Genomic DNA, 57,671 nt, shown 5'->3' with positions numbered 1-57,671 from the left:
ACTACCTCTTCGTTCCCTTTGTAAAAAATACTTGCCGGTGATGAAATATACATGGACGGCCTCATCGAGTACACCGGCCATTTGCCGGGATCTCGCTCAATGGCTTCATCCACCAACTTTTCCAGTCTATCTGCGAGAAAAACGCAATCATATCTGTCGGTTAACTTTGCCCGCTCTACACCTCGAAGAAAGGTGCAATAACCGCCAAGCTCATGGACTTCAATTTGTCCGGACTGTCTGATCTTATCCATCATTTTGTCGCCAAGCGTTAAGGCTTTCTTATACAATCCGGAAGACCGATCGGCAGCCTGGAAGATAAAACCAACTAGACCTGCGGTTGCGTGGAAACCATTGTCTGCATTGTTTTGTTCACTGTACGTCCACCAAGGTGCATGGGGGAAATCGTTGTTGGAAGGAATCGTAAACGGCCACCCTGTTTCAGAAAAATACTCGCAATTATCAAGATACTCCAGTATCCCTTCCACATAGGAATGCTCCAGATCAGAAATCCCGATTTCATCCAGTATGGCAATGGCTTTTCCTGTTGCATATGGAGAGGAATTAGGGTTCCAATTATCAGCCTCCAGAGCAAGGCCAAAACCTTTGTCGCTATTTTGATAGGCTGATAGAGCTAGAAGGACCGCCTCTTTGCTCCCGCTTTCAAAATGATATTGCCATATTGCCAAATCAATAGGCCGCGCATTTCGATACATCCATTGCCTGATTTCCTGAAATTCGGTTGTCTTTAATTTCTTCATGCTTTACAACCTCCCTGTGCATTAGTGATTACAGGATCATACCAAGAATCCCGTTAGCCGTATTGCATAAAAACGACATCAAAAAAAGAATTCAGCTATTTAGCTCTCATTTATGTACGAAAAGCCCAAAAGCTCGAGCCAGTGTGTCCGATCAGGAGCTGTTCACCGCGATCCGCCATATTGCCGCGATGAACGGCGGCTTAACCGTTGTATCCGGCGATTCCGTTCACACCTCCCTGCCGCTCCCAGTCGCCGGACTGTTGTCCGAGCAGAGCTACGAGCAGGTGTATGCCGAAATGAAGCAGCTCTACGCAGCCTTGCGCGAGATTGGCGCACCGGAACACTTCAATCCTTTTCTCGCGCTATCCTTCCTGGCGCTGCCGGTAACCCTGAGCTGAAGCTGACCGACCGGTGATTGTTCGACTTCGCCTCCTATTCGCATATTGGGACCGTAAATTAGCATCTGGCTTGCAGGCGCAGACACTTAGCCAATTTATCCATGTTAAAAAGAACAGTCCCTAAGCCATTGCTGTGGCTCTTTAGACAGTTCTTTTTTGTCTTAGCATATAAGTGTATTTACTACATCTATAAGGATGCTCAAAACGGAATTTATAGAAATAATTGTATTCCTTACAGTTAAAAATCGGGAAAAACCGTCTTTTAGCAAAATATCGCAAATTTAACTGCACGAAATGCAATTACCTTCGTCTCAGCGCCCACATTTGATTTTTTAGTTGTACATAATACAGTTAGCGCTACGACGTTCAAGCCAAAAAAGCGTTTGCCTGATACCGGCAAACGCTTAACGCTTTTTACTGCCCCTCCCCCCGCGAAGCGGGGAGGGAATACACTCGAGGTGATGGAAGTGGCGGAGGGGAAGTTTGGAGCTGGAGGAGCGGCAGCGTCCGCCTTTAGGTTTGGATTTCTACTGCGGCCAGCAGTTTAAATCAGGAAATCCAAACCTAACAGCGGCCGGAAGCCCAAACATTCCCCGCAGCCACGCCCAATCACCTCAACCGCTTTTCCTCCTTCCTCTTCCCCACCACTTCGCCTACTTCTTCGACGAATATTTCCGCATATCAAACGACACAGCAGCAATAATAATCAGACCTTTGATAATCAACTGATAGTAAGGGCTGATGCCGATAAAGGTCAGACCATAGTTGATCAAGGTAAAGATGATAACGCCGACCAGAACGCCCGGCACCGTACCGATACCGCCTGTGGTGGATACGCCGCCGACTACGCAAGCCGCGATGGCGTCAAGCTCGTACATGTTACCGTAGTTGTTCGTTGCGCCGCCTGTTCTGGCAGCTTCAAGCACACCGGCCAGACCGTAAAGAGCGCCGGCAATGGCATAGATATAGATCAGGTTCTTGGAAACGTTGATCCCGGAAACCTTGGCTGCCTGCATGTTGCCGCCGATGGCGTACATGTTTTTGCCCAGCTTGGTTTTGTTGAACAGCACCCAGACAATGGCTGCGACCACCAAGGCTATGATAACGATGTAAGGTATCGAATATTGTCCGCTGCCTATGAAGCCGGAGCCGATCTTGGTGAAATCGGGACGCAGGCCACCGATTGGCTGCGATTGGTTCGGGTCCATATCGAAATACAGCGAGTTCAGACCATATACAATAAGCATAGTACCCAGTGTAGCGATGAATGGCGGAACATTAAGCTTGGAGACGATAATACCATTGGCGAGACCGCAGATCAGACCGGCAGCAATGGCAATAAGGATTGGAAGCCATACCTGCACTTGAGGCAGATCCGGGAAGAAGCGGCGTGAATAATCCGGTATTTGCAGCATGGAGGCGGAAATAACCGCCGTGAAGCCTACAACCCGGCCTGCGGACAAGTCCGTACCGGCTGTAATAAGGATGAAGGCAACCCCCAGTGCGATGATTACCCGTGTGGACGATTGAATCAGCACGTCACGCAAGGTGTTGACCGACATAAAGGTTGGATCGTATATGATAATTCCTAGAATGAGCAGTACCAACACGATATAGATAGCATTCTGAGTGACAAAAGATTGAGCTTTTTTAACGTTCATTAGTAGTGATCCCCCTTAGTGCTGTGCAGCGAGACGCATAACTTCGGTTTCCGTAGCCTGCTCGCCTTCTAGTATTCCTGTTAGCCGGCCTTCCGACATCACCATGACCCGGTCGGACATCCCGAGCAGCTCCGGCATTTCGGAAGAAATCATAATAATGCTCTTGCCCTGCTTCGCCAGATCGGCAATGATCGAATAAATCTCGAACTTGGCGCCAACGTCAATCCCGCGTGTCGGTTCATCCAGCAGAAGAACTTCCGGTTCTGTAAGCAGCCATCTTGCAAGCAGCACCTTTTGCTGGTTGCCGCCAGAAAGATTCATGATCTGGGTTTTGGTTGTAGGCGTCTTCGTGCGAAGCTTTTCGATCATTTTATCGACCTCCTCCTTTTTCTTCCTGCCGTCGAGCAGGAAGTAAGGGGTCTTGTAACGGTCAAGGTTGGCGATGGCACCATTCTCATGGACGGACAACACCGGGAAGATACCGGTTACACGCCGCTCTTCGGTTAACAGAGCCAGACCGTGCCTCTTGGCATCCTGAGGCGAATTAATGACTACCTTCTTGCCCGCAATGGAGATGGTTCCCGACTTAATGGCGCGAAGACCGAACAGCGCTTCGATAACCTCTGTCCGCTGTGCGCCGACCAGACCGCCGACGCCAAGAATTTCACCGCGTCTGAGCTCGAAGGACACATCCTTGAAGGATCTCAGTTCGGGCGAGGTCAAGCCTTCCACCTTCATGAAGACTTCACCAGGAACATTAGTACGTTCAGGGAAACGGCTCTCAAGGTCGCGGCCGACCATTCTGGAGATGATCAGATCGGTCGTAAGCTCCGCCGACGGCCAGGTGCCGATTTTTTTACCGTCACGCATGATCGTGACTTCGTCGGAAATTTCGAGAATTTCCTCCATCTTGTGGGATATATAAATAATGGCTACCCCTCTTTTTTGCAAGTCGCGGATAATCCGGAACAAATGCTCAACTTCCACACTCGTAAGGGAAGAGGTCGGCTCATCCATTACAATCACGCGGGAATGAAAAGAGACAGCTTTCGCGATTTCGATAGATTGGATTTTGGATACGGACAGCTTACCCACCAAGGTCTCGGGATTCAGGTCGATATCCAGATCCTTGAACAAATTTTCCGTGTCGGTATACATCTTCTTATGGTCAATAAATTGAATGGGTCCGATCCCCTTGGTCGGGAAACGCCCCAGCCAGATGTTCTCCATCACATTGCGGAACGGCACAGGATGCAGCTCCTGATGGATCATGGAAATGCCATGCTTCAAAGCATCGTTGGAGTTCGAAATACTGGCCTTCTCGCCATCCAAAAAGATCTCACCGGCATCCGGTGAATAAATCCCAAACAGACATTTCATGAGCGTGGACTTGCCTGCACCATTTTCGCCCATCAGTGCATGGACCGAGCCCGGTCTAACCTTGAGGCTTACGCCGTCCAGCGCCTTCACGCCGGGAAATTCTTTGGTGATGTTGTTCATTTCCAGCAAAAATTCTGATTTTGCCATGTTGTTACGCCCCCTACGCTTTTTTCTTTTTCCATGAGAGGCACAGCGGTTCCATCCTGTTCCCTACCCTTAAGGAATTCCAGGGAGCAGATCATCCGCTCCCCGGCATTATTTTTATGGAGATTTACTTAGCGTCAGCTACGTTGTCTTTGGTGATCTTTTTGTAGGAGATCCAGACATATTGGTTGTCGGTGATGTCGAACCCGATATTTTCTTTGGTTGGTGTTTCACCCTTAGCCAGCAGAGCGGCCAGCGTAATAGCTGCTTTACCTTGGTTGTTGGCATCATTGAGCACAGTTCCGAGCATTGTGCCATCCTGCAATGCCTGAACTGCCGGAGCCGTTGCGTCAACGCCTACTACCGGCATATATTTGCCGCCAGTGAAGTATCCCGCAGCTTTCAGAGCTTCGATCGCACCGAGAGCCATGTCATCGTTGTTGGCAAGCACAGCTTCGATCTTGTCGCCATGCGAGCCGAGGAAGGCTGCCATTTTCTCCTGGCCTTTTACACGGTCCCACATTGCTGTATCTTCAGCCAGCTTCTCAACCTTGATGCCTGCATCCTCAATGGCCTTAACAGAGAATTTGGTACGAAGCTCTGCATCCTGGTGTCCCGGTTCACCCTTAAGCATTACGTACTGGAGCACACCGTCTTTATTCTTGTCTGCTTCTGGATGGGATTTCCAGTAGTCGGCAATCAGTTGGCCGGACATTGTGCCGGACTCTTCCGCTTTAGCGCCTACATAGTAAACCTTATCCCATTTCTTCATATCTTCCGGAAGCGGTTCGCGGTTTAGGAAAACTACCGGAATATTGGCCGCTTTGGCTTTGTCGATAATTACGCCTGCTGCTGTGCGGTCAACCGGGTTGATCAGCATGCCGTTGTATTTCTTCGTGATGAACAGGTCAACCTTGTCATTTTGTGTAGGCTGCGAGTTTTGGCTGTCTACGATATCTACTGTGGCGATGCCTTTGGCGGCTGCATCAATCGCGTTGCGGACACCGGTCATGAAGGTATCGTCGAATTTGTAAATGGCTACCCCGACTTTCGGAGTTTCTGTTGAATTACTGGTGTTAGCCGAATTTGTGGCGGTGCCTGTATTTGCTGTATTTGCAGCTTTGTTATTGCCGCCGCAACCTGCCAGAGCAGCACCCAGCAATGCACTAGCGAGTAAAACGGAAGTGATTTTTTTCATAATAATTGACCTCCTGAGGGTATCTTTTTTTAAATTTTCCCGTAGCGATCCGGGTACATCCTTATTATGCCCGACGTGAAAACGGTTGCGAATATAAAATCCTACTCATTTTTATAAAAATTCTAATGATATAAGATTTCTATCTCACGAACGGAAACAGCAGCTTTTGATTCTCCGGCCACAACATATTCTCCAGATCTATCAGCTTCGTTCCGGTATCAACACGCTCAGGCACATCCAGGCCTTCGGTGACTTCTACCGCATATTTCACAGCCAAATAGCCGTTGCTGAAGGGGTTCTGGATAACTGTAGCCTGCACTGTGCCGTCCTGGAGCATTTCCATCATGGATGGAGAACTGTCAAACGCAACCATTTTTAAATTGCCCTTATTTAGAGATTGTATGACTTTGCCAGCCCCCTGCGATGCCGTTTCATTCAGCGTGGCGATCCCCCGCAGATTGGGGTGCTTCTCCAGCATATCCCGGGTCAGCTGCTCCGCAGTGGCAGTGCTCGATGAGGTGTAGGAAATCTGCACAACCTCAACATGAGGATAACGGGCGGCATAATTCAAAAAACCCCGCTCCCGTTCGTCCGCATCTCTGGCTCCATAATCAATTGTCCCGGTAGATCCTTCCTGCCCGCTTGAGGAATTGGTAAAATTGATGATCCCAACCTCTCCATAGCCATGCAAAAGCTGAATGAGCCTTTCCGCAGACTTTTGCCCGGCCTCATAGCCGTTCGATCCCACGTAGGCTCTTACTTTGGCGGACCCGACTTCGGCATCTAGGGAGATCACGGGAATTTTGTAATAAGCCGCCCGGTCCACAACCTGGGCAAGCCCCATATAGCTGCTGGCAGCGAGGATGATCACATCCGCCTTTTGCTTAATGGAATCCTCCACCATCGAAATCTGCTCATCTATGTCGCTCTCCGAGGCCGGCGCCTTGAACGTCAGCTTCACATTAAACTCCTTGGCGGCCGCCTCCGCTCCGAGCTTCACCGTATTCCAGTAATCGCCGCTGCTCATCTTCACAATCAGGTGGACGTTCCGTGTTTTGCTAGTGCTGATGTACGTTTTAGACGGGCCCAGGCAGGAGGTAAGCGTGACCCCCAATACTGCACACAGCAGCAAAGTCATACACAACCGTATTGTTCTCATTGGGATGATTCCTCCTCCTTCTGTCCATTAAGATCCTCCACAGCACTAATAGCCGGAAAAATAATTGTAACCGTCGTGCCCTCTTCAAGCTCACTCTCAAAGGAAAGACCATATTCACGCCCGTAATAGAGGCCAATCCGCTCATTCACATTTCGTACACCTACACCTGAGCCGTTGCCGACGGATTTGCCCCCTCCGCTAAGAATCGTGTTCAGCGTTTCCCGGGTCATACCAAGGCCGTTGTCGCTGATGCGAATGACAATAAGCCCCTCCTGCAGCTCCGCGTTGATGGAAATTAGCCCCTCATCCGGCAGCATTTCAATACCGTGGTAGAGCGCATTCTCGGCAATAGGCTGCAGGATAAGCTTGATCGTCTGGTACTGAAGCACCTCATCCTGGGCTTTAATCTCATAGCGGAATTTATTTTTGAAGCGGAAGCTCTGAATCACCAGATAATGCCGGACATGATCCAGCTCTTCCTGCATGGTTATAATATTGTTCCCTTTGCTGAGGCTGATCCGGAAAAACTTCGAGAGCGACTGGATCATGGTCACCACCTCATCCGTTTTGCCGCGTTCCGCCAGCCGGATCACAGAGTTCAGCGTATTGTACAGAAAATGCGGGTTAATCTGGGACTGCAGCACCTCAAGCTCACCCTTGCGTTTCGACTCCTGCTCATAAATAATCTGGTCCATCAACTGGCGAATCCGTTGCAGCATCAGATTGAACCGCCGCGACAGTTGCTCGACCTCATAGGCGCCGCTGACATGGATCGGGGTATTGAGATCCCCATCCCCAACCTGCTTGACGGTCCGCTCCAGCTTGCGGATTGGGCTTGCGATCAGCCAGGACAGATAGACGGATAATGCAATAACACACAGAATGACAGCGCCCAGAAACCAGGCCAAAAACTGGTTCAAGTCGCGTTTGGTCGTCACAATCTCATCGTAATAAGCGACGCCGACGATTTTCCAGCCGGTCTGAGCCAATGTACGTACCGTAATAAAACGTTTCTCTCCCGTCGATTCATCCAGGTAGCTGCGGTATGCGTATTCAAGCACCGGCTCCACGTTCTCATACTTCAGTCCGGCATAAATCAATTGCTGCTGTGGATGGTAGACGATATTACCCAGTGAATCCAAAATGTAAGCGTATCCTCTTTTGCCAAGCTTAACCTGCCTGCTAAGCTCATCAATGGTGCGGAAGTTGAAGTCAATCAGCAGGATGCCGTTTTTGGTCGCTCCGTTTTCTTTGTACTGAATCATTTTGCTGATGGACACAACCCAGGTGTAACGTCCCTTGAAAAGATTCTGGATATGCGGTGCGGAATAGGAAATTTCGGAGCTTCGTATAGCCGAGGTGAACCAGCTTTGACTTTGCAGCTGTGTATTAAGCCTCATTTTCTGGCCTGGCGTACCCATGACATACTTCCCTTGCGGTGTGAACAGGGCCACAGAGACCAGATCCTCACGGCTGCTCATCAGCGTATCCATTCTTTCATTGAGCAGCGGTGAGTCAATGGAAGGACTGGCTGTGATCTGCTTCTCCGCAGTTTTGAAAATACTCCCCATCCCTTTGACGTACAGCCCAAGGTTGTAATTCACCTGCTCGATGATCTGCTGCATATTCATGTTGGCGTTCTCTTCGGCCGTGCTTGCAAACTTGTTGTACAGCATAAAACTGACGATCACTGCAACGAGCACAGTGACCGCCGTAAAGGTTAAGGTAATGATAAGCTGGATACTCCGCAGCTTGGAAGACCATCTGATCTTGCCTCCGCCGCGCCGCTGCGGGCGCAGCGGAAAAAAATAAGCCTTCGGTTTGTTCATGGCTTATCCTCCCCGGGCGCTGTTTTTGTACTCTTTGGGTGATTGTCCGTATTTCTTGCGGAAGCAAAAGCTGAAATAATTCGGGTCGGCAAACCCGATGCGTTCAGCGATTTCGAAAGCCTTCAGCTCCGTGGAGCGCAGCAGCTCCTTGGCAGCCTCCAGACGGATCTGCAGCAGATAGCTGACAAAGGTCATTTTCATTTCTTTCTTAAAAATGCTGCTGAAATAACCTGTGCTGATATGCAGGTGCTGGCATACTTTGCCGATGGAAATGTCGGACTCCTCATAATGGCTGCGGATATATTCAATGGCCTGGTCAATGAGCTGCTTGTAGCTCGACTGCCGCCCGGAGGCAATGGAATCCATCAGCCGGGTACACACTTGAATAATCCATTCCTTGGCTTCACCCATATTGTTGAATTTATGGAGCTCGCTCAGCGAAGAAATCCCCGAGCCGATGAAATCGTTCGCCTCGCTGCCCGACTCCTTCGCCACCCGCAGAATTGAGGTGATGATCTCCAGCAGGAAAATCTGATAGTCCTGCGTGGATACCTGCTCGGCATCAAGGCCGCTGAACAGCTCGTTCACAACCTCCTTAAGCTCCTGAACAGTGCCCAGCTTGACCGTGCGGATCAGCGACTGCCGGGTTAATTCATCATAAGCCAGCATCCGGCCTACTCTCGATTCCACATCTTCAATCCAGATGACTCTATTGTTACCAAGAATAAGCCGGTAATCCAGCGCCTGCAGCGCATCTCCGAAGGAATCGGACAAGAGTGACGGCGAGCCGCATACCGTACCGGCTCCCGCCGTCACCGTCAGTTTAAGAAAGCGCTGTACATTTTGGCGGATCTCCTCCAGGATGGCAAAGGTCTTGGCCGTAATCTCCGTCTCATCCCTCCCGGCACTTACAGAGAGCAGGACCACATCATCCCGGTGAATGAATACTTTGCCAAAGCTGATCTTATGGCATATCTCCTCTGCGATATTCAGCACAGCGAACAACTGCAGATTGCGGTCCCCGGTGTCTCTAAGGGAGACGGGCCTGCCTTCGGCTGCGGCTTGTCCGCTTCCCTCGCGAATATAATCTATGCTGATCACTGAGGACTGAAAGAGATTACCGGAGAGGTTGATGCCGTATTCGGCGCTTTTCTCGGCAATTTCTGCTGCACGCAGCCTGCGGGAGACCAGCGAAGAGAGAAATTGCTCACGCAGCACCGGAAGGCTCTTGCGGTAGTGCTCGGTGAGCTCATACACGTTCTCCTTCTCGGCAATTTCTGCCTCAATCGTCCCTCTGACCTTGAGCAGAATATCAATCAGCTCTTGCGAGGAAAACGGTTTCAAAATATACTCGTCAATTTGCAGCTTAATCGCTTTCTGGGCGTATTCAAATTCGTCATAGCCGGTCAAAATAATAATCTTGGTATTGGGGTGGCGGCTGCGAATCCACTCGGCAAGCTGCAGCCCGTTCATAAAGGGCATCTGGATATCGGTAACAACCACGTCCGGGAGCAGCCGGTCGATGGCATCCGCAGCTTCCCGGCCATTCTCGGCCTGATCTACAACCTCAAAGCCGTAGCTTTCCCAATCGATCTGTGCGATGATCCCTTCCCTTACGTCTTCTTCATCTTCAGCAAGAATCAATTTATACACGTTCATCCCTCTTTGGATCAGGTTTAGGTCATAATGAACGATTTTATAAAAGTTGAACTTTAGAGTTTCATATTGGGGGCTGGTCGTAACTGCGGGGAATGTTTGGACTTCCGGCCGCTGCCCAATTCAGATGTTTTTTTATTATATCGCTTAGCGGATAACATCTGAATACAAAGGCGGACGCATTCGCTCCGTAAGTATCCAAACTTCCCCTCCGTCACTTCTGCCCTTATATTTTTTTAGTTCAACTGATATAACAAGCGTTCAGCACTAAAAGTGTGTTGTACATTATCATACGACAATAGCGCCGCTGTCAATCCACAATATAAGGTTGCAGGCGAGTAGAGGATTTGCCGTCTTAATCTAAGATAAGTTAAATATTATGCTTATTGTAAGATAATACCGAATTTTTCGCAAAAAAAAACCATCCCGCTTGAACCGGGATGGGGATGATCGGTAACGTATAGGATTATAGCAAGGTTTTGTTAAAGCGGTAGCCGGCGATTTTTTCGAATCCGATGTGGCGGTAGAATGCATGCGCCGGTGCGCGCTCCACACGGTTGCCGCTTCTCAGGAACAACTGGCAGCAGCCCTGCTGGCGGGCCCGTTCTTCGGCTGCAGCGACCAGTCTTTTGCCAAGGCCGTTTCCTCTATGCTCCTCTGATACGATCAGCGCGGTAATCTCCATAATACAATCCGCATGCTTGTAATAGGATTTCACCTGCCGGAGTCCAACCATTCCCACAACTTCGTTATCAAGCTCTGCAACCAGTGTGCAATGGAACGGATCATTCTCCATGTCTTCCATTCTTTCTTTCATCACGCTAAGCGTTGTCGGATAGCCGAATTCCCGCAGAAGGGCTGTCACTCTCTCCAGATCATTCATGCCGCATTTGCGAATTTGCAGTACCTGCTCCTGAGTACTACTGTTCATCCTCAATTCCCTCCACTTTTAGCATAGACGCCGCCTGCTTGGCTGCTGTCCGCGCGATTTCCACATCTTCCGCCGCACTTAACGCTACGGCCATCCGTCGTCCAGGACGGACCTCCGGTTTGCCGAACACTCTAACCTGAGTACGAGGAAGCGCGAGTGCTTCACCGATTCCGGTTACTCTAAAAGCTTGTCCGGCTGTTTCTGCCTTCAGGGTAGCTGATGCGCCCGGTGTCAGCAAGTGCACCGAGTCCAGCGGAAATCCAAGAATGGCTCTGACATGCAGAGCAAATTCCGATAAATCCTGTGTAATCATTGTAACCATTCCGGTGTCATGGGGCCTTGGCGAAACTTCACTGAAGAGTACCCCCTGATCCGTTAAAAACAGCTCCACACCAAAAATTCCATATCCGCCAAGCTGATCGGTTACCGCCTTGGCGATAGCCTGGGCCTCGGCAAGCTGGGACTCACTCATGTGATGCGGCTGCCAGGACTCCACATAGTCGCCGTCCTTCTGTATATGGCCGATGGGAGGACAAAATACAGTCCCGCTTACAGAACGCACAGTCAAGAGTGTAATCTCACTCTCAAAGGTAACGAACCCCTCTACAATAACACGGGTGCCTTTGGCGCGTGCGCCTTCAAGCGCGATATTCCAGCAGTTCTCTGCATCCTCCGGCCGCTTGCAGATGCTCTGTCCTTTGCCGGAAGAGCTCATAATCGGCTTAATCACGCAAGGAGTGCCAAGTTCTTCCACCGCCTGACGCAGCTCGTCCAGACCGTCAGCGAAACGGTAGGCTGCAGTCGGCAGGCCAAGCTCTTCAGCAGCAAGCCGGCGGATGCCTTCCCGGTCCATAGTCAGCCGGGCCGCACGTGCAGTAGGAACTACGAAAAAGCCTTCTTCCTCCAGCTCCAGCAGTGCATGGGTAGCAATCGCTTCAATCTCCGGCACAATCAGATCCGGCTTCTCGGCACGAATGAGCTTCTTCAGCGCTTCCGCGTCAAGCATATCAATAACATGGGAACGATGGGCCACTCCCATCGCCGGTGCAGCTTCATAACGATCCACAGCTACGGTCTCTACGCCAAGGCGCTGAGCTTCGATAATGACTTCCTTGCCCAATTCCCCGCTGCCCAAGAGCAACAGCTTACGGCTCTGGGCTGAAAAAGGAGCTCCCCACATTGTCGATTCCAACCTCTTTCGGCAATTTAACTGCTGCGTTCTAGTTTTCTGTAAACGATGCAGTTTCAATTGTAAATTTTCAGGCTTCTTTATTTTCTTCCATCATCCGTCAGAATGCAAGTCTTCATCGACATTTTCCTACAATCTTCACAGATCGCTGTCCATGATATTGCCAAAAGCAGCTTCCAGCCGCAGTAATTCTGTGCTTAGATGACTCCAATGCTCTGCCGAATCACCCCCTTTCAGCAGCTCTGTCATGGCTGCCTCCCGTTCAGCAAGACTCTCGCGCAGTGCATGCGCCGCACGGGACAAGGCCGCCCCCAAAGCATCTGTGTAGAAGTCCAGCAGGTAGCTTTCAAGCCCTGAAGACGCCCCGGCTACGGCATCCTTAAGCCAAGGCTCCGCAGCGGCTCTTACCTCGTTCCGTCCCGGACCTTCGAAGAAATGGCGCGGCGATTTGAACCGGTTCCACAGTGCCGGCCAATCCAGCGGCGCAAGCTCGGCTTCCAGCTTGGCTGGAGAATTCCAGCGTTCATTACCATTTTCTAAGTACCGAAGCTCCTCTGCCGGTATGAACAGCTCTTCGGCTGCCGATACCGCCGCTGTATGCACAAGTCTGATTCCTGCTGCTTCCAGCCGCAGTGTAGTCGCCCATAATTCCTGTTCCAGCTCACGCTGAACCGTGCGTTCAAGTTCTCTTCCACAGGCTGTGAAGATTTCTTTCAGGTTACCGCCATCCTCCCGAAGCAGGGATGGATGGAACGACTCCTGAAAGAAACGGCCAAAGGAAAAGGCAAGCCGCTGGCGGACATGATAGATCAGCTCCTCGCCTTCCCGGCGCAGATCGCGGCGCGGACGCTCTTCGGCTTCCAGTGCTGCCAGCCGCTGCTCAGCCTTCCGGCGCTGCTCCTGCAGCTTGCGCATGCCCGCTTCACGCTGGTCCGCAGCAAGCTTGGCCGTCTCCAGCCATTCCCCGGCACGGCGGCGCACCGAGACCAGGCTCTCTTTAGCTGACGCAAGCGACAATCGGGGCAGCTCTCCGCCCGCGAAATCCGCAAGCGCCTGCTCGAAGCCGGCGAACCGGGACGCCTCATACACATCCTGGCGGTTTGCGGTCTTTCCCTCCAGCGCAAGCAGGCTGGACAAGGCATACATCCTGGGCGCGTTCAAGCCTCCGGCACGCAGATTCTGCGCGACATGCTGCCGGACCTCCTCCAGCTCCGCTTCATCCGAAGCCAAATCGGAGGCGTTGATGATAAAGAACATTTTATCCAGCGCAAAGCTGTCTTTAATCCGCCCAAGCTGGGCGAGCAATCCCCGGTCCGCCTTGGAGAAGGCGTGGTTATAATAGGTCACAAAACATATCGCGTCCGCATTCTTCATGTAACCAAAGGTTACTCCGGTATGACGCGCATGCAGGGAATCCGCGCCGGGGGTATCGACCAGCACAATGCCGCTTGCCGTCAAAGGGCAGTCATAATACAGGTCAATCCCCTGAACGTAGCAGGCACGTGTCTCCTCGGCAACAAGCAGGCGGTATTCCTGCAGATCAACGGTACGCACCGTTCCCAAGAGAGGCTCCGCCTCCTTCCAGCCCGCTGCTGCCGCCCGCAGAAATCCGGCATGCGGCAGCGCTGAAGGATGAAGCCCGCTGACCTGGACATTCGCGGCCGCAGCCGTCCATGAGTGCCGCTGCGGCGCAGCCAGCTGCAGCACGCTGAAGGAATGGAGGATGTCCTCCCAGAAATCCTCCGCCGTCTTCATGGCGACCACCGCGCTGGCGTGACGGAAGTCCCCTTCCGGCGCCAATATGCGGTTAACCGCCGCCGTGGCGGGATGCGGAGACACGGGCAGCACCTCTTCGCCAAGCAGCGCATTGGCGAAGGAGGATTTGCCGGCGCTGAACGCTCCGAACAGCGCCAGGGTGAAGCGGCCGCCGGCGAGATCCGCCGCCCGTGCCGCCAGGCTGCGCGCAGCCGAGGCCATCGCCGGCTCGCCGCGCAGCAGCTCTGCCGCAGCGTCCAGCGCCGCTGCGGCCTTCCCGAGCCGGCGGCGCCCGCCCGCCGGCGAAGCCGCCCCCGCCGCAAAGCCAGCTGCGGCGGGGCTTCCAGCCGCTGCGCTGTGCGGCGGCTGGGTCTCGCGCGGCGCGGCGCTAAGCGCGCCCGCCCGCGGGGTAACCCTCACCTCCGGCACCGGCAGGGTGCCGGGGGTGAGGGTGCGGCGCGGCGGCAGCAGCGCCGCAAGCTCGGCCGCGCGGGCGTCCGCCGCGCGGGTAAGCGCGGCCAGCGCGTCAAGGGCGCGCGCCTGCCGCTGCAGGGCCGCCTCGCGGCGCGCAAGCTGCGCGCGCCGCTCGTCCAGCATAGGCGGCAGCTTCGCCAGCAGCTCATCGCCGAAGGCCAGGGCGGCGCGGCGGAAGCCTGCCTTAATCTCAGCCGCGAGAGCGCGGCAGAGATTAAGCAGCGCCTCGCCGGAGAACCCGGTTCCCGGCTTAACTGCAGCCGCCAGCATATCCTGGCTCACCGCCGGGAGCCCTTGCTTAAGTGCCGTGTCCGCCGCCTCGTCCCAGAGTCCGAGGCCTTCTCCCCATTCCCGCACGAGCTGGAGCAAATGCCACTCAAGCTGGGCGGTAACCTCACGGCTCTGCAGCGTATGCCAGGCTTCCAGACGTTTCTGCTGCTCCTTCTCCCGCTTCGCTGCGGTGAACAGCAGCCCCCGCCGGAAGCCGGGACTGACGCTTTCCGCATAGGCCCCCGCCGCCGATCTGACCTCTGCCGGCATCAGGCTACTGTTGCCCAGCAGCGCATCCAGGCCAGCGCGCAGATTCAGCCGCGACTGCTCCGCAAGCCCGCTGATCACCTCGCGCTCTTCCGCGCATTCAATAAGCCCGCGCTCCACGGTATCCTTATCCGCAGTGCCCGCCTCTTCCTGAAGCTGCTCCCGTTCTTCCCGCTGCTCCTGCCGGTAAGCCTCCAGCGCAGCGTCTGCAGTATGATGCAGAGAGCGTGACAAGCTAAACTGCAGCAGCTCTTCCCTTTGTTCCAGCAAGGAGGCAATCACGGTGAGCAAGTCATCCCACTGATTAAGCGGATGATCCCCCGCTTTTAGCGAAGTGAAGAGTATTCCGGCCGATTGAATGCCCCACTGCCCGAAAGCGCTTTCCAATTGCTCCCGGTACACCTCAATCGTTATTTCCCGTTCACGGTGCTTGTCAATTTGATTGACGATAAGATACAGAGGTTTTCCCCAATCGCTAAGAGCTTTGGCAAACGCCAGATTATTCTCGGACTGCACATGATTGTAATCCATCACATAGAACACGACATCGGCCAGATGAAGCGCTGAATGCGTAGCTGCCTGATGTCCGTTATCGGTGGAATCTACCCCCGGAGTGTCCATCAATACCCCGTGCGCCCCCAGCAGCGGCACATTCTCCCAGACATCAATGGCTGAGTAGTCGCCGCCCCTGCGGCAATAATCCTGTAGCTGATCGGGAGTAGTCTCCCATGCAGAAGGCTCTTTTCCCGGCTCGATTGCCATAGGATAGAGCAGAACACGCGGTGCTCCGTTACGGATAGATACGATATTGGCACTGGTAGGAACCGGCCCGGAGGGCAGCACAGAACTGCCGCATAGCTGATTGATCATGCTCGATTTTCCCGCCGAGAAATGCCCGCAAAAGGCCAGGGTCAGCTCACCCGCAGCAGCTTTCGCCTGCAGATCAGCAAAAATTCGTTCCGCAGCCGGATCTTCCCAACGTTCCATAAGCTCTCTTAACAGTGTAAAAGGCGACTCTTCCCGGATTTCCTTCACCATCTTGGCCCTTTCCGCTCCCACTTTAATTCCCACCTTCTATATCTTGAATCGTATGCTCACAATAGACATTCATACCGCTCCTTCGCGGCACTTCAGACCATGATACTTCGTAGAAGGGCCCCCAGTTTGGCTTCGTCAAAATTCGAGGCTTCATAACAATTCCCTCTGCTCGGACATCGTTATTTCACAATAGAATAATTACATTTTATCACCGAATTGCCACAATTCAAATGATAACTATTTACAAAATCCCCTATTATCCTTCACGAAAGATTGCAAAGTAACACCTAAAGGTGTTATTATCAGAGCGAAGTTACAAAGTTGCTATACAAATCAGGAGGGAATCTGCACACATGGATAAGACATTGCCCGAAATTCGTAAAACTGTAGTTCTGAATGCACCCATTGAAAAAGTATGGAAGGCTGTTGCCACTTCGGAGGGAATGGCAGCCTGGTGGATGGACAATACATTTGAGCCGGCTCTGGGCCATGAGTTTATTCTCCGGTCCGGCCAATTTGGCGATTCTCCTTGCAAAGTCACCAACATTGAGCCGCCTTACCGGCTTGGCTTCGATTGGGGGAAAGACTGGCATCTCGCGTTTGAGTTGAAAGAGCTGGAGAACAGGCAGACAGAATTTACACTTATTCATTCAGGCTGGGATGAAGCAAAGGTCACCGAGTTTGGACAACCTCATACGATCATTCGCGGCATTATGAATGGCGGCTGGGAGAGCATCGTCAAGGAAAAACTCGTTGCCTACGCAGAGGCCTGACCGTGTCAGTTCCTGCAGCGCAGCATGATGTATTTCATGCCATCGCCGATCCCACCCGCCGGAGCGTACTGAAGCTGCTTGCTGGCAAAGATATGCCTATTGTCGCGATCTCCGAGAACTTTCCCCTTTCGCGCACGGCCGTTAACAAACATCTGCATATTTTGACGGATGCGGGTCTGGTAAGCCGTCAGCGGGTGGGGAGGGAGACGCGGTACAGGCTAGAACCTGAGCCGCTGGCTGAGCTGAGAGACTGGCTTTCCTTCTTTGATATCTACTGGGATGACAAGCTGTCTCTGCTGAAAACCTTCGTTGAGAATGATCTCTCAGAGTAAGAAGAGGCCGCATGTATTTCCCCAGACAGATTCTTATCTTATAACAAAAAGAGCCGGCCCGAGGGCCGACTCCTTTTGTTATATATAAGGAAATAGAGGTTCCACACCATCCATCATCCTTACATTTCTACTTATTGGTGATAGTTATTGTTACCTTAGGTGACAACTTAGGCAGTTTCCAGTACTGGCAGCAGGATTTCGAATACCTTGCCGTGCTGCAGAATGGTCAAACCGCGGGATTTGTCCTTCATCACAACAACTTCCGGTTTCTGGGACATACGTTCCAGGTAATGCTCAGGCACATCGCCGGAATGGCTGATTGTAATGCCTTCCACTTCCTGCTCTTCATTTTCCTCAAGCGGGCTTTCTACCACCCGTTCAAAAATATCGGAAAAAGCTTCAAAATTATCGGTATATACAGAAATGCACTTCATCTCAATCCCATCCTCTTCTTCATCTCTAACTCTTAGCTTGTTTTTGCCGTATGATTGTTAGCTTTTCTCGTTACAGCCGGTTTCATACGTTTTTTGCCCTCCCGGCAAACATCCAGCAGCGGGCAAACCTGACACTTAGGATTCTGTGCTTTGCAATGATATCGTCCGAAAAAGATCAGCCGGTGATGGGTCAGTGTCCATTCGTCCCGCGGCACCGCCTTCATCAGCTTCTTCTCCACTTCCAGCACAGAGTCCTTCCAGCCCGCTAGCGCAAGCCTTTTAGCCACTCTTTCCACATGTGTATCCACGGCAATAGCCGGCACTCCAAACGCATTGGACACTACAACATTAGCGGTCTTGCGCCCGACACCCGGCAGAGTAACCAGCAGCTCATGGCTCTGCGGCACTTCTCCGCCGTACTGCTCAATCAGGATCGCGCAAAGGCTTTGAATATGCTTGGCTTTGTTGCGGTATAACCCGATTCGCCGGATATCCGCCTCCAGTTCCTCAATCGGTACGGAAACATAGTCGAGCGGGGACTTGTACTTTTGGAACAGGTCCTCGGTTACTTTGTTCACTGTTGCATCCGTACATTGGGCTGAGAGCAGCACTGCTATCGTTAATTCAAAAGCATTGCTGTGGTTCAGCTCGCAATGTGCATCAGGGAACAGGTCTCCAATGGTATCCAGAATGTGGCGGACCTCTGCAGCTTTCATAGCGTCCCCTCCACGAAGTGTTGCCGCCCGGGCAAGCCTGGCGGGCACAACCTCCCAAATTTCAAGTTGGAACGGCTTCACTGTCCTTAAGCGGGACGGCACCGTTGCTGCAGAAAGATAAGAAACATTTATGTGTACAAACATAAATTCATATCTTTCAAGTGGAAACGACTTCGCCGTCCTTAAAAGGACGGTATCCGTTTCAGCGAGAAATGTAAGGATAAAGTATAGGGTGAAACTTATACTTTCTTACATTTCAAAAAAAACGTCTTGATGCAGGCAAAACGCCTGTATCAAGACGGTGCTTCACACGGAAAATCACCAAGCCCTTATTGTTTCGCGATTTCAACAACAACGTCATTATTGAAATACATTATAATATTATCATTTTCTTTGAGAGATTGCACGGATAATGTCGTGTCTCCTTGATGAATATATACATTTGAAGGAAGAAGGAAGCGGTAAGTATCATTCAGAGTAACCCGTTTGGCAATAAGCTCTCCGCTTGCGCTCTCGTAACTTGAGAAGACCCGTTTCGACTGTGTGAAGACGCGAATGATGAGTGCGCCGTCAGCATCCTTGCGAACTTCCACGCGGTCTGCCGTAGTGAGTGTGCCGAGTGTTGTCGTTGTAACGCCATCCCGGATAATTTTCACCCCTCCGGTAACCTTCAAGCTCTGTGAAGCACCAGTATAATCCTTCACGGTCAACGTGCCTGCAGCGGCATCCACTGCTGACACCTGACCAGTAGTAAGCTTAACAGTCTGAATGGTCACCGGGGTGCTGCCATTAAATGAGACATTAATGAAATCCCCAACCTTCAGATCGCTGATCTTGATGTTCTGTGCGGATTCGTTGGTCAAGGCTGCTGATACGGTATAAATCTCTGATGTTCCTCCGGACCACTTAACTCCCAGCTTATTGGCAGCCGCATTGACTGAAGTAATCTCAAGCTGTACATCGGAATTTACACGAAGAATCGACACAATATCCTGATTCCCGGCCAGAACGGCAGTCACTGAGCTGTTCAGAGGAACATCCGTAACCGCAAGCGAAGTCCGCCCGAAGAAGTCAACAGACTGCGGATATGACAGATTCAAGGTCTGACCGTTAGCGAGCTTCAGGGTCATGATTCTGGTAGTAGTATTCACTCCTGTCAACACGCCTGTATATTTGGTGCTTGTCTCTACAGAAATTGCACGTTGTCCGGCAGCCACTACATCCACCTTGCGGCCTTCGGTCAGATTATATCCCATATTGGTCAGTGATGTGGTAGCTATCCCATCATAGGCTAGCTTTGTCTTTGCATCCAGTTGCACCAAATGAGCTTTATTATTGGTATCCATAACCGTCAAAAGCTGTGTCTTCGCACTGTAGTCAACCACTGAAGCCCCGGTAAACTGGTCAATCTGCCGGCTCAGCACTTCAATCTTGGTTACCTGATCACTGCTGTTAAGCGTGATTTGAACGTTGTCTCCTGCCACTGCATCGGCAATAAGGTCGCCAATTACAGGAGAAGTAACGTTCGGTATGACGATTGCCGGTGTGGTTCCCAGCAGCTTCACTTCACGAGTTCCATCGGACTTTTTGTATACAATAGAGGAGCTGGTCAGTTCAGTAATCGACCCCTGCACGGTGCGTTCTACCCCTGAAGTCACTTCTACCGTCCGGATAACATTATCCTTAATCGTATATTTGACCGAAGCACCCACCTTCAGATCGGCCGGCAGCAGCACAGCGTTTTGCGAGCTGAATAGAGAAGTGCCATCCTCCCATTTGAAGGTTTCTGCAGTCCCATTAGCAGCTTTGAATGTGATGCTCTTATTGGCTGTGTCGACACTCTGAATGGTGCCTGTTGCCGTCTTGTTAACAAATCCTGATGTCACCTGAACCTTGACGATCTTATTTGCTCCGCTGAAGGTTTCACGAAGCAGGGTAACCTTGCTTGCCGCAGCGATCGAGCTTGGTGTAATTACAGCTCCGTTCACATCCACAAAGGAGGTGTTCGCATCATAGCTGTATTGATCATATCCGGCAGGAGAATCCAGCCAGAGCGTTGCCGGAGTGCTTTTAGCAAAGGTCCCTTCAATCGTCTGCACCTGTGGTGTAGGATCAGTTACCTCTACGTAAGCAGCATTATAAGTAGCACCGATGACGGTTACTTTCGTATAGGGCTTAATGTCGCTAAGATTAATTCTTGTATCGGAAGTGCTGTTGAAGTAGGCAGTGCCGTAAGTCAGGTTGAAGACAGAGGTAGCCCCATTGCTGAACAGGGTCAGCTTGCCGTCTTTGAGTGCACTTATGCTTCCTTTGACAGTGTTGTCATACTCCAGCGTATTGTGAGCTTCGGCCCGGCTGAAGAAGGTTGCCAGTTGCGCACGGGTAACAGCGCCCTGGGGATCAAAGCGGTTTCCGTCCAATCCGTTGGCAAGCCCCAAGCTCACCGCTGTGTTTATGTAGCCCCGTTTGTTTGGAGTCACCTTGGCATCATCGGCGAAGCTGGTAGGCTTTGTGGATGCAGAGGCAGCCTCTGCACTTTTACCAAGCGCCCGGATCAATAATTCAGCAACCCACTCGCGGCTGGCTTTCCGTTCTCCCCAGGAGGTCTTCAGATTGTCAGCAGCCATCTCAACCGTCTTATCCAGCAAGCCCTGCTGGAACGCCAGCACGACATAAGGCTTATAGTAGTTCGTAACCTGGAAGTCCGTTGGCAGCACAACATCAGTGCTGGTATTTACATTGCCTTGCAGCTTCATGAAGCGCAGTGCCATCAGCACCGCCTCCTGCTGGGTAACGGAATCACCCGGACGGAATAAGCCGTTATTTCCCACAACAATCCCTTGGGAGGCCAGCTTGTAAACATGCTTTTCAGCCCAAAAGCCTGCTTTCACATCGGTGAAAATTCCTGTTGCCGCCGCTTGAGCGGATACGTTAGATGAGGTTGGTGCTGCTGTTGTAGCATTATCGGCAAAAGCGGCTCCCGCTCCGCCAAGCACCATCGCGCCGGCCAGCAAGGCAGATACCGCTTGAGTAGAATACGATTGAATAGAACGTTTTGACCTTTTTTGCCCGGACAATAGATTATTCCCCTCTCCATGATTCATTTGAATGTTACATACATCATTTCGTCAGTCTGCCATTCAATTCCTGCATAATCTTTTAAACGCCGCTATTATCTCTGGTCATAGGATGCAGCAAATCAACATGGCCCATCAAGCTCTCCACTTGTTGTCCATCCACCAGAACCTCGATACTCTTCACTTCTTTGAATTGGAAGAACGTTTGGGTCAACGCGCTAATGGCAAAAGCTTCGCCGCCAGCACCAAGCTGCGCTTCGTCCGGCTTATGAATGTCCATCTGAATCTGCCCGTCAACAAATTTAAGCGATTTAAGCTCGATTTTTCCCCATAAAGGAATCTGGTCCGCTTTATCACTGCTTTGCAGCGCTTTGTAGGCTTCGCTGTATTTCTCTACATCATCTGCAAAGCTTATTGTAGCTTTGGCCGGAACCAGCTCCATCTGCTGCGGGTCCGTATAGTATACAGATATGCTCTCACTCTTTTTCTCCGGCGCATCCGGATGCTTTGTAGCAGCAGGAGCCGTACTCTCGGCTGTCGGCTGTGGCGTTGCCGTGGCTGTAGCTGTGGCGGGTGCATCTTGTCCTCCGGTGTTGTTATTTCCGGTATTGCCTCCAGCTCCATTCACAACTGCAGGTGAAGCTTGCACGCCTTCATTTGCCGGCGCCGCTGCAGGCTTCTCACCGCAGCCGGCGATCACAAGCAGAAGCAGTGCTGAAATTCCAGCATATGTTAATTTGTTATTCATCAACATTTACCCCCTCTGGATGAATATTGGCAGACATAGCCGTATGGCCGCTGCTATAGTCCGAGATATTCCTTAATTCCGCTGACAATACCAGCAGCAACCTTATTCTGCAAAGCTTCGGAGAACAGCAATGCCTCATCTCCTTTATTGCTAAGATACCCTACCTCAAGCAGAACAGCCGGCATGGTGGTTTCACGGATAACATGGAAATTCCCATAACGTACGCCCCGATCACTAAGTCCGGTCGCCTGGACAAGATACTTATGCATCACATTCGCAAGCGCCTTGCTGGCATCCCGCTGATAATAGGTCTCTGTTCCGGTCGCTGCCGGGGAACCGCTGTTGGCATGTACAGAAATAAACAGATCGGCCTTAAGATTGTTCGCCATTCCCGCCCTGTCTTTCAGCTCCAGGAAGGTATCATCACTGCGGGTGAGCACTACATCAATATTGCTTTCTTTTTTGAGCAGCGCTGCTGCTTTCAGCACAACTGCCAAATTGAAATTTTTCTCATATTTGCCTGTAGCTCCAACGGCACCGGAATCCTTGGCTCCATGCCCGGCATCAAGCACTATAAGCTTCCGTCCGTTATTTACAGGCGGAGTTACCGGAGTATCCGTACTTACCGCATTCAGATCAATGATAACAAGCTTGGAGACATCTCCCGTTACGTCGACGCTATAATTTTTGGCTTGATTCAAATCAATAACAAAACGGACTGTATAAGGGGCAGTACTAAACAGTGAATAACGCACACCGGAAATATCAGGATAATCCGTTACGGTAAGCTTGCCGTTCAGACTGGAGTCCAATTCCTGTCCTGTCCTGAATAAATCAGAGAAATTTGCATTAGGCAAATCTATCACAATCCGCTCGGGCCCCGTCATCTTGGACACCTTCGGCTGTGAACTTCCGTCCATTGCAATGGTCAGCTTATTCTCACTGAAGCTGATCCCATTGACCATGGTCAAATTAGCCGTAGTATCCGCCGGAGGCACAGTCCCGTTTGTTCCGTCACCGCCGGAATTTCCGCCTGTACCGGCGTTAGCATCAGGTACTTCTGGGGTAATAAGGTTTACAACCTTTGCAGTATTGTCCCATTTGACCGTAAGACCAAACTGCTCACCAATGAACCGGATCGGCACCAGGGTTGTATCCGTCCGCAAGAGCGGGGCGGCCGTAAGGGTCACGGTTTTGTCATCAACGGAGGCCGTAGTCTGATCCACAAACAGCTTGATCGTTTTCCCTTGTTGCTCAATGGTGATTGTCTTGCTTTTCTGATCCCAATCCACCTTATATCCAAGGTTCTCAGCGATCATTCTTAGCGGTACCATGACTGAGCTGTTCACATTTTCAACAGGTACGTCCTGTCCTGCGGTCAGCTCCTTGTCATCAAGAAAAATCTTGTTAGTGCCGGCAGCGGCATGTCCATGTCCCGGCAAAACAACTACAAAGAGCAGCAGCAACAGCATAAAAACAAATTTTTTCATCCTTCACCTCTAAGAATCTAGTATTCCGCCTATAGTGGCGTTCATGATGACAGCAAGGCTGACAACCTTCGACATTGTATAGACGCCGCCCTCATATAAAAGTTGCGAATATATGCCAAGTTCGCAATCTATAATCCCAGGTATTCCTTGATTCCGGCGGCGATCTCCCGGGCTAAGCTGTCTTGAAACTGCTCGTCATACATACTCGCTTCATTTCCTGGATTTGTAAGATAACCTACCTCCAGCAGCACTGCAGGCATACTCGTTTCTCTGGTGACATGAAGGCTTTTGGTTCGGACTCCGTTATCCTTGAATCCACTCCCGGCTATCAGATGCTTGTGCATGATCTGGGCCAGCGGCAGACTCTCAGTCCGTGAATAATAGGTCTCGCTGCCATTGACTTTATCCCTGTTCGGATATTCAGCAGGCAATGAATTTCCATGCACTGAAAGAAACAGATTGGCTTTTGCAGCTTCAGCGATATCCACCCGTGCCTGCAAGCCCAGAGTTTTATCCTCAGTGCGGGTATATACAACTTCAACCAGTCCATCCTGCATGAGCAGTGCTCCAACTTTGCGGATTACTGCAAGATTGAAGTCTTTTTCCAGTCTCTTTGTTAAGCTGACGGCTCCAGACTGTGTACCGCCATGCCCGGCGTCAAGGACCACAATAGGCTTTCCGGTCGCTCCAGTGCCGCCCGTATTAGGTGTGGTATTCACGACATTCAGATCAACAGTTACAAGCCCTGTGGCGGGATCGGTGCTCACCTGATAAGGCTGGACGCCTACGGTCTGTATTACAAACCTGACGGTGGGCGGACTTACACTGAAGAGTGCATAGCGCAATTCAGAGATTTGCGGATACCCGGTGACATCCAGCTTGCCTTGCGGGCTGCCGCTTGTGGAAACCCCCGGAAAGCTGCCGGCAAAATCAGAAGCAAAAGCTGCCCCCGGAAAATCAATGACGATGCGATCCGGTTGGGTCATCTTCGTAACGGTAGGCTTGACGCCACCCGCTGTCGCGATAATCAGCCTGTTCTCACTAAATACGGCTCCCATTACCTGTGGAGAGCTTACAACCGTTCCCGCACTGCCAGGAATAGGCGTTGGGGTAGGCACCCCGATCCCGATCACAACATCTCCGTCTGTTCCTGAGCTGTCTGCCGGTACAGAGGTTGGCACCGGTGTAGGCGCAGGTGCAGGTGTAGTTGACGGTACCGAAGTAGGCGACGGCAGAGGATTTACCGAGGTACCAGTCCCGCTTGGAAGCCCTCCACTCAAATATACGGTCTTGTCGGTGTTGTCCCAGCCGACCTTCAGCCCGAATTGCTCGCTTACAAACCGGATCGGCACCAGCACCGTTCCGCCGCTCTGCTTGGGCGCCGCATTCAGCGCGAGCGTGACTCCATCCGCTTCCGCAGTTGTACTGCCTACGGCCAGTTGAACACTTTTACCGTCCTGCTGAACGGTTACTTTACGCGATTTCTGCTCCCACTTCACGTCAAACCCCAGGTTCTCCACGACCACACGGATGGGAATCATAACGCTTCCATTTACATTCTCCAGGGTGATTCCCTTGGGGAGCGCAAGCTCCTTGTTGTCCATAATGATTCTTCCGGTGCTGCCCCCTGCAGCAGCGGCTTCATGGCCGGCGAATGATAGCAGCAACAGTGGCAATAGCAGTAGAAAAAGCACTCTTTGTCCGGCTCTTTTCATCCTTCCCTCTCCTTCTGGCAAATGATAGAAATTTACTTTGATAAGATTAAGACGACAGAAATCCCCAAAAGTTGCCTCCACCGGCAACGAATATATCGATTATAGCAAAAAAACTTCTATTTCCGACACCCGGAAATAGAAGTTTTGTGTAAAACATGTAAAGTTTTCGTATTAAACTAACAGCTTCGCGGCATGGCGCTCTTCGTAGGCTGCGATTTCATCCGCATGCTGGAGCGTCAGTCCGATATCATCGAGTCCCTGCAGCAGGAACTGGCGGCGGTGCTCATCCAGCTCAAAGCTGATGCTGAGTCCGTATTCATCGCTGAGCTGTTTATTCTCAAGATCCACAGAAAGCTTGTAGCCTTCATGCTCAGCCGTCCGGTTGAAGAGATCATCCACTTGGGCTTCCGAGAGCTTGATCGGCAGAATGCCGTTTTTGAAGCAGTTGTTGTAGAAGATATCGGCATAGGAAGGTGCAATCACCACTCTAAAGCCGTAATCCATAATCGCCCAAGGAGCGTGCTCACGCGAGGAGCCGCAGCCGAAGTTGGCCCGCGAGATCAGCACGGATGCCCCTTTGTAGCGTGGTTTGTTCATTTCAAAAGCTGCATTGTCATTGCCTGCTTCATCAAAGCGCCATTCGAAGAACAGGAATTGACCGAATCCCGTACGTTCAATCCGCTTCAAAAACTGTTTGGGGATGATGGCATCCGTATCCACATTTACCCGGTCCACCGGGGCAACGATTCCGGTTAATTTTTTGAATTCTTCCATGATTTTATCCTCCTGCTCTCTCTCAAATTCTATGAGTTGACGGCTTCCGTCTTGTAGTTCCAGTCACGGACGTCGGTAAAACGTCCCTTGATCGCAGCCGCAGCCGCCATTGCAGGGGATACCAGATGCGTACGTCCGCCGCGTCCCTGGCGTCCTTCAAAGTTACGGTTCGAAGTCGATGCGCAGCGTTGTCCAGGCTGCAGGACATCCGGGTTCATAGCGAGGCACATGCTGCAGCCCGCTTCACGCCATTCAAAGCCCGCTTCTGTAAATACTTTGTCCAGACCTTCCTTCTCAGCCTGCAGCTTCACACGTCCTGAACCCGGAACAACGATTGCTGTAACCTTGTCGGATACCTTGTGGCCTTTGGCAACCTCGGCAGCGGCGCGCAAATCCTCAATGCGTCCATTCGTGCAAGAACCAATGAACACATAATCAATGCCGATTTCGGACATTGGTGTACCCGGCTTCAAATCCATATATTCGAGCGCTTTTTCAGCAGCCTTGCGTTCATTCTCAGTCGTGAAGTCAGCCGGATTCGGCACATTTGATGTAATATCCGTGCCCATGCCCGGGCTGGTTCCCCAGGTCACTTGCGGAATCAAGGTTTCCACGTCAAATTCAACAACCGTATCGTACTGGGCGCCTTCGTCGCTGACAAGCCCCTTCCAGCTCTCAACGTAAGCATCATACGCTTCACCTTGCGGCACATATTGGCGTCCGCGCAGATAGTTGAAGGTGGTTTCATCCGGCGCAATCAATCCAGCTCTCGCTCCGCCTTCAATAGACATATTGCAGACGGTCATACGTTCTTCCATCGACAGCTCGCGGATCGCTTCGCCTGTATATTCAATAACATAACCGGTTGCGAAGTCTGTGCCGTATTTGGCGATAACGCCGAGAATCATATCCTTGGCGGTTACGCCTGGATTGCGTTTGCCTGTGAAACGGACTTCCATCGTTTTGGCCTTGGACTGCTGAAGACACTGGGTAGCCAGCACGTGCTCAACCTCACTGGTGCCGATACCGAAAGCCAGTGCTCCGAAAGCGCCGTGTGTGGAAGTGTGGCTGTCGCCGCAGACAATCGTTTTGCCGGGATGCGTCAAGCCGATTTCCGGACCCATAACGTGTACTACGCCTTGGTCGATATCATTCAGGTCAAACAGTCTTACACCAAAATCACGGCAGTTCTGTGTCAGCGTATCAATCTGCTGCTTGGAGATCGGGTCGGTGATATTGTAACGGTCTTTGGTAGGCACGTTATGGTCCATTGTTGCAAAAGTGAGGCCCGGACGGCGCACCTTTCGGCCGCTGAGGCGGAGACCTTCAAAAGCCTGCGGAGAAGTTACCTCATGCACCAGATGCAGATCAATGTAAATGATGCTTGGCTTGCCTTCCTCATGATGGATTACGTGATTGTCCCAAATCTTTTCAAACATTGTCTTGTTGCCCATATTTTCACCTCATAAAAGTAGAATCGTTCATTTGAAGAGAAAGTGGAGTCTCTCTTGAATGCTCTAAATATAACATCGGGGTGGTTATAATTCCAAGATATGATTTCTATAAAACCAATAGGTTTGACCTATAAGCATACTAAGTGCAACAACCAAGGTGTTGCTGCTTACTCAGGGCCATTTATATAAAACATCTTATGTTCTTCAAACTTTCCGTTGATTTTCACAAGATTGTGCACCAGTCCCTGCTCCTGAAAGCCCGCTTTCTTCAGCACCTTGATCGAACCGGCATTTGTCGGCTTCGCACCGGCCTCTATCAGCTGCAGTCCGGCTTCCTTAAAAGCATACTCCAGCACCAAAGGTACCGCCTCGCTCATATACCCCTTGCCCTGATGGCCCTGATCCAGTAAATAGCCCAAGATCCATTTCTGCTGTGAATCCAGCACGATATGCACAAGAGAAATATCGCCGATCAACCGGTCATTTTCATGTAAAAAGATCCCGAAAGAATAACTCCGCTTCTCCTCTCGAGCTATCCCCCATCCGGCAATCCGTCCGCTCTGGTTCTCCAATGTATAAAAGGCATCATCCCGTTCAACAGCAGAAAACTGTTCAAAAACTCTCCGGTTGCGCAGCTCCAAATCCAGCAAAGCCTCTGCGTCCTCCGGCATAAAAAATCTGAGATATACATTTGTTCCCTGGTATGTAGTCACATTTGATCCTTCCTGTCCTTATAATATCCGGCGAGCCAGCCCGTTGATTAATACTCTTTCAGTCTAGCAGCAGCAAAAATATTTGTACATTCACATTGCAAGTCTCGTCTTGCTGACTCAAACTGGAAGACCCCCTCCCGAAACAGTTCTACCTATGTTAATAACTCCGCTTATAGGATATACTTATAAACACATCTTTTAAGGAGCCTCTTATGGAACTTAGACAATTACAGTATGCATTGCAAATTGCGGCTGAGCGGAACTTTTCCCGCGCGGCGGACAAGCTGCACATCGCCCAGCCTTCGCTCAGCCAGCAGCTCTCGAAGCTGGAGAAGGAGCTTGGCGTGCTTCTGTTCCAGCGTAATACCAGTTCGGTGGAGCTGACCCATGCCGGAGAAAAATTTGTGGAGCAGGCGCAGATCATTATTGATGCTGTGGAGCTGCTGCGCCAGGAAATGTCCGATATCTCCCAGCTTCGCAGCGGACGGGTGGTTGTAGGAAGCATGCCGATTACCGGGGCGCATCTGCTGCCGCATGTGCTGCCTGTATTCAAACAGAAATATGCCGAAGTCGAGATTACCCTGCTGGAAGACTCCTCAATGAATCTGGAAAAGCTTACCGCCAGCGGCCAGACCGATCTCAGTCTGCTCTCCCTGCCCCTGGAGATTCCCACCCTTGCCTATGAAGTACTTGGCGAGGAGCGGATTGACCTTGCCGTCCCGCCAGAGCATCGCTTGGCTTCGCGGAGTGCTGCGGGCATTCGTACCACCTTGGAAGAACTGAAGGATGAGCCGTTTATTGTGCTAAAAGAAGGTCAGGGCTTCCGCAAAATGACAGTCGAGCTATGCCGGGAAGCCGGATTCGAGCCGCGTATCGTCTTCGAAAGCAACAATATGGAGACCGTCCAATCGCTTGTTGCCGCCGGAATGGGTGTGACTTTGGTTCCCCACTTCATCGCCCGCGCACCGCGTAGCGAATTTGTTCCGGTCTATCTTCCGCTCGCGGAGCCGGTGCCCAGCCGGACTCTGGTTGTGGCTTACCGCCGCGGCCGTTATTTATCCAAGGCTGCGGAGGCTTTTATGAAAACCTTCAAAACAACGGTAGCAGATCTGGCAAAAGAGTAGCTGCAGATTATCGGCAGTGAAAGGTTCGGATATAGTTAATGCCCTTTCGGCTCCAGTCACTGGAAACAAAAGGGCATTTTTGCTGCTGCGTTGCCTAATGGTTGTAGCCTATTTATTATGCTGATGGCGGTAGGTGATCAGACGGTTCTGCTCATCCGGCATTTTTGCTGTACTCTCGTCGACCTTGCCTTCTTTTCTTGAATCAATGGTATTGTCTTCAACAAATTCCCGGATCACGCTGTTTTGAAGCTCGTCCGCCTCTCTGGAATGCTTATGCTGATCATGCTGCTGCTGGACATTTTTTCCTGTTTTCAAGAATAGCCACCTCCTGGTACAGATTACGGGTATTTTGCCCGTTCCTCCACAAGGATAAACATCATTTCCTCCCAAGCTTTTCTGGTAAAAATATTAGTTCGCTCTCCCTTTGCAAACCCGACTTCTGCATGGTATTCTAAATGACAAATAGTGAAACGTGCAGACGGGACCAGTACGAACAGGCCTCTATCCGCGAGCAGAGAGTAAATTCCGGCAGGCTGAGAGAATTTACCGCGGTTGGCCATTCCGAATCCTACCCCCGAGCGGCCTGCTGCCTGCAGGACGGAAACTCCCGTTATGAGAATGAAGTCGGATGATCCCTCATCAATGAAGGTGGTACCGCGGAAGTTATTCAGCTTTCGTCCTTTGCTAAGTCTAAGGATGGGGGCTTTTTGTCGTTTTCAGCTTGATGAAGATTTAAATTTAAGAAGGAAGTGAAACACAATGACAACACGAATTGTGGTCAAAATCGGCAGCAGCTCGCTCACCGGTCCTGAAGGCGGATTGAACCGCGAGGCCATTGCTTTCTTCGCCGCCGAAATTGCTGCGTTGCGCCAGGACGGCTGTGAAGTGCTGCTGGTCACCTCCGGTGCGGTGGCGGCCGGATTCCGCGGCATAGGTTATCCCTCCCGCCCCAAGCTGCTGCATGAGAAGCAGGCCGCCGCTGCGGTTGGCCAGGTGATGCTGATGCAGGCTTATCAGGAGGCTTTTGCGGGGCATGGCATCCCTACTGCGCAAATCCTGCTAACCCGCACCGATTTCTGCAGCAGACGGGCGATGAATAACGCCGTAATGACGGTGGAAGAGCTGCTCCGGCAGGGAGCCGTGCCCATATTCAACGAAAATGATACCGTGTCGGTCGATGAGCTGAAGTTCGGCGATAATGATACGCTGTCGGCGCTGGTGGCGAACCTCCTGAAAGCATCACATCTCCTCGTACTGACCGACATGGACGGAGTGTACAGCGGAGATCCCCGCAAGCATCCGGATGCCGTCCGCTACCAGCATGTGGAGGAAATTACTCCTGAGATTTACGCCATCGCAGGAGGGGCCGGCTCCAGTGTAGGGACTGGCGGCATGCGTTCCAAAATCGACGCCGCCAAAATCGCCACACGCGGCGGAGTGCCTGTCTTTATCGGCAGAGCCACAGAACCCGGCGATTTACAACTGGCGGCGGCGGGAAATGGCAAGGGCACTTATTTTGCCACTTCATTATCCTCTTTGCCTGTCAAGAAACAATGGCTTGGCTTCATGTCCACTCCGCTCGGCTCCATCTATGTTGATGATGGCGCTGTAGAAGCGCTGCTCCATGGCGGTCACAGCCTGCTGCCGGTTGGAGTTAAGCGGATCGAAGGAAGCTTCCATTCGGGGGACGTTGTGGAAGTTCTCGGGCCGGATGCCCAGCTGCTTGGCCGGGGGATTGTCAATTATGATGATGCCCAGCTCCGCAGCATTCAAGGCCTGCCGAGCCGTGAAATTGTACCAGTGCTGGGGGAAGTCCACCGGCTGGAGGTTATTCACCGCGATGAATGGATTACACTGCGGTAATCACAAAACTAAGTTTATGCTTCCGATGTAGTTTTGTTCGGGGCTAATTCACAGGAGCGGATGCTCACAAAACTTAAGCTAATGCTTTCGAAGCGAGTTTTGTTCGAAGCAAATCCAAGGGAGCAGACACTCACAAAACTTTCAGGAGGGTTAACCATGAGTGAGGTTGTAAGCAAGGCAGCGTTAGCTAAGGAAACTACAGGTGTGCTGGCAAGTCTGAGCACCGATCAGAAGAATGAAGCCCTGCTTGTCATGGCAGATGCCCTGGTCCGCGAAGCGCCGGCCATTATTGCCGCTAATAGCGAGGATCTGGAACGGGGCCGGCTCGGCGGAACACCGGAATCCATGCTCGACCGACTAGCGCTTGACGTTGGCCGGATACAAGGCATTGCGGAGGGGCTGAGGCAAATCGCCGAACTCCCTGACCCTATTGGTGATCATCTGGAAACGATCGAGCGGCCTAATGGACTTTATATTGAGAAAATCCGCGTCCCGCTTGGGGTCATCGGCATTATATACGAAGCGCGTCCCAATGTAACCGTGGATGCTGCGGGCCTATGCCTGAAGACAGGCAATGCCGTTGTCCTGCGCGGCGGCTCCTCTGCTCTGTCTTCCAACCGCAAAATCGTCGAAGTGCTGCATAACGCACTCGACGCAACGGCAATTCCAAAGCATGCGCTGCAGCTGATCGAAGACCCGAACCGCTCCTCCGTGGATCAGATGCTTAAGCTGAACGGACTGCTTGATGTAATCATCCCGCGCGGCGGAAGCTCGCTGATCCAGAACGTTGTGCTTAATGCCACCGTCCCGGTAATTGAAACGGGGGCAGGCATATGCCATACTTATCTCGACGCCAGCGCCGAGTCGGATATGGCACAGCGCATCAGCCTTAACGCAAAGGCCCAGCGCCCCTCTGTGTGCAACTCGATGGAAACTCTCCTTGTGCATCGCGACTATGCCGATAAGCACCTGCTGTCTCTGGCGGAAGCGTTCCGCGAGGTAAATGTCGAATTGCGTGGCTGTCCTGAAACCGTACTCCAGATTCCTTGGGCACTGCCTGCAACCAAAGAGGATTTTGCCACCGAATATAACGATTATATTCTCAATGTCAAAATTGTCGGCGGGCTGGATGAAGCGCTGGGGCATATTGCCGAGTTCAGCACCAAGCATTCGGAATGTATCGTAACCGGGGATGCCGCAAATGCAGAGCGTTTCTTGCAGGAAGTAGATGCCGCTGCGGTCTACCATAACGCCTCGACACGGTTCACCGACGGTTTTGAGTTCGGATTCGGGGCGGAAATCGGGATCAGCACCCAGAAGCTCCATGCCCGCGGCCCTATGGGTCTGCCTGCACTTACTTCAAGCAAATACAAAATTCACGGCTCCGGGCAAATTCGGGGGTAAGTCAATTTATTAGGGGGAATCTCAGTCATGTGTCAGCAACCAGCAATTCCATTAATCAATCATAAAATTGTTTTTTACGGGGCAGGCTCGATGGCTGAAGCGATTGTGCGCGGGATGATTGCCCGTAATGTAGTTGAGTCCGGCAACATCGTGATGCTTAACCGCAGCAGCAGCGAACGCCTGGCCGAGCTGCGCAGCCGCTATGGCGTCCTGGGCTGCAATGATCCTGAACAAAAAACAGAACACCTGCGCACAGCTCCGGTCATCGTGCTTGCCATGAAGCCCAAAGATGCCGCAGAGGCTCTGCGCGGACTTGGACCACTGCTCTCACCTGACCAGCTGGTGATCTCCGTTATTGCCGGAATGACGATCCGCACCATGCAGGGACTGCTTGGCACACCGCAGCCTGTGGTACGGACCATGCCCAATACCTCAAGCTCTATCGGTCTTGGAGCGACCGGCATCGCCTTCTCCAAACAAGTGGATGAGCAGAGCCGCCGGATAGCGCTCAATATGTTCGAAGCCGTAGGATTAACCTCTGTCATCGACGAGGACCGGATGGAAATTCTGACCGGAATCTCCGGCAGCGGTCCGGCCTACATCTATTATATGATGGAAGCGATGATAGCCGCAGGCATTCGGGGAGGACTGCCGCCTGAACAGAGCACGGAGCTGACGGTCCAGACTGTCCTCGGCGCTGCCCGTATGGTGCAGCAGACAGGAGAAGAGCCGGCGGTCCTGCGCAAAAAAGTAACCTCACCAGGCGGTTCCACACAAGCAGCCATTGAGGTTATGGAAAAAGGCGATTTCTTTGAAACGGTAATCGCCGCAGTCAACCGCTGTGCCGAACGCTCCCGCGAGATGGGCGCAGCGCTTGAGAAAGAACTTTCGGAGCATTGATATATTGCATGCAATAAATAAATTCGTATAAATTAAAAAAGATCGCAGCCTTTCCCATTGGGAAAAGAGCTGCGATCTTTTTTAATTAAGGCATCCGCCATATGCTTCTGTTCTCTCTTCTGCTTGAATCCTTCTATCGTCCGCCGTTGCGGAATTTTTGTGTATAGGCTTTGACGTCCTGGGCATTTTTCACCCGGTTGCGCGCCCATTCCAGTAAAATCCGGTCGATATAACGGAAATGGATCTTGCCTGCGAATACAGACTCCTTCAGGGCGAGCAGAATCAGCTCCTCGGGATACCGGTCCTGATCCACCCAGCCGGATATCGTCTCGCATTCCATCGGCGAGAGCGGACGGCCGAATTCCTTCTCAAAAATACTGAACAGGCTGCGGCTCTCCTCGGCAGCTTTGTCTGCATCGAGAGCTGACGGTCTGCCATACCCTCCATCTGAAGCGGATGCTCCTGAGTGATGGGCGGAAGTACGGGGCCCCGGCACATTACCGGCAGCGCGATTCTTACCCGCCGGGGATTCCTGGGCAGCTTCCGCCAAATAAGCGCCAAGCTTGCCATAAAGGCCCGAGAAGTTATAGCGCTCGTAGTGGATATCTCTCAGCTCGTCGTTATCTTCATCAATACTGATGAAGCCTTCCTTCATGAGCTTTTGCAGCTCTCCAGCGATAACAGCTATGCTGCGTCCTGTTACCGTCTGCAGCTCCTCCAGTGAAGGGAAATCAATTCCCTCCACCTGGCGGAAGGAGAGCAGATGGATCAGCAGCATAGCTTCGCTGCCAGTCAGGTCTAGCTGCCGATAGTATTTCAAGAGAGCGTAAGGAATGACGGCCACACCGTTCTGGAGGCCAAAAGACACACCTTCGCCCCAGGTACTCCAAACTTTGCCGTCCATGCGCGCCCTCCTCTGCTTGCTTAAGGATACAGGCGGTACAACGTACGAGGGAACGGAATGGTTTCCCGCACATGATCCAGACCGCAAATCCAGGCTACTGTGCGTTCAAGGCCAAGACCGAAGCCGGAGTGAGGCACGGAACCATACGTGCGCAGGTCCATGTACCATTTATAGGTATCCATCGAAAGATTATGTTCTTTGAACCGTTCTTCAAGCAAAGCCGGATCGTCGATACGCTGTGATCCGCCGATAATCTCTCCATAGCCTTCAGGAGCGATCATATCCGCGCAGAGCACAACCTCTGGACGTTCAGGATGCGGCTTCATGTAGAAGGCCTTGAAGGAGGCCGGATAATGCGTAATAAATACCGGTTTGTCGCTCATTTCGGCAATCGCCGTTTCATGCGGCGCTCCGAAATCATCGCCCCAGGCAATTTCATAGCCTTTTTCGTTCAGGAATTTAATCGCATCATCATAGGTGATTCTTGGGAACGGAGCTTTGATATTCTCCAGCTTGGAGACATCGCGGCCTACCGCCTCCAGCTCAGCACGGCAGTTCGTGACTACAGACTGCACTACGAAGCTGATGAATTCCTCCTGAATGCGCAAGCTTTCTTCATGTTCAACGAAGGCCATTTCCGGCTCAATCATCCAGAATTCGATCAAGTGGCGGCGGGTCTTCGATTTCTCGGCACGGAAGGTAGGGCCGAAGGAATAGACGCGGCCGAGCGCCATTGCGGCAGCTTCCATGTAGAGCTGTCCGCTCTGCGTCAGATAGGCATCCTCTTCAAAATACTTCGTATGGAACAGGTTCGTTGTGCCTTCTGCCGAGGTAGGCGTCAAAATCGGCGGATCTACCTTCGTAAAGCCGTTCTGATTGAAAAATTGCTGAATCGCGCGGATAATCTCTGCACGAATAACCAACACTGCCCGCTGCTTCGAGGAACGAAGCCAGAGGTGACGGTGATCCATCAGGAAATCAACGCCATGCTCCTTCGGAGTAATTGGATAATTCTCTGTAAGGTGCAGGACTTCTATACCCGTAACAGTCATCTCGTAGCCGGATTGACTGCGTGGCTCCTCCCGGATGATACCGGTCACGTACAGGGAGCTTTCCTGCGTAAGGCTCTTGGCATCATCCCATACCTGCTCCGGCACTTCCGATTTCACCACAACGCCCTGGATATATCCTGTACCATCGCGAAGCTGCAGGAACTGAATTTTACCGCTGGAGCGCTTGTTGTTGACCCAACAGCCGATCACAACGCTCTCTCCCACATGCTCATTCACGTTCTTGATTACACTCTTGTTAGCCATCCCAACTGATCTCTCCTCTAATTTAGCCGTTAATTCCTTGCACAATACGATACGTATCGCGTGCAATGACAAGCTCTTCGTTTGTCGGAACCACGAGCACCTGAACCTTGGAATCAACCGTAGAGATACGGCGCGGATCACCGGAGCGGACCTTATTGGCTTCAGGGTCCAGTTCAATTCCGAGGAACGTAAGGTTATTCAGCACTTTGGCACGCAGCACAGCCGCGTTCTCGCCTACACCGGCAGTAAATACGATTACGTCTACGCCGTTCATCGCTGCCGCATAAGAGCCGATATATTTCCGCAAACGGTACTCATACATGTCAAAAGCAAGCGTAGAGTTAGGCTCGCCTTTTTCTGCACCATCAATAATATCACGCATGTCACTGCTGACGCCAGAAATAGCCAAAAGTCCGCTATGTTTGTTCAGCATGGAATTCACTTCGCCAACGGACAGCTCTTCCTTGTTCATTACGTAAGGAACGATAGCCGGATCAAGGTCACCGCTGCGGGTACCCATCATCAGACCTTCAAGCGGTGTCATCCCCATCGAAGTGTCAACAGACAATCCGCCGTCAACAGCAGTTACGCTGGCGCCGTTACCGATGTGGCAGGTGATGATCTTCAGATCTTCAAGCGGACGGTTCAAATATTCGGCAGCAGCTTTGCTGACGAAATCATGCGAGGTGCCGTGTGCGCCATAGCGGCGAACCTTGTATTTGTTATACAGCACTCTTGGAATAGCATACATATAAGACTTCTCAGGCATCGTTTGGTGGAACGCAGTATCAAAAACAACGACCTGCGGCACGCCCGGCATATTCACTTCAGTTGCCGTAATTCCCATCACTGCAGCGGGATTATGGAGCGGGGCAAGGTCGAACAGCTGGCGGATTTTGCTCTTGGCATCACCGTCAACCAGTGCGGAAGCCTTAAAGAATTCGCCCCCGTGTACCACGCGGTGTCCTACGGCATTGATCTCGTCGATTGAAGAGATTACGCCGTGCTCCTTATCGGTCAGACAGGCAAGCACTTTACGGATCGCGGTATTGTGCTCCAGAATTTCACTGACTTCCGTAACTTCCTGCTTGCCGGTAGGCTTATGGTTCAGAATGGAGGAATCCATCCCGATGCGCTCAACCAGACCTTTCGCAAGCACAGACTCATCCGTCATGTTGTACAGCTGATATTTCAAAGAAGAACTTCCTGAGTTAATAACTAGAATATTCATATACGGTCACCGTCCTTGTCATACTTGAAGAAGCCTTCGCCCGATTTCATGCCCAGTTGTCCTGCACGTACCATCTTCTTAAGGATCGTAGAAGGACGGTATTTCAGTTCGCCGTATTCACGGAACATATTTTCCAGAGCGGCAAGCACCGAATCCAGACCGAAACGGTCAGCCATTTCAAGTGGTCCATTCTGGAACTGGTAGCCGATACGCATTGCGTCGTCGATATCCTCAGGGGAAGCGACACCTTCTTGCAGCAGATGCATAGCTTCGTTAATGAACAGGCAAATGAGGCGTGAAGTTACAAACCCCGGGGATTCGTAAATCAATACGCCTTTTTTCTCAACAATTTCATCAACGAAAGCTTTGGTATCTTCAAAAGTGCTGTCGGAGGTTCTCAGTCCGCGAACAATCTCAACAAGATTCACCTTTGCTACCGGATGTATGAAATGCATGCCGATGACGCGTTCCGGGTACATTGTAGAGCTGGCAAGCTCCGTCAAGCTTAGGGTTGACGTGTTGCTGGCCAGAATAATGTGGCTCGGACACACCTGATCGAGCTGATTGAATACTGTTTTCTTTGCTTCCAGATCCTCGGTAATGGTCTCAATGACCATATCGCAGGAGCTGAGTTCTGCGAAATGTGTCACTTTTTGGATACGGCTGAGGATCAGTTTCTTTTCAGCTTGGGTGATTGCCCATTTCTCAAGCTGTTTGTCGAGACTTGTCTCGATCATCTCATAAGAGTAGTCCAGTCTTTCAGTGGTTTTCTCCACCAGCATAACATCCAGGCCTTTGGCTGCCAGCATTTCAGCAATACCTTGACCCATTGTGCCACCGCCGATGACGCCGATTTTCTTAAAATTCATGTAAAAGTCTCCATCCTTTCAGGTATCTATACTTTTGTATTGTACCTTTTCTGTCGTAAAAAATAAGTAGCCCGACATATAATAATATCTTAGCATGTCTGAAAAGTAAAAAAAAATAACCGGCATAAATAATTATGCCGGTAAAAGGACGCTGTCACGAAATTGACAACGAAATTGCTCTCCGGAGAGAACTTCCTCCTTCATCAAAATGTCAAGGGAGTAGTCGAATATATTCCGTTGCTTTCCGAGCAGCTCATGGGTGCGAAGCATCAGTTCATCCAATATTTTGCTATTTTCCTTCATTAGCTCCTCTGTGGTAACCATTTGCAGATTGGCAATCCCCAGGGAGGTCAGCCCTGATTTCATCATCGTCTCAACGATATCCAGCGCCTGATCGAAATCTCCGCGTGATCCGGTGCTTCTGCCGCCGTAGAACATTTCTTCAGCAACAGCTCCGCCTAAGGCAATCATGATCTGATTTTCCAGATAGTCCTTGGTATACAGATATTGCTCAGACTGCGGATTATGCCGCACATAACCCAGCGCTTGTCCGCGCGGCGTTAGCGTAACCTGGCTGACGCTGCCCGGACGCAGCAGCTCGGCCATAATGGCATGCCCAAGCTCGTGGATGGCAACCCGTTTTTTCTCTTCGTGGTTGGTCTCACGGTCCGTCTTCTCGCCCATCATCACCTTGTCGATGGCCATCGACAGATGCCGCTGCTCCACTTCCGTAAGGTTCTCGCGCATCATGTAGATGGCGGCTTCGTTCATGACGCTTTCGAGCTGGGCGCCGGAGAAGCCGTAAGCCTCTTCAGCGATTTTGTCCAGATCCACTTCTTCATGCAGAGGCTTGTTCTGGGCATGCAGGTCGAGAATGGATTTGCGGCCCTTCTTGTCCGGCATATCGACCTGGATATGGCGGTCGAAGCGGCCCGGACGCAGCAGTGCTGAATCCAGCATTTCCTTACGGTTCGTCGCCGCTACAAGCAGAATACGCGGAGTTTCGTTGTTGTAAATCCCATCCATTTCGGTCAGGAGCTGATTGAGCGTCTGGTCGTATTCACGCTGCTGCCCGCCTTCACGCTTGCCGCCGATTACATCAATTTCATCTATGAAAATAATGGCGCTTTGTTTATTTTCTTTGAGGGCGCGGGCCCGGGCATCCTTGAACAAATCGCGGATACGTCCGGCGCCGACACCAACGTACATCTCAACGAATTCACTGCCTGATGCGGCCACAAATACGGAGTTGGTATAATGGGCTGCTGCTTTGGCCATCAGGGTCTTACCGGTCCCCGGAGGGCCTGTGAGCAGAATTCCTTTTAGAGGGCGGATGCCGAATTTGCTGATTTCCTCATGCCGGATCAGGAAGTCCAGCGCTTCACGCAGCTCCTGCTTCGCATTGTCCTGTCCGCCGATTTCTTCAAAGGTCAGCTTCGCGGGACCATTCTTCTTCCGCTTCTTGTCGCCTCCGGCGCTAACCGTCATTCCGCCGCGCAGATGGGCAATCAGCAGCAGCGCGCCGACCATGCCCGCCGCGATAATGACCGGAAAAATATTAATCCCGATAAAAGCCATAAAAATCAGCAGCACAGGAACAAATCCGGCTAAGATCTCTTTCCAGAACTTAGGCATTATTCCACACTCCCATCGTTGCCGGAATGCGTGGCAGAATAATAAACTTGCTTTCTTTGCCATCGCTCAGGCTCACATAAACGTTGTTGTCGTCGATTTCGGTTGTTGCCGTCACACCGCTGTATTTGGAATACTGGGCCTTAAGTCCATCCAGCTTGGCAGGTATCAAAGTATATTTATGGCTCTCCATCGCTTCAGCGACTGAGAACATCGCACTATCCCAATATTCATCCAGCAAGGCATTTGAGTGCTGATCCACATCAAGCTTCAGGGTCCGGCCGTTAATGGCCGCTTTGCCTTCAGTTGATACATACTGCACCAACTCACGCAATTTAGTTCCCGGCTTGAGATCAAGCTTCAAAGTAACTTCGTTGCGATTTATAGAAATACGGGAATCCTTGACTCCCTCATAGGATGACACAATCTTTTGCAGCGGCTCCTGAACAGCGAACTGACGATAGGCATACCAGCCGCCAAACAGCAGTGCAGCAGACAGCAGAGACGTTAGCAGTACAGGCATTAGACGTAGTTTCAAGTAACGTCCTCCTCTCAAGGTTTGGTAGCGTGTCAAAAGCTAATCCGAGACTGACATGCTATTAAGCTTGTCTCAATACAAGAAGTAGTATATCACAGGTGTATATACGATTTCGCAGAAAAGTGTGAATATATTTAAAATTTTCGATACTAATTTCTGGTCTTTCTCTCAGCGCTTACCCCATATTGGAATTAATTTTGTATGACACACGAAGGCATGAAGCGTACAAAAATACATTTTTGTTGCCAGAGATGTTAATCTTGGAATATATCAGAAAGGTAAAGGGGAGAACACAGTGTTGTCTATGAAATTCACTTTAGAAGAAGCCATTCAATTTTCCAAAATTGGATGTACCGAAGAATGGGTGCATCTTTTTCTGAGAACGAGCGGAAATAATATTCCTTTCTCTGATGGTTTGAAACTTCAAAAAAGGTATTGGCTTGGTCCCGTACAACTGCCAATATATGAGCTTCAAAGATGTTGCGGTCCTGAAGAAGACATGGAATATCATAATCCGTTAGCAGATTGGGAATTACGGGTTGGAATATTATCTGATTTACTTCAGAAGGGCTGGGAATACCCTCCCTTAATCGCTCAGCACCGTGAAGGAAAATTGATTGTTAGTGATGGAAACGGTAGACATGAAGCGCTCAAAAGACTTAATCACCACAAATGTTGGGTAATTCTGTGGGATAGCGACAATCAGAGTAACTTAAGCAGATGGAGTCAACTGGAGGGTAGCTAGTGAACAATAAAAAGGACAGCCCCGCCTCAATTGATATCGCTATCGTAAAAAAACGCAAAACAGCGGGCAGACAGAATACTGTCTCACCCGCTGTTCATATGTTCACGCCTCTCTATCTATTCGGCAAGCTGTAGCCATCACCGATCGCACTGCCGTCGGCAAAACGGTAAAACTTGTAATAATAACGTCCGTCCTGCTTATAAAAAAGCTGCCAGGCATATTCCCCGTTGTACACTCCCGGCAGCAGCCGCTTAATCGTACTCCCGGGAAGCTCCGAAGCTATAATCGAGCGGATCTGCTGCTCGGAGGTTCCTTTGTCCACCTCTTCAGCATACACGTCGTTGTCGCCTCCGGCCGGTTTGCCGTCCACGGTATACCGGACCCAGACCATAAGCTGCTTTCCGGCGTCATTTTTGCCCGTCAGCACCCAATACACCGAATTTTCATCCCAGACCGATTTTTGGGCCTTCGTTACCTCTGTCAAGCCGGCCCTTGCTTTGGCGATATCCCGGGCTGCGCTGCGTTCGTTCCACTGGTCCTTCATAATGTAAGCATAGAACTGGCTTAACCCGAACAGAAGGAGCAGAAACAGGAATATTCCCAGCAGAAGCCATTTTCTCCTTTTCTTCAAAGTACAGCTCCCTCTCCATATAATTGCTCATGTCGCGCTAATTTACCGCTTCAGGAGTCCTTCAAAGGTCTCCTGCGCCTTGCGGCGGATTTGCTCCTCGTCCAGCGTCAGGCACTCTCCGTTCTTCACAACCTGCTTGCCGTCTACCCAGACATGTGCCACATCCTTCGCACTAGCCGAATATACCACATGCGAGAGCAGGTCAGAATGCGGGAGGAAATGCGGCTGATCAATATCAACGGCAATGAAGTCGGCCTTCATTCCCGGGGCGAGCCGGCCCACATTGTTCAGGAAAATCGACTGTGCGCCGTATTCGGTCGCCATCAGCAGCGCTTCCGGGGCCGGAACCGCTGTCGGATCGCCACTGACGCCCTTGTGGATCAGTGCAGCCAGACGCATCTCCTCGAACATATCCAGATTGTTGTTGCTTGCTGCCCCATCGGTTCCGAGAGAGACCTTAACACCCGCACGCAGCAGCTCCGGTACCCGGGCAACCCCGCTGGCCAGCTTCAGGTTGCTGCCCGGATTATGGGATACACCGACATTGTAGCGGGCAAGGATCTCGATCTCCTCATCATTCAAATGCACACCATGAGCGACAAGGGATGGGCGTGTGAACATGCCGAGCTTCTCCAGATGCGCTACAGGACGCAGGCCGTAATCTGCGGCATTCTGCTCCACTTCGCGCCGTGTCTCCGACATATGCGTATGCATCGGCAGGTCCAGATCATGAGCCGCCTGTACGAATTTTACGAAAAAGTCCGGAGGGCAGGTGTAAGGCGCATGCGGCGAAATCATCGCCGTAATTCGTCCGTCAGCCTTGCCGTGCCAATTACGGGCAAAAGCAACCGCTTCCGCCAGCTTATGGTTCTGCACTTCTTCCGGACACAGGCCGATTACGCCGCGCATCAGTACAGCACGGATACCCGACAGCTCCGTAACCTCAGCGACCCGGTCCATATGATCATACATGTCCAGGAAGGTTGTTGTCCCGCCCTTAAGCATCTCCAGCACAGACAGGGAGGTTCCCCAGTAGACATCCTCTCCGGTGAATTTTTCTTCCATCGGCCACATCTTTTCCTGCAGCCAGCTCTGAAGAACCATATCATCCCCATAACCGCGCAGCAGCGACATTGCCGTGTGCCCATGTGTATTCACAAGACCCGGCATAAACAGCAGACGGCTGCCGTCTATAGTCTGTGTGCCAGCTTCAAGGGCTGGCTTCTCTTTCCCTATGTAAGTGATAAGATCATTTTCTATGGTCATATAACCGCTCAGCACCGGCTTATCCGTTCCCGGAACCAGAAAACGTCCGTTGATAATTACTGTCTTATTGCTGCTCATCTTCCACTTCGTCCTTTCCATCATGCAAATAATAAGCCAAGCTCTGCAAATCAGTTGTAAAGTCAGCAGCGTGAACGCGAATATTGGCCGGGGTCTTCAAAATGACCGGTGCAAAATTCAGGATCGCTTCAATGCCTGAGTCTATCAGAATGTCGGCCACGTTCTGAGCTTCGCTGTCAGGCACTGTGATGATTCCGATACGGATTCCCTGTTCACGAATCGTGCTGCCCAGCTCTTCCATCGGCTGTACGGTAAGGGAGTTGATCATCTGCCCTACCTTGGGTGCATAGGAATCAAATACAGCGGTGATTTTCATGGTGTCCTTCAAGTAAGCATTGTAATTTGATAAAGCGTGTCCAAGATTACCGGCACCCACAAGCGCCACGTTAATTTGCTGGTCCAGCTTTAGAATATGGCGGATTTTCTCAATCAAATAAGACACATCATAACCGATGCCTTTTCTGCCGAAATCACCAAAATAGGCCAAATCCTTGCGGATCTGCGCCGGATTAAGATCAAGCTTCTGCCCCAGCTCCTGAGAAGAGACGGTGGGAATTTCACGCTTCTGGAGATCGTTCAGGAATCGCAGATACACAGGGAGTCTGCGAACGACGGCCTCCGATATTTTATCTGATTTCATATTTTCTCCTCCTCAAAGTTTGTATAGCGATGCTTCCTTGGTATTCTTCGTACAAACTCACTTCGTAAGCATTCACCAAGTTTGTTAACGCTTCGTAAGTATAGGGCCGTCCTCTAGCCTCCCATACGGAGAAGGCTGCTAAAGGACGGAATGTACAAGCTAACCCGAATATTATAAAAAAACTATAGCAGGTTCAAAAACTTCAAGAAACGCCGCCGTCCGCTAGCCATTCGGCAATCCGCGGGACCATCTGGTCAGTCAGCATATGCTCCATCTTGGGTCCGGGCAGCGAATACAGGAAGTATTTTCCATAATAAGATTCAATAACTCTTGTATCATATACAATTACGATGCCGCGGTCCTGCGCAGTGCGCACCAGCCGCCCAAAGCCCTGTTTGAACCGGATCACCGCCTGAGGGACAGACAGCTTCATAAAAGGATTCTTCTTCTGCGCCTGCAGCAGCTCCGCCTTGGCCTCCGCAAGCGGATGGTTTGGCGGCTGGAAGGGCAATCTGACAATAGCCAGACAGGTCAGCGCCTCGCCCGGAATATCCACGCCTTCCCAAAAGCTGCTCGTCCCAAGCAGCACAGCAGCGGCGCTGTCCTGAAAACGCCGGATTAGCTTGCTTCGGCTGCCGCCCTCTACACCCTGCCCCAGTACACTGATATCCTCTGAGGAGAGCGCCTCCTTCAGCGGGTCATAAACCTGGCGGAGCATTTTGTAGGAGGTGAACAGCACCAGCATGCGGCCCCGGGTAGCCACCGCAGCTTCGGCCAGCGAATGCACCAGCTTATCAACAAACCGGGCATCGCCCACACTGCCTTTGACGCTGGGAAAATCGCGCGGGATGACCAGCAGCGCCTGCTCCCGGTACCTGAACGGCGAGGGAAGCAGGGCTGTCATCAGACGCCCTTCCTCTGCAGACTCGGCAAGTCCAAGATTATCAATCATGAACTGGAAAGATTTATCTACAGAGAGGGTGGCGGAGGTCAGCACAATGCTTTTCTTTTTATCGAAAAACAGCTCCTTGAGCTGGGCGCTGACATCCACCGGAACGGCATAGAGCTGGAGTGATTTGCCACGGTAATTGCTGCTGCCTTCCATCCAGTAGACATTATTCTCGTCATTCAGATTCATAAAGAACCGGACCTGCTCGCGAATAGAAGCCAAATCCTTGAACAATCCGCCGATATCCGTCACCAGACTGTCCGAAGTGGACTGGCTCTCCGTCTCACGCATCTCGCTGAGCATCTTGTCGCCTTTACGGATAATTTCGCTGAGACTGAGATTGAAGGTGTTCTCAATCTGGGCCAATTCTTCCCACGCATTTGGTTTGCTGCCCGGCAGAAGACGTGTAACGAGTTGTCCCGCTTCCCCCGCTGCGGCATCACTGCGCTCCGGCAGAAGGCCAAACAGCCTGTCGCTGAGCATATCCCAGGATTCCTTCACTGTGAGCAGCTCGGGATAGATCCTGTCGATTACACCGCTCCATTCCGCCGCCTGCTCACTGCCTGACGACTGCAGCATTTGACGCAGCACCGGGAGCTGGCCGCTCTTGCTGTCCTTATACAGACGCGTGAGCGTATGGGCAACAGTGAAATATTTCATTTGCATCCCCAAATGCTTGCCGGCGATATCCTCCAGATGATGGGCTTCATCAATAACGAGATGCTCATAGGCTGGAAGAAGCTGGTGGCCGGCCTTGACATCCGCGAACAGCTTGGAGTGATTGGTTACGACGACATCGGCAATGCCGGCTTCGTGCTTGGCCCTGTGATAATAGCATTTGCGGAACCATGGGCAGGAACGCCCGAGACATGAATCCGTGTCACTGGCCACTGTCTCCCAGAAATCACCATTGCGTCCGTTCAGGTTCAGCTCCTCATCGTCGCCAGACTCCGTTTGGGTCAGCCATACGATCATTTGGGCCGCAGTCAGCACTTCTTCCCGGGCGCTTGTGAAATCCTTTTTATTAATTTTATGTTCAAACTTACGCAGACACAAATAGTGCCCTCTACCCTTGAAGATCGCTGCCTTAAACGGGAATGGCACGACACTCGTCAAAAGAGGGATGTCGCGCTCGCGCAGCTGGTCCTGAAGGTTGATGGTATGCGTGCTGACCATAACCTTTTGGTCTGTGCGGACACTGTGATAAATGGCCGGGAGCAGATAACCAAGCGATTTGCCGGTTCCGGTTCCCGCCTCAATCAGCAGATGCTTGTCGCCCTCAAGCGCCGCCATGACTTCACCAATCATAATCTCCTGGGCTTCACGGCTTTCGTATTGGGGCAGGGTATCCTTGAGCCTCTTGGTCACCTCTTCCATATATTCCTTAAAGGTAATATTCTGCAGAGGATTCCCGGTTCCTGCCTCTCTGGGAGGCGCCAGTTCGGTCCAGTCCCCTACCGCCAGCGCAAGCTGACGATACAGGGTAAGCTCGCCTTCCGGCTGGAAGGTCTCCATTTCCCGCTCCCGCTGCAGCCCGTCAAAAAACCAGGCCAGATCACTATCCTCATCTGCGAACAGCTCATTCAGGCGCTGAATGGTCAAGAGAGGCAAGCTGTACAGCTCCTCCAGGCATCTCAGCAGCACTAACGCGGTAGCCAGCGCATCACTGTCCGCCTGGTGCGGACGCTCATGGGTAAGCCCGAAATGAGCGCTGACCGCCCCAAGCTGATACGTGCTCAAGGATGGAAAACAAATTTTGAGAAAATCAATCGTATCCAAAATCCGGCCCTGAAACGGCAAATACCCGCACCGGTCCAGCGCACTCTGGAGAAAATGAAAGTCAAACGCCACATTATGGCCCACCAGCACGACATCATCGAGCAGCGGCACAAGCTCCATCATCATCTCGTCCAGCTCCGGCGCATCCTGCACATCACTGTCCGTTATCCCGGTCAGGCCTGTAATAAAAGGAGGGATCGGCGCTCCTGGCTTGACATAGGAACCGTAAACCCTGGAGATGGACCGGTCTTCTTCTATAATGGCAAGGCCAACCTGGATGATCTCACCCACGGATTGGGTTCCTGTAGTTTCAAAATCAAGCACGGCAAATTTCATTATAAGTTCAATTCCCTTTCACTTGAGACTCCTTATCAGCATAACAGAAGTTACGAAAAAAGGCGATGCACCCCCTAGCCAAGCAGGATGCACCGCTTCATATGGATGTCTTATGATTACAAAAGCGAAACCAGCTGATTTCCGAACTCAAGCTTCCCTCCCCGCCTGCGGCAAACCTCCAAATTGACGTTTGGCTCACGGAGCAAGGGGTCATGATGCAAGGAAAGGACAAACAGCTCCTGAGCTTCATTGAAGCGCTCCTGAGAGGCCCTGATGCAGCCCATCGCGTTGTAGATCATGGCCTTCAGCTTCCGCTCACGGATCAAGGCCAGCATGTGGTCCAGATGACCCCAGGCAGCATCATAGCCGCCCTCCTGCAAATACGCCATCGCCAAATACAAACGCGCCGCCAGACTGTCAGGATACCGCGCAATGACTTCCTGAAATTGGTCAATGCATTTGCGGTACATCAGCAGCTTGTAGTACCCCTGTCCACGGACAAAGGAGTCCATCGCCAGCTCGGGAGCTTCCACTTCCGCTTGCGGCTCCTCCACAGGAGGAGCTGAGAAATCCGCACTTTCACGAAACTCACTCAGCTTCTCGGCAAAGGCTAGCCACTCATCCATCACTTCATCGGACAGCCTGTGAAGCATGTTGTATTTGCATAAAAGATCATTTCTGCGGGCACCCTCCGCAGCAGGAAAGTCTTCGGCGATTTCCTGAAGCATCTTGTTCATCTCAGCAAATAAATGTTGAAACACGGAGCATCCCACCCTTACTGAAAATGAAATCAGCTTAAGCTTGCCTGCCTTCATTTTTCGCAGGAGCGGGCCGCTTCATCCCTGCCATTGATTACATGGCTGAGCTGTTAGGCAATTGTGGCATGAACCTCATGATCAGTCAGCTTGACCGGCTTGTTGTCCGTATCCACGAAGACCACCGTCGGCTTATGGGCCGCCAGCTCCTCGGAGGACAGCATGGCATAGGAGATGATGATCACTGTGTCACCAGGCTGCACAAGACGTGCAGCAGCGCCGTTCAGACAAATCACGCCGCTTCCGCGCGGACCGGGAATCACGTACGTTTCCAGCCGGGAACCATTGTTGTTGTCAACAATCTGCACCTTTTCATTTTCCAGCAAATCGGCGGCTTCCATCAGGTCTTCGTCGATTGTAATGCTGCCCACGTAATTCAGGTTGGCTTCGGTGACAGTGGCACGGTGGATTTTGGATTTCATCATATGTCTAAACAAGGGCGTGAACCTCCTTGGGTGTAAATACATTATTATCAATCAGGCGGGTTCTGCCGAACTTCACGGCAAGCGCCATGATAATCTCTCCCTCAGCATCGCTGATCAGCGATCCGCCTTCCAGAGCTTCAAGGCCCGGAAAGGTTAAAATTTCTACATAGTCAATGACCGCAAGCGGCGAAGACGAAATAACCGAAGCCAGCATTTGCCGTGCTTCATCTGCGGTTTTGACCTTGCCTTCCTCAATTGCCTGCCGTGTTTCGCGAAGCGAGCGGGACAGCACAAGTGCCTGGCTGCGTTCCTCGCCGCTCAAATAGACATTCCGGGAGCTGAGCGCAAGCCCATCCCCTTCCCGGACGATTGGACAGGCGATGATTTCCACATTCATATTGAGATCGGACACCATCCGGCGCAGCACCGCTACCTGTTGAGCATCTTTGAGTCCAAAAAAGGCATAATCCGGCTGAACTAGATTGAACAGCTTGCTAACGACTGTAGTCACACCGTCAAAATGTCCCGGGCGTGAAGCTCCGCACAATTGGGTGGTAAGCGCACCTACCGATACTTTGGTGAGAATGGGCTGCGGATACATCTCTTCCACACTGGGAATAAACACGATGTCGGCCCCTTCACGCTCAGCCAGCTCCAGATCACGGCGCTCATCGCGCGGATAGGAGGCGAAATCCTCGTTTGGTCCAAATTGCAGCGGATTGACAAAAATGCTCATCACTACGGTGCTGCTCATTTCACCCGCCCGGCGGATCAGGCTGGCATGGCCTTCATGCAGATAACCCATCGTCGGAACAAATCCGATTGGGGTATGTCCTCCCATACGCATATATTCCAGCGCTTCGCGCAATTCCTTAGTGGTTCTGACTACTCTCATTTTATTTCGCTCCTTTTCCCGCAGCGCCGTATAAAGATTCCAGCACATGCTCTTCAGCGTTAAAAACATGGCTCTCCGCCGGGAATGAGCGGTCCTTCACTTCCCGGACATAGTTGCTGATCCCCTCACGGATTAGGCTGCCCACATCTGCGTAGGTTTTGACAAAACGTTTCTCTCTGTAAGGCGAAGCATAGCGCAACAGATCATGGAAAACCAGCACCTGTCCGTCGCAATACCGGCCTGCGCCAATCCCGATAGTCGGAATGCTGACAGCCTTGGAAATCGCCTCTGCCACCTCTTCGGTAACCAGCTCCAGCACAATCCCGAACGCCCCGGCCGCTTCAAGCGCCTTGGCTTCGTCCATCAGCCGCTGTGCATCTTTGGCATCCTTGCCTTGAATTCGGTAGCCGCCGATCATATTGACCGACTGCGGGGTAAGGCCGATATGGCCCAGCACAGGCACGCCGGCTGCGACAACGGCTGCTACCGAGGCGCAAATTTCCTGACCGCCCTCCATTTTAACGGCATGAGCCTGTCCTTCCTGCATCAGTCTGCGCACTCCGCGCAAAGTCTCGTCAATGCTGCCATGATAGGTCATAAAAGGCATATCCGTTACGATAAAAGTATTCGGCGCTCCGCGCTTCACGGAACGGGTATGGTATACCATGTCCTCCAGCGTCACAGGCAAAGTAGTATCATAGCCAAGCACTACATTCCCAAGTGAGTCACCGACCAGAATGATGTCAATACCCGCCTCTTCAGCCAGCAGGGCCGAAGGATAATCATAAGCGGTCAGCATGCTTAGCGGCACACCATCTGCTTTCATCTTTTTCATTTTCACAATGTTCAGCGCATTCTTGTCAGCCATTTGCTCCCATTCCCCTTTTCGCGATTAATACGCGCGTAAACGCGCAACAAAAAAACCTTTTAGCATGGTCCGCTAAAAAGGTCCGAAGGGCAAAAAAGAGTCACTCGCGATCGTCCCTTCTGTCTCGGTCCTTACGGCTCAGAGCAGAATCCAACGTAACCGTGAAATACAGTTATGAAGGTAATTCCAAAACAAATTCCCAAGAAAACTGTGTGTTCATGAGTACAGTTCAACCATGCGATACCGTCTCTGCCCCTAGTATAACAAAATCTTTATGCAATTACACTAAAAAAAGTTGACAAGGAATGGAACCCTTGTCAACTCGTACGCGTTCAACGCTCAGGACTTCCCAATCGCTTAAATTCGGCAAAATGAAGTGGAAAAAGGAAACCTAATTTGCAAGTTTTATTGATTTTTTGGTGATTAGGTGGAAAAAGGGAACCTAATCAGCTTCATTTCCACCCATTTAGTGATTTTAGAAGGAAATAAGTGGAGTTTTTCCATTAACCATCTATGGGAAAGGCCCTTCAACAAAAAGGAAGTGGAGAAATTCCACACTAGATCATTTCGATTTCACCTGACAGCACACTGGTGATGTCCCCTGTGCCATCCTCAAGCAGCAGTCCGCCATTGTCATCCATGCCCACCGCCTTGGCCTCGCTGCGCCCCTGAGGGGTATTGTAGCTGACCTGGCGGCCAAGGGTAACCGACATCGACTCCCAGAGCTTCCGGATCGGCTTAAACCCTTGCTCTATGTAAAGATTGTACAAAAACTCCAGCTCAGTCAGCACCGTAGCTGTAAGCTCAGAACGGTCAACAGGAATTCCGCCGCCTTCGATCAGCAGTGAAGTGCCAACTCCCTGCAAAGCTTCAGGATAATCCTCTTCCGTTAAGTTAACCGCTATTCCGATTCCGGCGATACAGTAATGAAGTCCGCCTTCCCGAAGCGAGGACTCCAGCAGGATGCCGCAAATTTTACGCCCGCCGGCCAGCAGATCATTGGGCCACTTAATCCCTGCCTGAACACCTGTCACCTGGCGGATGGCCGTGCAAACGGCAACGCCGACCAGCAGCGTAAGCTGCGGAGTCAGGGACAGCGGAAGCTCGGGACGCAGCACCACGCTCATCCAGATGCCCTTGCCGCGCGGCGAATGCCATTTCCGGCCCATCCGCCCCCGGCCTCCGGTTTGCTCTTCAGCCAGGACAGCTGTACCCTCAGGGGCGCCGTTTTCGGCAAGCTTTTTAGCTTCCTCCTGCGTGGACACTACCGTCTCCAGATGATGTACGCTCTCCAGCCAGCCAGAAGTAAAAGTATCCCGGTTCAGCACGCCCTGCGGACGCGTTTCATCGCTCTTCATGTAGAATCATCCTTTTTGCTTCCTGAAGCAATAATTGATTGTCGTTAGGGATATCCCCCGTGGCTGCGGCATACAGCAGCCGTTGCAGCAGTTCACCGAGCCAAGGCCCCGGGCGTTGCCCCAGGGCCTTCGCCAGCTCGCCGCCCGTCACCGCCAGCTCCGCCAGGCTGTGGAGCGGCATCCCTGCGGTCCAGGACCGCAGGAGGGCGATTGGCGGCGCGGCGGCATGGGCCGGCGCGTTTGGCCGCTGCGCGGCAGATGCGCCGCGCTCCGGCGCGAGGGCCGCTGCGGCGGCCTGCGGCAGCGCCGCAAGCACCGTCAGCCACCCTTCGGCGGCTGACGTGCCGCAGGCGAGCACGGCGGCGATCCAGCGCCGCCGCAGCGCCTCAGTGCCGCCTTCTCCCGGCGGCACCTCCACAAGCGCCGCGTCCCACGCTTCGCGGACGCGCAGCACCCCGGCGACGGCGCTGCGCGTCGCCCCCGGGAACGTCCATGCCCGCAGCAGCTCGTCGGCCTCCGAGGCCGACCGCTTCAGGGCATGGAGCAGGAGCGCCCACCGCAGGTGGGCGTCCTGCAGTTCCCCGATCCCGGCCGTCAGGGCGGCTGCTGCCGCCATGTCGCTGCCGGTCCAGGGGAACGGCGCTTTGCCGCGCGGCAGCAGCCCGCTGCGCGCAAGCAGTCCGAGGCCGCGCAGTGGATGCGGGCCGAGGACGATGCGTTCGAGCTCTGCGCGAACACGTTCTACAGCAATATGCGCCAGCTTGTCCCGCTGGCGCATAAGTCCCCGCCAAGTATTCTTGGCGATGGCGAAGTCCAGTACAGAAGCGAAGCGGACACAGCGCAGCATCCGCAGCGCATCTTCGTTAAAGCGCTCCTCCGCATCGCCAACACAGCGGATCAGCTTCTGACTTAGATCCTTTTCCCCGCCGAACGGATCAACCAGAACCCCATCCAGCGCGGAGCACATCGCATTGATCGTGAAATCGCGGCGGCGCAGATCCTCTTTTACATCCTTTACAAAATCAACATGCTCCGGACGGCGGTGGTCTGCATAACCGCTCTCCGTCCGGTACGTCGTCACTTCAAAGCTCCAGTTGTCCTGAAGCACTGTAATAGTGCCATGTGCAAGACCCGTCGGTACACAACGCGGGAAGATTGACAATACCTCTTCAGGAAGCGCCGAGGTCGTCAGATCCATGTCATGCACCGGCCGGCTCAGCAGCTCATCCCGGATGCAACCGCCGACAAAAAAGGCTTCATGTCCGTGTTCAAGAAGGCCTGCAAGCACTTTACCTGCCGCTTCAGCCATCCCGGCAGGCGCCATTGTCCAATCCATCAAGCGAGCACTCCTTACTTCTGGATCATATCCAGTCCGCGCACCTTGCGCCCAAGCACACGGTAATAAATATCCTCATATTGATTCGTAATCATATCCCTGCTGAAATCATTGCAGGACCGCTCCAGACATGCTGCTCTGAACTGCTCCACCATGTGATCATCGGACAGCAGCTTAACGGCGTACTTCGCCATTGCAGCCGTATCGCCTATCGGAGCCAGAAACCCGGTCTTGCCATGCTGAACCAGCTCCGGAATGCCTCCGGCCTGCGAGCCGATTGTCGGCACACCACACGCCATCGCTTCAAGTGCTACCAAGCCAAAGCTCTCCTTCTCCGAAGGAAGCAGCAGCAGGTCAGCCAGAGAGATCACCTGTGCGATTTCATCCTGCTTGCCGAGAAAACGGACCTTGTCCTCAAGGCCCATTTCACAAATCTTGGCCTGAATCTTCGGCAGATCCGGCCCTTCACCGACGAGCAACAGCCTTGACGGCAGCTCCTTGTTCACCAGGGCAAAAGTATCCACCACATCTGCTACCCGTTTGACCGGCCGGAAATTGCTGATATGCATCAGAATTTTTTCGTCAGGTGAAGCAAAATCCCCCCGCAGCTCCGTCACATCACGCGGATAGTACACTCGCTTGTCGACAAAATTATAGGTCAGGTCGATGTCACGGGTAATATCGAGTACTTGGCGAGTCTCCTTGATCAGATCCCGCGAGACTGCTGTCACTGCATCGCTCTCATTAATGCCAAGCCGGATCAGATCCTTGAGCGATTCATCCTGGCCCAGCACCGTAATATCGGTTCCATGCAGTGTCGTAACCACCTTCATATCATTTCCAAGCATCTGCTTGGCGAGAAAGGCGCAGACCGCATGCGGAACCGCATAATGGACATGAAGCAGGTCGAGGCCTTCCATTTTAGCGACTTGAGCCATTTTGGTGGCCAGCGCCAGATCATAAGGAGGGTAACGGAAGACATAATAATCGTTAACCTCGACCTCATGATAAAATATATTCTTCTGAAACGTTCCGAGCCGGAATGGGATACTGTGTGTAATAAAATGGACCTCGTGGCCCTTCTCAGCCAGAAGCTTACCCAGTTCAGTCGCCACAACGCCCGATCCGCCAAGAGACGGATAACAGGTGATGCCAATTTTTAGCCGGTCCATCGTTCCGTCCCCTTCGTATAACATATGATTATTACTTCATGTAATAATATGAATTTATTATAGCCGTTCATTCCGATTTTACAAACAAATCCACCGGATACGGAATCTTGCTGGCGAACCCCTCGGCATAAGGTATGAGTCTCCGCTGACCCAGCAGCATATCCCTTGAGCGGACGCGCTCAATGTAGCCTTCATTTAACGGAGTGGAAACTACATCCTCCCCCGGAGCTTTCTCAAATTGGGAACGGTAGCAGGACAGCGCCTGCTCCTTGAGGCCGTATTGCTCGGTTACATCCACAATAAGATCGGTACGCCCCAGATCATTAATGAAATAGAAATACAGCTGCGGCGCAGGCACAGCAGGCTTGTCCGGCATATACTTGCGCAGCTTGGCATTAAAGACCGCCTCTTCCACCAGCTTGCTGCAGGCGATATGATCCGGGTGCCGGTCTTCCCAATAAGGAGCAAAAACAATATCCGGAGCAAACCGGCGGATTTCCAAAGTCACCGCAGCCAGATGCTCTTCTGTCATGTACAGGCCACGGTCGGGAAGCCCCAGGTTGGTGCGTATGGAAGCGCCTAGCAGCTCAGCCGCCTGCTGCGCTTCGATTTTGCGGCGCTCTACCGTTCCGTTCGATGACATCTCCGCAGCTGTCAAATCACATAAGCCTACCTTCAATCCTGCGGCGGTATGCTTGGCGATGGTTCCCGCCATGCCGATTTCAGCATCGTCAGCGTGAGCGCCGAATACCAGAATGTCCAGCTTCATTCATCCACACCCGGCTTGTACTTATGTACCAGCTCACGCCAGGCGAAATCGCCCCGGTCAATCGCTTTAACCAGAATTTCCGCTGTGGCGATATTCGTCGCTACGGGAATACCGTATACATCGCATAGGCGAAGGAGTGCTGTAATATCCGGCTCATGCGGCTGCGCCATCAGCGGATCGCGCAGGAAAATAATCAAATCCAGCTCGTCTGTCGCCACCAAAGAGCCGATCTGCTGGTCCCCGCCCAGCGGACCCGACATATAGCGGTGAATGGACAGCTTGGTTGCTTCCATAATACGCTGACCGGTAGTTCCGGTGGAATATAATTCATGCCCGACAAATACATGCTCATATGCCGTTACGAAATTAACCATTTCATCTTTTTTACGGTCATGCGCGATAAATGCGATCTTTAACATGATGTACTCTCTCCCGTCTATTCTATAAAATGCTCGAAGCCATAGATCAATCCGGTGTAGCCCATTACCTTCTCGACACCTAGTTTGACCCCAGGCATGTAACCTGCCCGTTCATAAGAATCATGGCGTATTTTGAGCGACTGCCCATAACCGCCGAAAACCACTTCCTCTTGCGCAAAAACTCCGGGAAGACGGACGCTGTGAATACGGAACCCGTTATAGTAGGCTCCACGCGCACCCTCAATCACCTCTTCTTCCTTAGGATTGCCCTGACGCAGCTCCTGCCGGGCTTCGGAAATCATCTCGGCTGTTTTGATCGCAGTCCCCGATGGGGCATCCAGCTTCTGGTCTCCATGATACTCTATAATTTCCAGATGAGGGAAGTACTTCGCCGCCTGCGCTGCGAATTTCATCATCAGAATAGCACCAATGGAGAAGTTGGGGGCAATAAGTCCTCCAATCCCCTTTTCCTGGCATTGCTTGTCCAGCTCGGCGATCTGCTCGGGAGTGAATCCGGTAGTGCCGATAACCGGGCGCACCCCATATTTTATCGCCAGTGCAGTATTGGTATAGGCCGACTGCGGAGTTGTAAAATCAACAAGCACCTCTCCACCGCTTTCTGCCAGGGCAGCTTCCAAATCTGCGGTAACTTCGACTCCGCTCTCCTCAAGCCCCACCAAACGGCCGGCATCACTGCCGCTATTCGAACGGTCAATCGCTGCCGCCAGCTCCAGCGCATCATCCTGCAGCACCAGCTTAACAACCTCTTTGCCCATCCTGCCTCCTGCACCGGACACAATAACTCTGATCTTGTCGCTCACCCTTATTCCTCCTCGCTTTCACTGGTTCAAAATTATTGGATATATTTCTGCAACGATTTCTGAAGGTCCTTCATGAGCTGCTGCAGTCCGGAATCATCCGGGTGCAAAGCTATAACTTCTTTTAATGCGGCAATCGCCTGCACATGCTCATTCATCCTGCTGTGGGCAATTGCAAGCCATACATAAGCGTCCCCGTACAAAGGATCGAGTGCTATCGCTTCTTTAAGCAGCGTAACCGGATGATAGGGGTTGCTTGCTCCCGTAATTTCATCCTCCAGATGACGTTTAGCCTCTCTCACAAGCTGCAGCGCTTGCAAGTGATGAAGATGCAGCCGATACTCCGGCTTTTCTCCATCGAGCTTCAGCGCAGCCCCCGCATGCTCCATGGCTCTCTCCAGCATGCCGCTGCGGGCATACGTTATAGAGCAGCGGTATCTCACTTCGGCATCGTCCGGATTGGCCGCAATCGCAGCTTCGAACAATGTGATCGCCTCTTCGAAATCGCTTTGTAAAATAGAGCGGTATGCCGCTTTGACGTAATCGTTATGCTTCATATACTCACCATCCTCACGGCTAAATCCCGGTCGTTTGGTACAGCATATGTTGTAGAAGCCTATTCGGTGTTTTTCAGTGTCCAGCGCCCGGCATCACGCGTGTTGAACTTATGCATCACCTTATTGTGCGCTTCGGTCAGATCAATTCCCAGCGAATTAGCAAAACAAATCGTGATGAACAGAATATCTCCCAGCTCCAGCTCAATGGAGTTATCCTCTTCATCAGCTTTTTTCGGTTTCTCACCAAATTGATGATTGACTTCCCGGGCAAGCTCGCCTACCTCCTCTGACATCCGGGCCAGCATGGACAGCGGGCTGAAGTAACCTTCTTTGAACTGTGAGATATAGGCATCGACCTCATGCTGCAAATCAGCAAGACTTTTATCCATAAATTTCTTTCTTCGCCCCCTGTATGTTCTTGCCTTCTGTTTGCCCCTATGTTATCGTAAAGACGTTTTGAAGACAAATCTTTTTTAAATATACATAACAAAGATATACTTAAATTATTACATTCTGCCCCATTTCCAGGGCTATGCGAGGGATTACATGAATTCATCATCCAAAATTGTCTCTATAGGTAAAACGGTAGCGCCCATTCTGCTGGGAGCTGCAGTATACGCTTTCGGGCTGCTGTACTTTATTGTACCCAACCAGCTTATGGAGGGCGGCGTAACCGGGATTACGATCCTGCTTAACTATGCCTTTGGCATCCCGATCTTCTTAACCACACTTCTGCTCAACCTGCCGCTGTTCCTGCTGGGCTGGAAGGTGCTGGGTGCGCGGCAAATTGCATACACCGGTGTAGGAATCGGCGCGTTGTCCTTTTTTCTCTGGCTGTTCGAAAGAATGATCAACGCCGGGTGGATTGTGACGTTCAGCACAGAACGTGACTTTATCCTTGCTTCATTATATGCAGGGGTTACGCTGGGCCTGGGTCTGGGTATTGTCTTCCGCTTCGGAGGCACTACAGGCGGCGTAGATATCGTAGCAAGAATTCTCAGCCGCAAATTCGGGTGGAGCATGGGACAGATTATACTTGCTGTCGACGTTATCATTATCGGCACTTCCCTGCTGTATATTCCCCGTGAAAAAATACTGTACACACTCGTTGCGGTCTTTATCTCTTCAAGAGTCATTGATTTCATTCAGGAAGGTGCGTATGCCGCCAAAGCCTTCACGATCATCAGTGATCATGCTCCAAAAATCGCCGATCTCATCACAGCGGAAATGGACCGCGGGGTAACCCTGATTCCTGCCATCGGCGCGTATTCCAAACAGGCGAAGCATATGGTATATTGCGTGGTTTCCAGGCAGGAGATCCGCCGGCTCAGCCAGCTTGTCAAATCAGTCGATCCCACGGCGTTCGTCATTATCAGCGATGTTCACGATGTGCATGGCGAAGGATTCCGGCAGACCTGATCAGCACTAAAAAGACAGCCTCACCCGCTTGCAGAACCTCTGCAGTGAGTGAGGCTGTCTTCTTTTTTGCGAGGCCGAATAATGGCATTTTTGCCGTTATTCCCAGCTTTAGGCCGGGCTGCGGCTGATTTAACAGCATTTTTACCGTTATTTTCACCCCCAGGATGGCGTAAAGTAAGTTGTGTACCAAGATTTGGAGCCTAGCCAGGCAACAAAAAAGTAGGGTATCCTCGGGATTGCGAAACCACCAAGGAGGAACCCTACTCGATGACTATTGTACCC

At 51.9% G+C, this 57,671-nt stretch carries 52 protein-coding genes (1 of these 52 running past the window's edge); 10 read left to right on the top strand and 42 right to left on the bottom strand.

Annotated elements, in window-relative coordinates:
- On the bottom strand, positions 1 to 758 hold the 5' portion of the coding sequence (locus tag ACX1DY_RS23820; RefSeq protein WP_458966687.1) for a hypothetical protein. 172 nt of this gene lie to the left of the window's left edge; 758 of the gene's 930 nt are visible here — the first part of the coding sequence; the start codon lies at positions 756 to 758; its stop codon lies beyond the left edge, outside the window.
- Positions 759 to 901: 143 nt separating this feature from the next.
- Between ACX1DY_RS23820 and ACX1DY_RS23815 the strand changes: the two genes are divergently transcribed.
- Complete coding sequence (locus ACX1DY_RS23815) at positions 902 to 1,156, top strand: adenine deaminase C-terminal domain-containing protein (protein ID WP_458966686.1); 255 nt, start codon at positions 902 to 904, stop codon at positions 1,154 to 1,156.
- 653 nt (positions 1,157 to 1,809) lie between these two features.
- On the opposite strand, the gene mglC is transcribed toward ACX1DY_RS23815, so the two are convergent.
- From mglC to ACX1DY_RS23770, 9 genes are all read right to left on the bottom strand, one after another.
- Entirely contained in the window at positions 1,810 to 2,817 is a 1,008-nt protein-coding gene (gene mglC / locus ACX1DY_RS23810) for a galactose/methyl galactoside ABC transporter permease MglC (RefSeq protein WP_458966685.1), read from the bottom strand.
- Positions 2,818 to 2,832: 15 nt separating this feature from the next.
- Positions 2,833 to 4,344 (bottom strand): sugar ABC transporter ATP-binding protein, encoded by a 1,512-nt coding sequence (locus ACX1DY_RS23805; RefSeq protein WP_458966684.1) that lies wholly within the window; start codon positions 4,342 to 4,344, stop codon positions 2,833 to 2,835.
- 124 nt (positions 4,345 to 4,468) lie between these two features.
- A complete protein-coding gene (locus ACX1DY_RS23800) occupies positions 4,469 to 5,539 on the bottom strand; it encodes a galactose ABC transporter substrate-binding protein (protein ID WP_458966683.1) in 1,071 nt (356 codons plus the stop codon).
- Positions 5,540 to 5,678: 139 nt separating this feature from the next.
- Positions 5,679 to 6,698 carry a substrate-binding domain-containing protein gene (locus ACX1DY_RS23795; protein ID WP_458966682.1) on the bottom strand — a complete coding sequence of 340 codons (1,020 nt, stop codon included), beginning with the start codon at positions 6,696 to 6,698 and terminating at the stop codon, positions 5,679 to 5,681.
- Positions 6,695 to 8,527 carry a sensor histidine kinase gene (locus ACX1DY_RS23790; protein ID WP_458966681.1) on the bottom strand — a complete coding sequence of 611 codons (1,833 nt, stop codon included), beginning with the start codon at positions 8,525 to 8,527 and terminating at the stop codon, positions 6,695 to 6,697. The genes ACX1DY_RS23795 and ACX1DY_RS23790 overlap by 4 nt, the downstream gene beginning before the upstream one ends.
- A gap of 3 nt (positions 8,528 to 8,530) precedes the next feature.
- Entirely contained in the window at positions 8,531 to 10,180 is a 1,650-nt protein-coding gene (locus ACX1DY_RS23785; RefSeq protein ID WP_458966680.1) for a response regulator, read from the bottom strand.
- 469 nt (positions 10,181 to 10,649) lie between these two features.
- Positions 10,650 to 11,114: a GNAT family N-acetyltransferase gene (locus ACX1DY_RS23780; RefSeq protein WP_458966679.1), complete on the bottom strand. Its 465-nt coding sequence runs from the start codon at positions 11,112 to 11,114 to the stop codon at positions 10,650 to 10,652.
- Positions 11,104 to 12,294: a formate-dependent phosphoribosylglycinamide formyltransferase gene (gene purT, locus ACX1DY_RS23775; protein ID WP_458966751.1), complete on the bottom strand. Its 1,191-nt coding sequence runs from the start codon at positions 12,292 to 12,294 to the stop codon at positions 11,104 to 11,106. The genes ACX1DY_RS23780 and purT overlap by 11 nt, the downstream gene beginning before the upstream one ends.
- A 147-nt stretch (positions 12,295 to 12,441) precedes the next feature.
- On the bottom strand, positions 12,442 to 16,128 hold the full coding sequence (locus tag ACX1DY_RS23770) for a dynamin family protein (protein WP_458966678.1): 3,687 nt from the start codon (positions 16,126 to 16,128) through the stop codon (positions 12,442 to 12,444).
- A gap of 332 nt (positions 16,129 to 16,460) precedes the next feature.
- Here ACX1DY_RS23770 and ACX1DY_RS23765 point away from each other — a divergent pair, with 332 nt between their 5' ends.
- Entirely contained in the window at positions 16,461 to 16,880 is a 420-nt protein-coding gene (locus ACX1DY_RS23765) for an SRPBCC family protein (protein ID WP_458966677.1), read from the top strand.
- Between the two features lie 2 nt (positions 16,881 to 16,882).
- A complete protein-coding gene (locus tag ACX1DY_RS23760; RefSeq protein WP_458966676.1) occupies positions 16,883 to 17,212 on the top strand; it encodes an ArsR/SmtB family transcription factor in 330 nt (109 codons plus the stop codon).
- A 167-nt stretch (positions 17,213 to 17,379) separates the two neighbouring features.
- Here ACX1DY_RS23760 and ACX1DY_RS23755 read toward each other — a convergent pair whose 3' ends face one another.
- The 9 genes from ACX1DY_RS23755 to ACX1DY_RS23715 all read right to left on the bottom strand — a co-directional run bounded on the left by ACX1DY_RS23755 (position 17,380) and on the right by ACX1DY_RS23715 (position 28,333).
- The gene (locus tag ACX1DY_RS23755; protein ID WP_019910050.1) at positions 17,380 to 17,646 is read right to left on the bottom strand and encodes a hypothetical protein; all 267 of its coding nucleotides are present in this window, start codon (positions 17,644 to 17,646) and stop codon (positions 17,380 to 17,382) included.
- Positions 17,647 to 17,678: 32 nt separating this feature from the next.
- The gene (nth, locus tag ACX1DY_RS23750) at positions 17,679 to 18,362 is read right to left on the bottom strand and encodes an endonuclease III (protein ID WP_458966675.1); all 684 of its coding nucleotides are present in this window, start codon (positions 18,360 to 18,362) and stop codon (positions 17,679 to 17,681) included.
- Positions 18,363 to 18,691: 329 nt separating this feature from the next.
- Entirely contained in the window at positions 18,692 to 21,439 is a 2,748-nt protein-coding gene (locus tag ACX1DY_RS23745; protein WP_458966674.1) for an S-layer homology domain-containing protein, read from the bottom strand.
- Between the two features lie 82 nt (positions 21,440 to 21,521).
- Complete coding sequence (locus tag ACX1DY_RS23740) at positions 21,522 to 22,187, bottom strand: GerMN domain-containing protein (protein WP_458966673.1); 666 nt, start codon at positions 22,185 to 22,187, stop codon at positions 21,522 to 21,524.
- A gap of 53 nt (positions 22,188 to 22,240) precedes the next feature.
- Positions 22,241 to 23,677 (bottom strand): N-acetylmuramoyl-L-alanine amidase, encoded by a 1,437-nt coding sequence (locus ACX1DY_RS23735; protein WP_458966672.1) that lies wholly within the window; start codon positions 23,675 to 23,677, stop codon positions 22,241 to 22,243.
- Between the two features lie 128 nt (positions 23,678 to 23,805).
- Positions 23,806 to 25,392, bottom strand: a complete 1,587-nt coding sequence (locus ACX1DY_RS23730; RefSeq protein ID WP_458966671.1) for an N-acetylmuramoyl-L-alanine amidase — start codon at positions 25,390 to 25,392, stop codon at positions 23,806 to 23,808.
- 171 nt (positions 25,393 to 25,563) lie between these two features.
- Complete coding sequence (gene leuD / locus ACX1DY_RS23725; protein ID WP_458966670.1) at positions 25,564 to 26,166, bottom strand: 3-isopropylmalate dehydratase small subunit; 603 nt, start codon at positions 26,164 to 26,166, stop codon at positions 25,564 to 25,566.
- 29 nt (positions 26,167 to 26,195) lie between these two features.
- The gene (gene leuC / locus ACX1DY_RS23720; RefSeq protein ID WP_458966669.1) at positions 26,196 to 27,620 is read right to left on the bottom strand and encodes a 3-isopropylmalate dehydratase large subunit; all 1,425 of its coding nucleotides are present in this window, start codon (positions 27,618 to 27,620) and stop codon (positions 26,196 to 26,198) included.
- A 167-nt stretch (positions 27,621 to 27,787) separates the two neighbouring features.
- Positions 27,788 to 28,333, bottom strand: a complete 546-nt coding sequence (locus ACX1DY_RS23715) for a GNAT family N-acetyltransferase (protein ID WP_458966668.1) — start codon at positions 28,331 to 28,333, stop codon at positions 27,788 to 27,790.
- Between the two features lie 212 nt (positions 28,334 to 28,545).
- Here ACX1DY_RS23715 and ACX1DY_RS23710 point away from each other — a divergent pair, with 212 nt between their 5' ends.
- Positions 28,546 to 29,457: a LysR family transcriptional regulator gene (locus ACX1DY_RS23710; protein WP_458966667.1), complete on the top strand. Its 912-nt coding sequence runs from the start codon at positions 28,546 to 28,548 to the stop codon at positions 29,455 to 29,457.
- 108 nt (positions 29,458 to 29,565) lie between these two features.
- Here the strand turns inward: ACX1DY_RS23710 and ACX1DY_RS23705 are convergent, their stop codons facing one another.
- Positions 29,566 to 29,772: a hypothetical protein gene (locus tag ACX1DY_RS23705; RefSeq protein WP_458966666.1), complete on the bottom strand. Its 207-nt coding sequence runs from the start codon at positions 29,770 to 29,772 to the stop codon at positions 29,566 to 29,568.
- Between the two features lie 444 nt (positions 29,773 to 30,216).
- Here ACX1DY_RS23705 and proB point away from each other — a divergent pair, with 444 nt between their 5' ends.
- The 3 genes from proB (at position 30,217) to proC (ending at position 33,624) form a co-directional block, all read left to right on the top strand.
- Positions 30,217 to 31,320 carry a glutamate 5-kinase gene (gene proB, locus ACX1DY_RS23700; RefSeq protein ID WP_458966665.1) on the top strand — a complete coding sequence of 368 codons (1,104 nt, stop codon included), beginning with the start codon at positions 30,217 to 30,219 and terminating at the stop codon, positions 31,318 to 31,320.
- A 156-nt stretch (positions 31,321 to 31,476) separates the two neighbouring features.
- Positions 31,477 to 32,724 carry a glutamate-5-semialdehyde dehydrogenase gene (locus ACX1DY_RS23695; RefSeq protein ID WP_458966664.1) on the top strand — a complete coding sequence of 416 codons (1,248 nt, stop codon included), beginning with the start codon at positions 31,477 to 31,479 and terminating at the stop codon, positions 32,722 to 32,724.
- 27 nt (positions 32,725 to 32,751) lie between these two features.
- Complete coding sequence (gene proC, locus ACX1DY_RS23690; RefSeq protein WP_458966663.1) at positions 32,752 to 33,624, top strand: pyrroline-5-carboxylate reductase; 873 nt, start codon at positions 32,752 to 32,754, stop codon at positions 33,622 to 33,624.
- 133 nt (positions 33,625 to 33,757) lie between these two features.
- Here proC and ACX1DY_RS23685 read toward each other — a convergent pair whose 3' ends face one another.
- The 6 genes from ACX1DY_RS23685 to ACX1DY_RS23660 form a co-directional block, all read right to left on the bottom strand.
- Entirely contained in the window at positions 33,758 to 34,528 is a 771-nt protein-coding gene (locus ACX1DY_RS23685) for a DnaD domain protein (RefSeq protein ID WP_458966662.1), read from the bottom strand.
- Between the two features lie 20 nt (positions 34,529 to 34,548).
- A complete protein-coding gene (asnS, locus tag ACX1DY_RS23680) occupies positions 34,549 to 35,844 on the bottom strand; it encodes an asparagine--tRNA ligase (protein WP_458966661.1) in 1,296 nt (431 codons plus the stop codon).
- Positions 35,845 to 35,866: 22 nt separating this feature from the next.
- Positions 35,867 to 37,075 (bottom strand): acetate/propionate family kinase, encoded by a 1,209-nt coding sequence (locus ACX1DY_RS23675; RefSeq protein WP_458966660.1) that lies wholly within the window; start codon positions 37,073 to 37,075, stop codon positions 35,867 to 35,869.
- On the bottom strand, positions 37,072 to 37,944 hold the full coding sequence (locus ACX1DY_RS23670) for a 3-hydroxyacyl-CoA dehydrogenase family protein (RefSeq protein ID WP_458966659.1): 873 nt from the start codon (positions 37,942 to 37,944) through the stop codon (positions 37,072 to 37,074). The genes ACX1DY_RS23675 and ACX1DY_RS23670 overlap by 4 nt, the downstream gene beginning before the upstream one ends.
- Before the next feature lie 132 nt (positions 37,945 to 38,076).
- Positions 38,077 to 39,579, bottom strand: coding sequence for an AAA family ATPase (locus ACX1DY_RS23665; RefSeq protein ID WP_458966658.1), 1,503 nt, complete (start codon positions 39,577 to 39,579; stop codon positions 38,077 to 38,079).
- Complete coding sequence (locus tag ACX1DY_RS23660; protein ID WP_458966657.1) at positions 39,572 to 40,114, bottom strand: hypothetical protein; 543 nt, start codon at positions 40,112 to 40,114, stop codon at positions 39,572 to 39,574. The genes ACX1DY_RS23665 and ACX1DY_RS23660 overlap by 8 nt, the downstream gene beginning before the upstream one ends.
- Before the next feature lie 298 nt (positions 40,115 to 40,412).
- Here ACX1DY_RS23660 and ACX1DY_RS23655 point away from each other — a divergent pair, with 298 nt between their 5' ends.
- Both ACX1DY_RS23655 and ACX1DY_RS23650 read left to right on the top strand, forming a co-directional pair.
- Positions 40,413 to 40,859 (top strand): hypothetical protein, encoded by a 447-nt coding sequence (locus ACX1DY_RS23655; RefSeq protein ID WP_458966656.1) that lies wholly within the window; start codon positions 40,413 to 40,415, stop codon positions 40,857 to 40,859.
- Positions 40,859 to 40,993, top strand: coding sequence for a hypothetical protein (locus ACX1DY_RS23650; RefSeq protein ID WP_458966655.1), 135 nt, complete (start codon positions 40,859 to 40,861; stop codon positions 40,991 to 40,993). Before ACX1DY_RS23655 ends, ACX1DY_RS23650 begins: the two co-directional genes overlap by 1 nt.
- Here ACX1DY_RS23650 and ACX1DY_RS23645 read toward each other — a convergent pair.
- The 16 genes from ACX1DY_RS23645 to ACX1DY_RS23570 form a co-directional block, all read right to left on the bottom strand.
- A complete protein-coding gene (locus ACX1DY_RS23645; RefSeq protein WP_458966654.1) occupies positions 40,972 to 41,490 on the bottom strand; it encodes a cell wall elongation regulator TseB-like domain-containing protein in 519 nt (172 codons plus the stop codon). The two genes, ACX1DY_RS23650 and ACX1DY_RS23645, sit on opposite strands and share 22 nt — an antisense overlap.
- Before the next feature lie 42 nt (positions 41,491 to 41,532).
- Complete coding sequence (locus ACX1DY_RS23640) at positions 41,533 to 42,834, bottom strand: amidohydrolase (RefSeq protein ID WP_458966653.1); 1,302 nt, start codon at positions 42,832 to 42,834, stop codon at positions 41,533 to 41,535.
- Entirely contained in the window at positions 42,821 to 43,474 is a 654-nt protein-coding gene (locus ACX1DY_RS23635) for a redox-sensing transcriptional repressor Rex (protein ID WP_458966652.1), read from the bottom strand. The genes ACX1DY_RS23640 and ACX1DY_RS23635 overlap by 14 nt, the downstream gene beginning before the upstream one ends.
- A 202-nt stretch (positions 43,475 to 43,676) precedes the next feature.
- Complete coding sequence (gene dinG / locus ACX1DY_RS23630) at positions 43,677 to 46,538, bottom strand: ATP-dependent DNA helicase DinG (RefSeq protein WP_458966651.1); 2,862 nt, start codon at positions 46,536 to 46,538, stop codon at positions 43,677 to 43,679.
- A gap of 116 nt (positions 46,539 to 46,654) precedes the next feature.
- Positions 46,655 to 47,299 (bottom strand): hypothetical protein, encoded by a 645-nt coding sequence (locus ACX1DY_RS23625; RefSeq protein ID WP_458966650.1) that lies wholly within the window; start codon positions 47,297 to 47,299, stop codon positions 46,655 to 46,657.
- Between the two features lie 107 nt (positions 47,300 to 47,406).
- Positions 47,407 to 47,790: an aspartate 1-decarboxylase gene (gene panD, locus ACX1DY_RS23620; RefSeq protein WP_458966649.1), complete on the bottom strand. Its 384-nt coding sequence runs from the start codon at positions 47,788 to 47,790 to the stop codon at positions 47,407 to 47,409.
- Positions 47,783 to 48,673, bottom strand: a complete 891-nt coding sequence (panC, locus tag ACX1DY_RS23615; RefSeq protein ID WP_458966648.1) for a pantoate--beta-alanine ligase — start codon at positions 48,671 to 48,673, stop codon at positions 47,783 to 47,785. The genes panD and panC overlap by 8 nt, the downstream gene beginning before the upstream one ends.
- A 1-nt stretch (position 48,674) precedes the next feature.
- A complete protein-coding gene (gene panB / locus ACX1DY_RS23610) occupies positions 48,675 to 49,541 on the bottom strand; it encodes a 3-methyl-2-oxobutanoate hydroxymethyltransferase (protein ID WP_458966647.1) in 867 nt (288 codons plus the stop codon).
- Positions 49,542 to 50,098: 557 nt separating this feature from the next.
- A complete protein-coding gene (locus tag ACX1DY_RS23605) occupies positions 50,099 to 50,899 on the bottom strand; it encodes a biotin--[acetyl-CoA-carboxylase] ligase (protein WP_458966646.1) in 801 nt (266 codons plus the stop codon).
- Entirely contained in the window at positions 50,886 to 52,235 is a 1,350-nt protein-coding gene (locus ACX1DY_RS23600; RefSeq protein ID WP_458966645.1) for a CCA tRNA nucleotidyltransferase, read from the bottom strand. Before ACX1DY_RS23600 ends, ACX1DY_RS23605 begins: the two co-directional genes overlap by 14 nt.
- Positions 52,236 to 52,249: 14 nt before the next feature.
- Complete coding sequence (gene bshA / locus ACX1DY_RS23595; protein WP_458966644.1) at positions 52,250 to 53,407, bottom strand: N-acetyl-alpha-D-glucosaminyl L-malate synthase BshA; 1,158 nt, start codon at positions 53,405 to 53,407, stop codon at positions 52,250 to 52,252.
- Between the two features lie 67 nt (positions 53,408 to 53,474).
- Positions 53,475 to 54,176: a bacillithiol biosynthesis deacetylase BshB1 gene (gene bshB1, locus ACX1DY_RS23590; protein WP_458966643.1), complete on the bottom strand. Its 702-nt coding sequence runs from the start codon at positions 54,174 to 54,176 to the stop codon at positions 53,475 to 53,477.
- Positions 54,173 to 54,595 (bottom strand): methylglyoxal synthase, encoded by a 423-nt coding sequence (gene mgsA, locus ACX1DY_RS23585; protein ID WP_458966642.1) that lies wholly within the window; start codon positions 54,593 to 54,595, stop codon positions 54,173 to 54,175. Before mgsA ends, bshB1 begins: the two co-directional genes overlap by 4 nt.
- Before the next feature lie 17 nt (positions 54,596 to 54,612).
- A complete protein-coding gene (gene dapB / locus ACX1DY_RS23580) occupies positions 54,613 to 55,416 on the bottom strand; it encodes a 4-hydroxy-tetrahydrodipicolinate reductase (protein ID WP_458966641.1) in 804 nt (267 codons plus the stop codon).
- A 32-nt stretch (positions 55,417 to 55,448) separates the two neighbouring features.
- A complete protein-coding gene (locus ACX1DY_RS23575; protein WP_458966640.1) occupies positions 55,449 to 55,970 on the bottom strand; it encodes a tetratricopeptide repeat protein in 522 nt (173 codons plus the stop codon).
- 59 nt (positions 55,971 to 56,029) lie between these two features.
- Positions 56,030 to 56,359 (bottom strand): nucleotide pyrophosphohydrolase, encoded by a 330-nt coding sequence (locus ACX1DY_RS23570; RefSeq protein WP_458966639.1) that lies wholly within the window; start codon positions 56,357 to 56,359, stop codon positions 56,030 to 56,032.
- A gap of 157 nt (positions 56,360 to 56,516) precedes the next feature.
- Here ACX1DY_RS23570 and ACX1DY_RS23565 point away from each other — a divergent pair, with 157 nt between their 5' ends.
- Positions 56,517 to 57,389 (top strand): YitT family protein, encoded by an 873-nt coding sequence (locus ACX1DY_RS23565; RefSeq protein WP_458966638.1) that lies wholly within the window; start codon positions 56,517 to 56,519, stop codon positions 57,387 to 57,389.
- Positions 57,390 to 57,671: the final 282 nt, after the last annotated feature.

The organism is Paenibacillus sp. BAC0078 (assembly GCF_054483875.1).
The sequence above is the reverse complement of the archived record's forward strand: the minus strand, read 5'-3'. Positions and strand labels throughout refer to the sequence as shown.

Coding starts and splice junctions, on each gene's coding strand:
- mglC (WP_458966685.1), bottom strand. CDS start 2,817: ATGAACGTTAAAAAAGCTCAATCTTTTGTCACTCAGAATGCTATCTAT.
- ACX1DY_RS23805 (WP_458966684.1), bottom strand. CDS start 4,344: ATGGCAAAATCAGAATTTTTGCTGGAAATGAACAACATCACCAAAGAA.
- ACX1DY_RS23800 (WP_458966683.1), bottom strand. CDS start 5,539: ATGAAAAAAATCACTTCCGTTTTACTCGCTAGTGCATTGCTGGGTGCT.
- ACX1DY_RS23795 (WP_458966682.1), bottom strand. CDS start 6,698: ATGAGAACAATACGGTTGTGTATGACTTTGCTGCTGTGTGCAGTATTG.
- ACX1DY_RS23790 (WP_458966681.1), bottom strand. CDS start 8,527: ATGAACAAACCGAAGGCTTATTTTTTTCCGCTGCGCCCGCAGCGGCGC.
- ACX1DY_RS23780 (WP_458966679.1), bottom strand. CDS start 11,114: ATGAACAGTAGTACTCAGGAGCAGGTACTGCAAATTCGCAAATGCGGC.
- purT (WP_458966751.1), bottom strand. CDS start 12,294: ATGTGGGGAGCTCCTTTTTCAGCCCAGAGCCGTAAGCTGTTGCTCTTG.
- ACX1DY_RS23765 (WP_458966677.1), top strand. CDS start 16,461: ATGGATAAGACATTGCCCGAAATTCGTAAAACTGTAGTTCTGAATGCA.
- ACX1DY_RS23755 (WP_019910050.1), bottom strand. CDS start 17,646: ATGAAGTGCATTTCTGTATATACCGATAATTTTGAAGCTTTTTCCGAT.
- nth (WP_458966675.1), bottom strand. CDS start 18,362: ATGAAAGCTGCAGAGGTCCGCCACATTCTGGATACCATTGGAGACCTG.
- ACX1DY_RS23740 (WP_458966673.1), bottom strand. CDS start 22,187: ATGAATAACAAATTAACATATGCTGGAATTTCAGCACTGCTTCTGCTT.
- ACX1DY_RS23735 (WP_458966672.1), bottom strand. CDS start 23,677: ATGAAAAAATTTGTTTTTATGCTGTTGCTGCTGCTCTTTGTAGTTGTT.
- ACX1DY_RS23730 (WP_458966671.1), bottom strand. CDS start 25,392: ATGAAAAGAGCCGGACAAAGAGTGCTTTTTCTACTGCTATTGCCACTG.
- leuD (WP_458966670.1), bottom strand. CDS start 26,166: ATGGAAGAATTCAAAAAATTAACCGGAATCGTTGCCCCGGTGGACCGG.
- leuC (WP_458966669.1), bottom strand. CDS start 27,620: ATGGGCAACAAGACAATGTTTGAAAAGATTTGGGACAATCACGTAATC.
- ACX1DY_RS23710 (WP_458966667.1), top strand. CDS start 28,546: ATGGAACTTAGACAATTACAGTATGCATTGCAAATTGCGGCTGAGCGG.
- proB (WP_458966665.1), top strand. CDS start 30,217: ATGACAACACGAATTGTGGTCAAAATCGGCAGCAGCTCGCTCACCGGT.
- ACX1DY_RS23695 (WP_458966664.1), top strand. CDS start 31,477: ATGAGTGAGGTTGTAAGCAAGGCAGCGTTAGCTAAGGAAACTACAGGT.
- proC (WP_458966663.1), top strand. CDS start 32,752: ATGTGTCAGCAACCAGCAATTCCATTAATCAATCATAAAATTGTTTTT.
- ACX1DY_RS23685 (WP_458966662.1), bottom strand. CDS start 34,528: ATGGACGGCAAAGTTTGGAGTACCTGGGGCGAAGGTGTGTCTTTTGGC.
- asnS (WP_458966661.1), bottom strand. CDS start 35,844: ATGGCTAACAAGAGTGTAATCAAGAACGTGAATGAGCATGTGGGAGAG.
- ACX1DY_RS23675 (WP_458966660.1), bottom strand. CDS start 37,075: ATGAATATTCTAGTTATTAACTCAGGAAGTTCTTCTTTGAAATATCAG.
- ACX1DY_RS23670 (WP_458966659.1), bottom strand. CDS start 37,944: ATGAATTTTAAGAAAATCGGCGTCATCGGCGGTGGCACAATGGGTCAA.
- ACX1DY_RS23665 (WP_458966658.1), bottom strand. CDS start 39,579: ATGCCTAAGTTCTGGAAAGAGATCTTAGCCGGATTTGTTCCTGTGCTG.
- ACX1DY_RS23640 (WP_458966653.1), bottom strand. CDS start 42,834: ATGAGCAGCAATAAGACAGTAATTATCAACGGACGTTTTCTGGTTCCG.
- ACX1DY_RS23635 (WP_458966652.1), bottom strand. CDS start 43,474: ATGAAATCAGATAAAATATCGGAGGCCGTCGTTCGCAGACTCCCTGTG.
- dinG (WP_458966651.1), bottom strand. CDS start 46,538: ATGAAATTTGCCGTGCTTGATTTTGAAACTACAGGAACCCAATCCGTG.
- panC (WP_458966648.1), bottom strand. CDS start 48,673: ATGAGAGTAGTCAGAACCACTAAGGAATTGCGCGAAGCGCTGGAATAT.
- panB (WP_458966647.1), bottom strand. CDS start 49,541: ATGGCTGACAAGAATGCGCTGAACATTGTGAAAATGAAAAAGATGAAA.
- ACX1DY_RS23605 (WP_458966646.1), bottom strand. CDS start 50,899: ATGAAGAGCGATGAAACGCGTCCGCAGGGCGTGCTGAACCGGGATACT.
- ACX1DY_RS23600 (WP_458966645.1), bottom strand. CDS start 52,235: ATGGATTGGACAATGGCGCCTGCCGGGATGGCTGAAGCGGCAGGTAAA.
- bshA (WP_458966644.1), bottom strand. CDS start 53,407: ATGGACCGGCTAAAAATTGGCATCACCTGTTATCCGTCTCTTGGCGGA.
- bshB1 (WP_458966643.1), bottom strand. CDS start 54,176: ATGAAGCTGGACATTCTGGTATTCGGCGCTCACGCTGACGATGCTGAA.
- mgsA (WP_458966642.1), bottom strand. CDS start 54,595: ATGTTAAAGATCGCATTTATCGCGCATGACCGTAAAAAAGATGAAATG.
- ACX1DY_RS23575 (WP_458966640.1), bottom strand. CDS start 55,970: ATGAAGCATAACGATTACGTCAAAGCGGCATACCGCTCTATTTTACAA.
- ACX1DY_RS23570 (WP_458966639.1), bottom strand. CDS start 56,359: ATGGATAAAAGTCTTGCTGATTTGCAGCATGAGGTCGATGCCTATATC.
- ACX1DY_RS23565 (WP_458966638.1), top strand. CDS start 56,517: ATGAATTCATCATCCAAAATTGTCTCTATAGGTAAAACGGTAGCGCCC.